The sequence below is a fragment of the Streptomyces sp. NPDC104096 genome (assembly GCF_055584385.1).
The window spans coordinates 55,244-110,625 of record NZ_JBVJMD010000024.1; the positions used below are offsets into that span (position 1 = coordinate 55,244).

General features: G+C 69.5%; 53 protein-coding genes and 11 pseudogenes (1 of these 64 cut by a window edge). 35 read left to right on the forward strand and 29 right to left on the reverse strand.

Annotation, left to right across the window (positions count from 1 at the left end; translation table 11 throughout):
- Positions 1-864 carry the 3' portion of a DUF4331 family protein gene (locus ACZ60B_RS23820; protein WP_469390081.1) on the forward strand. The gene continues 285 nt to the left of window position 1, outside the view, so 864 of the gene's 1,149 nt are visible here — the last part of the coding sequence; its start codon lies off the left edge, out of view; the stop codon is at positions 862-864.
- A gap of 326 nt (positions 865-1,190) precedes the next feature.
- Here the strand turns inward: ACZ60B_RS23820 and ACZ60B_RS23825 are convergent, their stop codons facing one another.
- Both ACZ60B_RS23825 and ACZ60B_RS23830 read right to left on the reverse strand, forming a co-directional pair.
- Positions 1,191-2,063, reverse strand: a complete 873-nt coding sequence (locus ACZ60B_RS23825) for a LysR family transcriptional regulator (RefSeq protein WP_469390083.1) — start codon at positions 2,061-2,063, stop codon at positions 1,191-1,193.
- 155 nt (positions 2,064-2,218) lie between these two features.
- The gene (locus tag ACZ60B_RS23830; protein ID WP_469390086.1) at positions 2,219-2,797 is read right to left on the reverse strand and encodes a Dps family protein; all 579 of its coding nucleotides are present in this window, start codon (positions 2,795-2,797) and stop codon (positions 2,219-2,221) included.
- Between the two features lie 128 nt (positions 2,798-2,925).
- On the opposite strand from ACZ60B_RS23830, the gene ACZ60B_RS23835 reads away from it, so the two are divergent.
- The 5 genes and pseudogenes from ACZ60B_RS23835 to ACZ60B_RS23855 all read left to right on the forward strand — a co-directional run bounded on the left by ACZ60B_RS23835 (position 2,926) and on the right by ACZ60B_RS23855 (position 4,413).
- Positions 2,926-3,153 carry a hypothetical protein gene (locus tag ACZ60B_RS23835; protein ID WP_469390088.1) on the forward strand — a complete coding sequence of 76 codons (228 nt, stop codon included), beginning with the start codon at positions 2,926-2,928 and terminating at the stop codon, positions 3,151-3,153.
- Positions 3,150-3,422: pseudogene (locus ACZ60B_RS23840) on the forward strand (FAD-dependent oxidoreductase); the annotation flags it as partial. The gene ACZ60B_RS23835 and the pseudogene ACZ60B_RS23840, both read left to right, overlap by 4 nt.
- 130 nt (positions 3,423-3,552) lie before the next feature.
- Entirely contained in the window at positions 3,553-3,855 is a 303-nt protein-coding gene (locus ACZ60B_RS23845; protein WP_469390207.1) for a hypothetical protein, read from the forward strand.
- Between the two features lie 94 nt (positions 3,856-3,949).
- Positions 3,950-4,015, forward strand: a pseudogene (locus tag ACZ60B_RS23850) (hypothetical protein); the annotation flags it as partial.
- A gap of 140 nt (positions 4,016-4,155) precedes the next feature.
- Positions 4,156-4,413, forward strand: a complete 258-nt coding sequence (locus ACZ60B_RS23855) for a low temperature requirement protein A (RefSeq protein ID WP_469390209.1) — start codon at positions 4,156-4,158, stop codon at positions 4,411-4,413.
- A gap of 450 nt (positions 4,414-4,863) precedes the next feature.
- Here ACZ60B_RS23855 and ACZ60B_RS23860 read toward each other — a convergent pair whose 3' ends face one another.
- Complete coding sequence (locus ACZ60B_RS23860; RefSeq protein ID WP_469390090.1) at positions 4,864-5,835, reverse strand: alpha/beta hydrolase; 972 nt, start codon at positions 5,833-5,835, stop codon at positions 4,864-4,866.
- Positions 5,836-6,178: 343 nt separating this feature from the next.
- On the opposite strand from ACZ60B_RS23860, the gene ACZ60B_RS23865 reads away from it, so the two are divergent.
- Positions 6,179-6,490, forward strand: a complete 312-nt coding sequence (locus ACZ60B_RS23865) for a DUF1275 family protein (protein ID WP_469390092.1) — start codon at positions 6,179-6,181, stop codon at positions 6,488-6,490.
- Positions 6,491-6,934: 444 nt separating this feature from the next.
- Here ACZ60B_RS23865 and ACZ60B_RS23870 read toward each other — a convergent pair whose 3' ends face one another.
- From ACZ60B_RS23870 to ACZ60B_RS23905, 8 genes and pseudogenes are all read right to left on the reverse strand, one after another.
- Positions 6,935-7,909, reverse strand: coding sequence for an AraC-like ligand-binding domain-containing protein (locus tag ACZ60B_RS23870; protein ID WP_469390094.1), 975 nt, complete (start codon positions 7,907-7,909; stop codon positions 6,935-6,937).
- A 164-nt stretch (positions 7,910-8,073) separates the two neighbouring features.
- Positions 8,074-8,232, reverse strand: a pseudogene (locus tag ACZ60B_RS23875) (carbohydrate ABC transporter permease); the annotation flags it as partial.
- Positions 8,233-8,318: 86 nt separating this feature from the next.
- Complete coding sequence (locus tag ACZ60B_RS23880; RefSeq protein WP_469390096.1) at positions 8,319-9,572, reverse strand: sugar ABC transporter substrate-binding protein; 1,254 nt, start codon at positions 9,570-9,572, stop codon at positions 8,319-8,321.
- Between the two features lie 81 nt (positions 9,573-9,653).
- Positions 9,654-10,418 carry an alpha/beta hydrolase gene (locus ACZ60B_RS23885; RefSeq protein WP_469390211.1) on the reverse strand — a complete coding sequence of 255 codons (765 nt, stop codon included), beginning with the start codon at positions 10,416-10,418 and terminating at the stop codon, positions 9,654-9,656.
- 83 nt (positions 10,419-10,501) lie between these two features.
- Entirely contained in the window at positions 10,502-13,258 is a 2,757-nt protein-coding gene (locus tag ACZ60B_RS23890; protein ID WP_469390098.1) for an ATP-binding protein, read from the reverse strand.
- The gene (locus tag ACZ60B_RS23895) at positions 13,234-13,575 is read right to left on the reverse strand and encodes a LuxR C-terminal-related transcriptional regulator (protein WP_469390100.1); all 342 of its coding nucleotides are present in this window, start codon (positions 13,573-13,575) and stop codon (positions 13,234-13,236) included. The genes ACZ60B_RS23890 and ACZ60B_RS23895 overlap by 25 nt, the downstream gene beginning before the upstream one ends.
- A gap of 172 nt (positions 13,576-13,747) precedes the next feature.
- A complete protein-coding gene (locus tag ACZ60B_RS23900) occupies positions 13,748-14,929 on the reverse strand; it encodes an MFS transporter (RefSeq protein WP_469390213.1) in 1,182 nt (393 codons plus the stop codon).
- Positions 14,930-15,149: 220 nt separating this feature from the next.
- Positions 15,150-16,220, reverse strand: a pseudogene (locus tag ACZ60B_RS23905) (pirin family protein).
- Between the two features lie 369 nt (positions 16,221-16,589).
- On the opposite strand from ACZ60B_RS23905, the gene ACZ60B_RS23910 reads away from it, so the two are divergent.
- The 3 genes and pseudogenes from ACZ60B_RS23910 to ACZ60B_RS23920 all read left to right on the forward strand — a co-directional run bounded on the left by ACZ60B_RS23910 (position 16,590) and on the right by ACZ60B_RS23920 (position 19,482).
- Entirely contained in the window at positions 16,590-17,426 is an 837-nt protein-coding gene (locus ACZ60B_RS23910; RefSeq protein WP_469390102.1) for an alpha/beta fold hydrolase, read from the forward strand.
- A 541-nt stretch (positions 17,427-17,967) separates the two neighbouring features.
- Positions 17,968-18,117, forward strand: a pseudogene (locus tag ACZ60B_RS23915) (IS110 family transposase); the annotation flags it as partial.
- Positions 18,118-18,654: 537 nt separating this feature from the next.
- Entirely contained in the window at positions 18,655-19,482 is an 828-nt protein-coding gene (locus ACZ60B_RS23920) for a restriction endonuclease (RefSeq protein ID WP_469390104.1), read from the forward strand.
- A gap of 25 nt (positions 19,483-19,507) precedes the next feature.
- On the opposite strand, the gene ACZ60B_RS23925 is transcribed toward ACZ60B_RS23920, so the two are convergent.
- Entirely contained in the window at positions 19,508-19,651 is a 144-nt protein-coding gene (locus ACZ60B_RS23925; protein ID WP_469390106.1) for a hypothetical protein, read from the reverse strand.
- A 125-nt stretch (positions 19,652-19,776) separates the two neighbouring features.
- Between ACZ60B_RS23925 and ACZ60B_RS23930 the strand changes: the two are divergent.
- The 4 genes and pseudogenes from ACZ60B_RS23930 to ACZ60B_RS23945 form a co-directional block, all read left to right on the forward strand.
- Positions 19,777-20,220: pseudogene (locus tag ACZ60B_RS23930) on the forward strand (transposase); the annotation flags it as partial.
- Between the two features lie 517 nt (positions 20,221-20,737).
- On the forward strand, positions 20,738-21,502 hold the full coding sequence (snpA, locus tag ACZ60B_RS23935) for a snapalysin (RefSeq protein WP_469390108.1): 765 nt from the start codon (positions 20,738-20,740) through the stop codon (positions 21,500-21,502).
- 478 nt (positions 21,503-21,980) lie between these two features.
- Positions 21,981-22,210: pseudogene (locus ACZ60B_RS23940) on the forward strand (nucleoside hydrolase); the annotation flags it as partial.
- Positions 22,211-22,268: 58 nt separating this feature from the next.
- Positions 22,269-25,049, forward strand: a complete 2,781-nt coding sequence (locus ACZ60B_RS23945) for a SpoIIE family protein phosphatase (protein ID WP_469390110.1) — start codon at positions 22,269-22,271, stop codon at positions 25,047-25,049.
- 507 nt (positions 25,050-25,556) lie between these two features.
- Here the strand turns inward: ACZ60B_RS23945 and ACZ60B_RS23950 are convergent.
- Positions 25,557-26,270, reverse strand: a complete 714-nt coding sequence (locus ACZ60B_RS23950; RefSeq protein ID WP_469390112.1) for an SDR family NAD(P)-dependent oxidoreductase — start codon at positions 26,268-26,270, stop codon at positions 25,557-25,559.
- Positions 26,271-26,794: 524 nt separating this feature from the next.
- Between ACZ60B_RS23950 and wrbA the strand changes: the two genes are divergently transcribed.
- The 3 genes from wrbA (at position 26,795) to ACZ60B_RS23965 (ending at position 28,362) form a co-directional block, all read left to right on the forward strand.
- A complete protein-coding gene (wrbA, locus tag ACZ60B_RS23955) occupies positions 26,795-27,409 on the forward strand; it encodes an NAD(P)H:quinone oxidoreductase (RefSeq protein WP_469390114.1) in 615 nt (204 codons plus the stop codon).
- Positions 27,410-27,610: 201 nt separating this feature from the next.
- Complete coding sequence (locus ACZ60B_RS23960; RefSeq protein WP_469390116.1) at positions 27,611-27,904, forward strand: muconolactone Delta-isomerase family protein; 294 nt, start codon at positions 27,611-27,613, stop codon at positions 27,902-27,904.
- An 86-nt stretch (positions 27,905-27,990) separates the two neighbouring features.
- On the forward strand, positions 27,991-28,362 hold the full coding sequence (locus ACZ60B_RS23965) for a YybH family protein (RefSeq protein WP_469390118.1): 372 nt from the start codon (positions 27,991-27,993) through the stop codon (positions 28,360-28,362).
- 396 nt (positions 28,363-28,758) lie between these two features.
- On the opposite strand, the gene ACZ60B_RS23970 is transcribed toward ACZ60B_RS23965, so the two are convergent.
- From ACZ60B_RS23970 to ACZ60B_RS23980, 3 genes are all read right to left on the reverse strand, one after another.
- The gene (locus ACZ60B_RS23970) at positions 28,759-29,376 is read right to left on the reverse strand and encodes a TetR/AcrR family transcriptional regulator (protein WP_469390120.1); all 618 of its coding nucleotides are present in this window, start codon (positions 29,374-29,376) and stop codon (positions 28,759-28,761) included.
- 23 nt (positions 29,377-29,399) lie between these two features.
- A complete protein-coding gene (locus ACZ60B_RS23975) occupies positions 29,400-29,612 on the reverse strand; it encodes a hypothetical protein (RefSeq protein ID WP_469390122.1) in 213 nt (70 codons plus the stop codon).
- Positions 29,613-29,846: 234 nt separating this feature from the next.
- Positions 29,847-30,734 (reverse strand): helix-turn-helix domain-containing protein, encoded by an 888-nt coding sequence (locus ACZ60B_RS23980; RefSeq protein ID WP_469390124.1) that lies wholly within the window; start codon positions 30,732-30,734, stop codon positions 29,847-29,849.
- A gap of 176 nt (positions 30,735-30,910) precedes the next feature.
- On the opposite strand from ACZ60B_RS23980, the gene ACZ60B_RS23985 reads away from it, so the two are divergent.
- A complete protein-coding gene (locus ACZ60B_RS23985; RefSeq protein ID WP_469390126.1) occupies positions 30,911-31,687 on the forward strand; it encodes an SDR family oxidoreductase in 777 nt (258 codons plus the stop codon).
- Between the two features lie 327 nt (positions 31,688-32,014).
- Here ACZ60B_RS23985 and ACZ60B_RS23990 read toward each other — a convergent pair whose 3' ends face one another.
- From ACZ60B_RS23990 to ACZ60B_RS24000, 3 genes and pseudogenes are all read right to left on the reverse strand, one after another.
- A complete protein-coding gene (locus ACZ60B_RS23990) occupies positions 32,015-32,176 on the reverse strand; it encodes a hypothetical protein (RefSeq protein ID WP_469390217.1) in 162 nt (53 codons plus the stop codon).
- 105 nt (positions 32,177-32,281) lie between these two features.
- A pseudogene (locus ACZ60B_RS23995) lies at positions 32,282-32,676 on the reverse strand (transposase); the annotation flags it as partial.
- 220 nt (positions 32,677-32,896) lie between these two features.
- The gene (locus tag ACZ60B_RS24000) at positions 32,897-33,451 is read right to left on the reverse strand and encodes a TetR/AcrR family transcriptional regulator (protein WP_469390128.1); all 555 of its coding nucleotides are present in this window, start codon (positions 33,449-33,451) and stop codon (positions 32,897-32,899) included.
- Between the two features lie 168 nt (positions 33,452-33,619).
- Here ACZ60B_RS24000 and ACZ60B_RS24005 point away from each other — a divergent pair, with 168 nt between their 5' ends.
- The gene (locus tag ACZ60B_RS24005) at positions 33,620-34,561 is read left to right on the forward strand and encodes an SDR family NAD(P)-dependent oxidoreductase (RefSeq protein ID WP_469390130.1); all 942 of its coding nucleotides are present in this window, start codon (positions 33,620-33,622) and stop codon (positions 34,559-34,561) included.
- Positions 34,562-35,414: 853 nt separating this feature from the next.
- Here ACZ60B_RS24005 and ACZ60B_RS24010 read toward each other — a convergent pair.
- Together ACZ60B_RS24010 and ACZ60B_RS24015 are read right to left on the reverse strand one after the other, a co-directional pair.
- Positions 35,415-36,544, reverse strand: a pseudogene (locus ACZ60B_RS24010) (RNA-guided endonuclease InsQ/TnpB family protein).
- A 138-nt stretch (positions 36,545-36,682) separates the two neighbouring features.
- Positions 36,683-36,841: a hypothetical protein gene (locus ACZ60B_RS24015; RefSeq protein WP_469390220.1), complete on the reverse strand. Its 159-nt coding sequence runs from the start codon at positions 36,839-36,841 to the stop codon at positions 36,683-36,685.
- Between the two features lie 15 nt (positions 36,842-36,856).
- Between ACZ60B_RS24015 and ACZ60B_RS24020 the strand changes: the two genes are divergently transcribed.
- The 5 genes from ACZ60B_RS24020 to ACZ60B_RS24040 all read left to right on the forward strand — a co-directional run bounded on the left by ACZ60B_RS24020 (position 36,857) and on the right by ACZ60B_RS24040 (position 38,852).
- Positions 36,857-37,114: a helix-turn-helix domain-containing protein gene (locus tag ACZ60B_RS24020; RefSeq protein ID WP_469390215.1), complete on the forward strand. Its 258-nt coding sequence runs from the start codon at positions 36,857-36,859 to the stop codon at positions 37,112-37,114.
- Complete coding sequence (locus tag ACZ60B_RS24025) at positions 37,009-37,269, forward strand: transposase family protein (protein WP_469390132.1); 261 nt, start codon at positions 37,009-37,011, stop codon at positions 37,267-37,269. The genes ACZ60B_RS24020 and ACZ60B_RS24025 overlap by 106 nt, the downstream gene beginning before the upstream one ends.
- A 33-nt stretch (positions 37,270-37,302) precedes the next feature.
- On the forward strand, positions 37,303-37,551 hold the full coding sequence (locus tag ACZ60B_RS24030) for a transposase (RefSeq protein ID WP_469390134.1): 249 nt from the start codon (positions 37,303-37,305) through the stop codon (positions 37,549-37,551).
- A gap of 274 nt (positions 37,552-37,825) precedes the next feature.
- Positions 37,826-38,149, forward strand: coding sequence for an alpha-amylase (locus ACZ60B_RS24035; protein WP_469390136.1), 324 nt, complete (start codon positions 37,826-37,828; stop codon positions 38,147-38,149).
- 115 nt (positions 38,150-38,264) lie between these two features.
- Entirely contained in the window at positions 38,265-38,852 is a 588-nt protein-coding gene (locus ACZ60B_RS24040; RefSeq protein WP_469390138.1) for a hypothetical protein, read from the forward strand.
- Positions 38,853-38,919: 67 nt separating this feature from the next.
- Here the strand turns inward: ACZ60B_RS24040 and ACZ60B_RS24045 are convergent.
- From ACZ60B_RS24045 to ACZ60B_RS24055, 3 genes and pseudogenes are all read right to left on the reverse strand, one after another.
- Positions 38,920-39,495: pseudogene (locus tag ACZ60B_RS24045) on the reverse strand (ATP-binding protein); the annotation flags it as partial.
- 174 nt (positions 39,496-39,669) lie between these two features.
- Positions 39,670-40,128 (reverse strand): DUF4279 domain-containing protein, encoded by a 459-nt coding sequence (locus ACZ60B_RS24050; RefSeq protein ID WP_469390140.1) that lies wholly within the window; start codon positions 40,126-40,128, stop codon positions 39,670-39,672.
- A gap of 335 nt (positions 40,129-40,463) precedes the next feature.
- Entirely contained in the window at positions 40,464-41,459 is a 996-nt protein-coding gene (locus ACZ60B_RS24055) for a DMT family transporter (RefSeq protein ID WP_469390142.1), read from the reverse strand.
- Between the two features lie 110 nt (positions 41,460-41,569).
- On the opposite strand from ACZ60B_RS24055, the gene ACZ60B_RS24060 reads away from it, so the two are divergent.
- The 6 genes and pseudogenes from ACZ60B_RS24060 (at position 41,570) to ACZ60B_RS24085 (ending at position 45,590) form a co-directional block, all read left to right on the forward strand.
- Positions 41,570-42,034: an Lrp/AsnC family transcriptional regulator gene (locus ACZ60B_RS24060; RefSeq protein WP_469390144.1), complete on the forward strand. Its 465-nt coding sequence runs from the start codon at positions 41,570-41,572 to the stop codon at positions 42,032-42,034.
- Positions 42,035-42,107: 73 nt separating this feature from the next.
- Positions 42,108-42,551: pseudogene (locus tag ACZ60B_RS24065) on the forward strand (nitrate reductase); the annotation flags it as partial.
- A gap of 233 nt (positions 42,552-42,784) precedes the next feature.
- Positions 42,785-44,065 (forward strand): ATP-binding protein, encoded by a 1,281-nt coding sequence (locus ACZ60B_RS24070; RefSeq protein WP_469390146.1) that lies wholly within the window; start codon positions 42,785-42,787, stop codon positions 44,063-44,065.
- Positions 44,066-44,376: 311 nt separating this feature from the next.
- On the forward strand, positions 44,377-44,664 hold the full coding sequence (locus tag ACZ60B_RS24075; RefSeq protein WP_469390147.1) for a hypothetical protein: 288 nt from the start codon (positions 44,377-44,379) through the stop codon (positions 44,662-44,664).
- Between the two features lie 16 nt (positions 44,665-44,680).
- Positions 44,681-45,079 (forward strand): YunG family protein, encoded by a 399-nt coding sequence (locus ACZ60B_RS24080; protein ID WP_469390149.1) that lies wholly within the window; start codon positions 44,681-44,683, stop codon positions 45,077-45,079.
- Between the two features lie 301 nt (positions 45,080-45,380).
- Entirely contained in the window at positions 45,381-45,590 is a 210-nt protein-coding gene (locus ACZ60B_RS24085; protein WP_469390151.1) for a hypothetical protein, read from the forward strand.
- A 37-nt stretch (positions 45,591-45,627) separates the two neighbouring features.
- Here ACZ60B_RS24085 and ACZ60B_RS24090 read toward each other — a convergent pair whose 3' ends face one another.
- Entirely contained in the window at positions 45,628-46,005 is a 378-nt protein-coding gene (locus tag ACZ60B_RS24090; RefSeq protein WP_469390152.1) for a nuclear transport factor 2 family protein, read from the reverse strand.
- Between the two features lie 63 nt (positions 46,006-46,068).
- Entirely contained in the window at positions 46,069-46,425 is a 357-nt protein-coding gene (locus ACZ60B_RS24095) for a hypothetical protein (RefSeq protein ID WP_469390153.1), read from the reverse strand.
- A gap of 467 nt (positions 46,426-46,892) precedes the next feature.
- On the opposite strand from ACZ60B_RS24095, the gene ACZ60B_RS24100 reads away from it, so the two are divergent.
- The 5 genes from ACZ60B_RS24100 to rbsD all read left to right on the forward strand — a co-directional run bounded on the left by ACZ60B_RS24100 (position 46,893) and on the right by rbsD (position 52,784).
- On the forward strand, positions 46,893-47,909 hold the full coding sequence (locus ACZ60B_RS24100; protein WP_469390155.1) for a LacI family DNA-binding transcriptional regulator: 1,017 nt from the start codon (positions 46,893-46,895) through the stop codon (positions 47,907-47,909).
- Positions 47,906-49,471 (forward strand): sugar ABC transporter ATP-binding protein, encoded by a 1,566-nt coding sequence (locus ACZ60B_RS24105; RefSeq protein WP_469390157.1) that lies wholly within the window; start codon positions 47,906-47,908, stop codon positions 49,469-49,471. Before ACZ60B_RS24100 ends, ACZ60B_RS24105 begins: the two co-directional genes overlap by 4 nt.
- Entirely contained in the window at positions 49,461-51,407 is a 1,947-nt protein-coding gene (locus ACZ60B_RS24110) for an ABC transporter permease/substrate-binding protein (protein ID WP_469390159.1), read from the forward strand. Before ACZ60B_RS24105 ends, ACZ60B_RS24110 begins: the two co-directional genes overlap by 11 nt.
- Positions 51,408-51,495: 88 nt before the next feature.
- Positions 51,496-52,398, forward strand: coding sequence for a ribokinase (locus ACZ60B_RS24115; protein ID WP_469390161.1), 903 nt, complete (start codon positions 51,496-51,498; stop codon positions 52,396-52,398).
- Positions 52,395-52,784 (forward strand): D-ribose pyranase, encoded by a 390-nt coding sequence (gene rbsD, locus ACZ60B_RS24120; protein ID WP_469390163.1) that lies wholly within the window; start codon positions 52,395-52,397, stop codon positions 52,782-52,784. Before ACZ60B_RS24115 ends, rbsD begins: the two co-directional genes overlap by 4 nt.
- 78 nt (positions 52,785-52,862) lie before the next feature.
- Here the strand turns inward: rbsD and ACZ60B_RS24125 are convergent, their stop codons facing one another.
- The 3 genes from ACZ60B_RS24125 to ACZ60B_RS24135 are packed head-to-tail and all read right to left on the reverse strand — an operon-like array spanning position 52,863 to position 55,169.
- Positions 52,863-53,510 carry a response regulator gene (locus ACZ60B_RS24125; RefSeq protein WP_469390165.1) on the reverse strand — a complete coding sequence of 216 codons (648 nt, stop codon included), beginning with the start codon at positions 53,508-53,510 and terminating at the stop codon, positions 52,863-52,865.
- Positions 53,511-53,517: 7 nt separating this feature from the next.
- Positions 53,518-54,735, reverse strand: coding sequence for a sensor histidine kinase (locus tag ACZ60B_RS24130; RefSeq protein ID WP_469390167.1), 1,218 nt, complete (start codon positions 54,733-54,735; stop codon positions 53,518-53,520).
- A gap of 5 nt (positions 54,736-54,740) precedes the next feature.
- The gene (locus ACZ60B_RS24135; protein WP_469390169.1) at positions 54,741-55,169 is read right to left on the reverse strand and encodes a hypothetical protein; all 429 of its coding nucleotides are present in this window, start codon (positions 55,167-55,169) and stop codon (positions 54,741-54,743) included.
- Positions 55,170-55,382 lie beyond the last annotated feature (213 nt).

A 55,382-nucleotide genomic window follows, 5' to 3' on the forward strand; every position in this document is an offset into this window, starting at 1 on the left:
TTCAAGATCGACAGTACCGGTGACGCCGTCGAGGACCTGGCTTACCGCTTCAGTTTTGCGGCGCCTGACACGGACGGGGCGCAAACGCTGAAGCTGCGCAGGCTCGTCGGCGCGGACGCGGCCGACGACGCGGCGGACGGCGCGGTGCTGCTCACAGGCACGACGGGGCACGCTCTTGGTACCGACGGGAACCTGCGGGTGTGGACCGGCCGCGTCGGCGACCCGTTCTGGATGAACCCTGGCGTGGTGCAGGCGGTCGGCCGAGCCTTCCGGCACGGCACGGACGTCGACGTACCCGCCCCGGACGGTTCACCGGTGAGGAGCCTCTTCTCGGGACTGAAGGTGCGATCGATCGTCCTGGAGGTACCGGACGCCGATCTGCTGCCCTTCACGCGTGGTGAGGAGATCGGCGTGTGGGGGGTCACCACGCTGGCCACCGACGCCGGCGGCTGGCTCCGCATCAACAGGTGCGGGCTTCCGATGCTCTCTCCGATCTTCGTGCAGTTCGACGACGAACTCGCCGAGCGCTTGAACCGGACGGCCCCGGCGAACGACGTCGCCGCGTTCACCCAGGAGATCACCGATCGGGTTGCCGCGGTGGTCGGTGCGCGGGGCACCACTTCCGATCCGCGTGCCTACGGCCGAGCGGTCGCCGGACGCATTCTTCCGAACATCCTTCCCTACACCATCGGTACCCCTGCGGTGTTCGGTTTCGCGGGGTTCAACGGCCGGGCGCTCAACGACAACGCCGGCGAGGTCATGTTCTCCCTCGCCACCAACAGCGCACTGGGCATCGATCTGGGCAAGGACGCCGTCGATGCCCCGCCGACGCCGTTCTTCCCCTACCTCGCACCCGCCACCTGACCAACCGACGGTGCCCGAACGGGCATCGACGGCAGGACTTCGTCGGGTTCAGGTGCGCCGGCCGTCGGGATCGACGCGGGGGTAGCTCAGGCCGCGCCAAATGGACGCAGCGGGCCTGCACGTCGTCCCCGCGCCAGGGGAGGCAGCTCCGACCTCACCCTCGCCGACACCCAAGCTGTCCAGTCGCCCCGGCGCCCGCGGGGGTGACTCGACCCCGGTGGGTCTATCAGCTTCTCTGCCTTCGCGGCCATGCAGCCGAGCACCGTGTTCGGCGAGGAGGGCACGAACGGCGGGTTGTGGTGCTCGCCGGTCGCGATGAGTTGCCGTCAGGTGATGTGCTGCAGCAGCGCGGCGACCGCCGGCGGTGCCTCGCCGGGAGGTCGTACCACCATGATCTTCCAATTCGGGGCGTGCCGGTCGAACCGGTACTGGGGCAGATCGGGGAAGCGGTCCGCGATGGACTTGGGCATGATGCAGACGCCCAGGTCGTTGCGGACCAGTTCGGCTGCCGCGCCGATGTCGTTCACCTCGAACGTCGTGCCGTGGTCGACGCCTGCGGCCCGGAAGGCCCGGTCGACCGCGTAGCGGATGGCCCAGCCGGGTGTGAAGTCCACCAGCGGCAACCGGGCGATGTCGGCGAGCCGGACCTCGCCGTTCGGTGTCGCTCCGGCGAGCACCCGCCGGGGCGCCGCCAGCAGCACCATGTCCTCGCGGGAGAGCAGCCGGGTCGTGAGCCCGCGCTGCTGTTGGCGGTCGAGCGCCACCACGGCCAGATCCACCGTGCCCTCACGCAGCGCCTGCCGGATGTCGGCGACGGCCGCCTGTCGCAGGTGCACGACCACGCCGGGATGCTCCGCACGCAGCGCGGCCAAGGCGTGGTGGAGTCCCGCCCACACCCCCTGCATCGTGCCGACCGTCACCCGCCCGCGCAGCTGCCCTCGTACGGCATCGACGGCCTCCCGGGCCAGTTCGGCGGCGCGGAGCGTCGCGCGCGCGGCGGGGACGAACGCCTCGCCGGCCGGAGTGAGGGCGACGCGGTGCGTGGTGCGGTCGAACAAGGGCGTGCCCAGTTCGCGTTCGAGGGCGCGGACCGTGCCGGACACGGCGGACTGGACCACGTGCAGCCGTCGTGCCGCCGCAGTGAAGCCGCCCGTGTCCGCCACCGCGACGACGACCTCCATCTGCCGCAGATCCATCATCCGCTCCCTGCAAGCAGTGCTCCGTCCGGCGCGAAGGCGACGGGTCTCGATCCTGGCTGCATCGTATGCGGGCGATGGGGCGTCCTGCGTGTGCGCCGGTTCGTGCCCCGGCAGGTGCCCGGGTCACGCAGGACGGACCGGGGCCGCGGCCTTCCTCAGGCGCGGACCAGCGGCGTGTCGACCAGGTGCTCGGCCAGGAACCACGCCTGCCGTTCGCCGGTCCGGATCACCTGGGAGACCAGCAGGTCGATGGTGCCGTCATCCCCGAACTCGGCGGTCCGGGCGGTCGCGTCATGGGCGTCGACGAGGATCGTCTCGTGGGCCTCCAGCAGCCGGGAAAGCATGGCCGGCACCTCCTCCACGCCGTCCGGGGGACGCGGGATCGAGGTGATTTCGGCGACGTGCCGCGGGTCTCCCACCGCGACGCCGCCCAGGGACTGGACGCGTTCGGCGAGGGTGTCGATGATGTCGAGCTGTTCGCTCGCGTGCTTGTCCAGGACCAGATGCAGCTGGTAGAAGGTCGCACCGCGCATCAGCCAGTGATGCTTCTTGTAGAGGCCGTAGAGGATCTGCGTGTCCGCGAGGACCTGGTTCAGGCGCTGGCAGGAGTACATCCGCGCATCGTGGGTGAGGGCGATGGGGAACTGCTTGACGGTCCCGAACTTCTGGATCACTTCGCCCTTCTGGTGCAACCGGGGCTGGCTGCTGTGCGAGGTTGGCAATTCGGTGGTCATGGTCCGCCTCCTGCGGTGCCGTGCTGTGTGTACCCCGATGACGCTAGGTGCCCGGTCGGGGGGTGCCTTGTCCGGTAGCGCATGCGGTGGCGCCCACCAGCGCACTTCGCCGGTCCGTACGGGGGTGCGTGCCCAGCAAGATGATGATCCGGGCCGGGAACCTGCTCGCCGAGGCGGGGCGGGCGCCCGCCCTGGCCGGTGAAGCGGTCGTGACTCCGGACTGGGCCAGGGTCGCCGGACGGATCCGTGACGAGGCCACCGACGACTGGAACGACAAGGTGGCCGCAGACCGCTTCACGGCGAAAGGCGGGCGGCTCGTCCGGGGACGGGGCGCCTCGCCGGGCCGCGCCGTGTGACGGTCGGCGACCGCACCTTCGAGGCCCGGCGCGGTGTCGTGCTGGCCACCGGCACCCGGCCCCGGATCCCCCCGGTGCCGGGTCTGGAGGGAATGCCGTACTGGACCAACCGGGACGCCATGGCCGCCGAGGAACTACCGGCGTCCATGGTGGTGCTCGGCGGGGGCGCCACCGGCGTCGAACTCGCCCAGGTCTTCGCCCGCTTCAAGTGCGCGGTCACCGTGGTCGAGGGGCAGGCCCGACTGCTGTCGCAGGAGGAACCGGAAGCAGGGGAACTGGCCGCTCAGGTGCTGCGCGCGGACGGCGTCACCGTCCTCACGGGCAGAGCCCGGACCCGCCGCCGACTACCGGGCGCTGCCTCGCGTCACGTTCACCGATCCGGAGATCGGGGCCGTCGGCCTGACGGAGCGACAGGCGCGAGAGCAAGGGCTGCGCGTGCGCACCGGCGTGGTGACCGTCGCCTCCTCCACGCGCGGCTGGATCCACGGGCCGGGCGACGAGGGGTTCATCAAGCTCGTCGAGGACGCCGACCGGGGCGTGCTGATCGGGGGGACCTCGGCGGGGCCGATGGGCGGCGAGGTGCTGTACGGGCTGAACGTGGCCGTCCATGCCGAGGTGCCCGTCGACCGGCTTCGGAACATGATCTACACCTATCCCACCTTCCACCGGACCGTCGAGGCGACCCTGGGAGCCCTCCGCTGAGCCGCGCCTCGACCATGCGGGCGAACCCGGTCGCCGGGCATTGGCGCACCATGGGGGTTGAAGCCCTGACGAGCCGCACCGGTCCGCCACTTCCCTGGAGCTCTTCTTCGACCTGTGCTTCGTCGTGGCGGTGACGCAGTCGTCCGCGAGCCTGCACGGGACGCTGACGCGGGGGACTTCGCCGGTGGCGTGCTGCGCTTCGCGCTGGTCTTCTTCACCATCTGGTGGGCGTGGACGAACTTCAGATGGTTCGCGTCCGCCTAGGACCCGGACGACGTCACGTACCGACTGGCGGTGCTCGTGCAGATCACGGGGTCACTCGTCCTCGCCGCCGGTGTGCGCCGTGCGTTCGAGGACGGGGATCTGCGCGTCATCACGCTCGGGTACGTCGTGCTGCGTGCGGAGTTGGCCACACTGTGGCTGCGTGCCGCGCTGTCCGACTCCGTCAGACACAGGACCGCGCCACGCTTCGCCCCGGTGTGGCGATGTGCCAACTCGGGTGGGTGGAACTGCTGTTCGTGCCGGAATCGGTGCGGTTGCCCGGCATCGTGGTGCTGATGGTGGCCGAGGTGTCTGTTCCCGTGTGGGCGCAATCCGCGGGGATGATGCCCTGATCTCCGCGTCATATCGCCCAGTGCTACGAGCAGTTCACCCTCATCGTCGTCGGAGAGAGCCCGTCGCGGCCACCACCGTCGCCGTCCGTGGCGCCTTCGACCAGCATCACGGCACCGGTTCGCTGTACGCGCTGGCGGCGGACGGAGTACTTGTCGCCTACGCCATGTGGTGGCTGTACTGCGCCCGTCCTGCTCGCCACGACGCACCAGGCCCCACGGCAGGATCCCGGGTCGGGCCAAGACGAAAGGGCCGCGCGGACGGACCCCGTACAGGAAGTCCCTCCGCGCGGCCGCAATGCCGCCTGTCGTCTTGTCAGCCCGTCGTTCGCACCGCCGTACCGATCGGATCGGTCACCTCCTCGGGACGGGACGCAGGTGAGCGCGGTGCGCGGTGTCAGCCGGCGTGGAGCGCCGTGCGCAGGACGCCGGTGGCCAGCGTGATGGCGGCCTCGGCGGCATGGGTCCCGCGCAGCGCGTTGAGCATCACGAAGTCGTGGATGACGCCCTGGAAGCGCACGGCGGTGACCGGAACGCCGGCCTCGCGCAGCTTGTTGGCGTAGGCCTCGCCCTCGTCGCGGAGCACGTCGGCCTCGCCGGTGATGACCAGGGCCGGGGGCAGACCGGTGAGCTGCTCGGTGGTGGCGCGCAGCGGGGACGCGGTGATCTGGGCACGCTCGGCCTCGTCGGTCGTGTACTGGTCCCAGAACCACTGCATGCCGTCGCGGCGCAGGAAGTACCCGGTGGCGAACTGGTGGTAGGAGCCGGTGTCGAAGCTCGCGTCGGTCACCGGGTAGAACAGCACTTGCTGGACCAGCGGGATCCCGCCGCGTTCCTTGGCCATCAGGGTGAGCGCGGCGGCCATGTTGCCGCCCACGGAGTCGCCGGCCACGGCCAGCCGGGAGCCGTCCAGGTCCTTGGACGAGCCCTGCTCGACGACCCACTTGGCGACCGCGTAGTTCTGCTCGATGGCGACCGGGTAGCGGACCTCGGGGGACAGGTCGTACTCGGGGAAGACCACGGCGGCGCCCGCGCCGACGGCGAGCTCGCGCACCAGACGGTCGTGGGTGTGGGCGTTGCCGAACACCCAGCCCGCGCCGTGGATGTAGAGGATCACCGGCAGGACGCCCTCGGCGCCGGCAGGCTTGACGATGCGGGCCCGGACACTGCCCGTCGGACCACCGGAGACGGTGACCCACTCCTCGTCGACCGCGGGCTTCTCGACCTCGCCGGACTGCACCTCGTCGACCGCCTTGCGGCCTTCGGCCGGGGGCAGGTCGAAGAGGTAGGGCGGGTTGGCCGTGGCCTCGGCGAACGCGGCTGCGGCGGGCTCCAGGACCGGCTGGACCGGTGCGACGGCGTCGGACATGTGAATCTCCCGAGTCGATGTGGTGCGCCGGTCTTTCCGGCGAGGTGAGGCGGCTCCCGGCAGACGTAGAGGTCCGCGGAGTCGCCAATTGCGACGCTAGGGCCGTGCGGGCGGCGGGAATTGTCCACGAGCGCACCGGAGCTGTCCCGACAGCGCAGGGAAAGGCAGTGCGCTGTCGGAACGTATCCAGTGCACTGCTGGGATACACCGACGCTTTGGCTCGAAATGGCGTGACGGCACAGCAGTCGAGCGTCGCCGGGTCCGGGCCCTTTTCGGCGCACGGAGTTGTCGCTCGGAGAGCGGATCGGTCAAGGCTGGGGCGCGGTGGTTGTGCATCGCCGACATGACCGGCAACGTGGTGTTCTTGGGGCTCGCTCTGGTGGGTGCCGCGAACCTGTCCGCGCTCGCCTCCGTCGTCGCACTGGCGGCGTTCCTCGTCGACGCGCTCACCGGGGGCAGGCTCGGCACCCGGTTCGCGACGCACCGCGGGAACCTGCTGAAGTCGGCCACAGCCGTGCAGACGGTGCTGGTCGCGGTCACCGTGGCCGCCGCCGTGGTCACCGACGGCCTGGTGACCACCGGTGTCCGGTACACGCTGATCGTATTCCTCGGCCTCTCGTCCGACGACCCGGCCTGGACGAGGCCACGGTCCTGAGAGCAGGCGCCGCCTGCCCCGCGGGATGCACACCGGATATGCCTGAGCCCCCTGGTCACAGGGGGCTCAGGCATATCCGTGTCCCCGCTCAGGGACGCGGAATGTTGCGCAGATCGGCCCGGGCGATCCGCGCCGTCGGTCGGCTGAACGGGCCCGTTTCGCAGCCAGAGCGAACGGGCGGCCGAAAGACCTGCGGTTCGGGCGAGCCAGTGGGCGGTGCCCGGACGACCAAGGCCCGAGGGCGCTGAGGGAACATTTGATGCCGCGCTTGTCGCCCACGTTCCCGTTGGTTCATTCCTGACGAACCCGATGGAAGGGAACGGCAGATGAGGAAACGCAAGGCGAGGGTGCGGTCCTACCGGGGGTTACGTGGCCGACGGCTCCGGTGGGTCGGCGTGGGCTCTCCATGAGCCGCTGCGCGTGCATCGTTCCGCCGAGAAATCGTCACTCAGTGGCGTGCCGTTCACCGGACAGGCCGTGAATCTGCCAGTCGCGAGGTGCTATGCCGTAAGCGGCACGGAAAACACGGCTGAAATGGCTGGGGCTCACGAACCCCCAGCGTCGGGCGACGGCCGCCACCCCGAGTCCCAGAGCCGGGGACCGCAGAAGATCCCGACGGCACCGCTCCAGTCGCTCCGCCCGGATCCACTCCCCGACGGTGGTTCCCTCCAGCTGGAACAACTTGTGCAGGTAGCGCACCGAAATGAAGTGAGCGGCGGCGATCGCGGTGGGCGACAGGTGCGGGTCGGAGAGGTTCTGCAAGATGTGGTCCTTCACTCGCACCATCATGGCCGTGGCGGTCTCAGGAGCCTGAGGCCTGAAGCGGCCGCGCCGCTCGTTGATGACCAGTGCCAGCAGGTCGAGCCCGGTGGCGACGAACTGGCGGCCGACGACTTCGTCGAAGTCCGCTGCCTCGCGCGCCATGCGCGCAAAATAGGTCGCCACCAGTGCGGCACCTCCGTCACGACCCGAGAACGCACTCGCAGTCAACGCGTGCAGGTCTTCGTCCCGCACGCGAAGCTCCTTTCGAGGGAACTGAAAGGAAGTGAAGCGGAAATCGCCCTCAACTTTCTTTCTGAACACGCGAGACGAATCGGAGATGGAGAAATTTCCCGGCTCTATCAGGCACTCTCTCCCGTCCTGCTCCTTGACGGCGCTTCCTCTGCGCTGAAGCGTGAGGATGAGGTATTCCTTCCCGTCCCTGGCTATCAGGCGCTTGCTGCGCGTCACCTCTTGAGAGCCGGCCTGGACGTCCGACACCTGTGTGGCACCCAATTGGTGGGTGACGATCCTCCCTGGTGACGGATCTTCCTCCAGGATATTGACATCGAGCGGTACGAACGTCCGGGACACCGCTTCATGCCAGCGCTCGCTGCGGTCGGCTGCGGACAGTTCCGCGGTGGAAAGGACGACGGACATGCGGCCCCTTGGAGACGTCATCGACAGGCGGTTCGGATCCGGTCACCGGGCAGCCCGATCACCGAAGTCCCGCCGTTCCTACCGGAACACCGTGCCAGCCGGCCCGGGCCGGCACATCGCGTGAATCCGCTAGACCGGTCGGGGGTGACGGCCTGAGGCGCCTCTCACTTGATGGCTCCGCCGGTGGCACCGGCGGCGGCGTAGCGCTGAGCGACGACGAGCAGTACGGCGGCTGGGACGGACGTCATGACTGTGGTGGCCATGATGGCGTTCCACTGGTTCGTGTGCGCACCGATGTACTGGTAGATGACCAGGGTGATCGGCAGCCGAAGAGCAGCAGCAGGTGTGCCGCGTCGGGCATGATGCACATCCACGGGGCCAGGCGTCCCCCAAAACGCGCATGAGCCGGTCAGTTACTGGTCGCGATCCGCTGGGCATGCCTGAGGGCTTGCTCCGGTGTCTGCTCGCCCGTCAGCGCGGCCTGGATCGCGGTGTGTATCCCGGTCGCCGCCTTGGGCCACTTGACGCCGAGCTTGACGGTACGGGGCCGCGCCGATTCCACGCTCTCGACGAAGGCAGCCATCGACGGGACCTGCTCGGCGTACTGGGAGGCCACGGTGGAGCGGGAGGGCACGGTGAAGTGCTGCTTGGCCAGGGCGAGCATGCTGGAGGAGTCGTTCAGGCAGGCGAGGACCTGGGCGGCCTTCTCCTGCCGTGCCTTGGAAGAGTTCTGCGGCACAGTCCACACCTCACCGCCGAGCGGCGTGACCGGGGTCTGCCCGGTCCGGGGAACGGGGACGGGGGCCACTCCCCAGTGCAGGTTCTCGTCCTTGTTCAGGGCCGGGATCCGCCACGGACCGTTGAGCATCATGGCTGTCTTTCCGGTGGCGAACTGGTCGTGGACGTCGGCCTGCGTCCAGTTCAGCACCGACTTCGACATGGATCCGCTCTTCACCAGGTCGACCCACAGCTGGAGTGCCTGCGCGGCCTGCGGGGTGTCCAGTTGCTTCTCGTCCCCGCCGTTGGACCACAGGAAGGGCAGGAACTGCCAGCTGCCCTCGAAAGTGGCGTTCGCGTCGACCGCCATGCCATAGCGCCCGGGACGGGTCAGCCTGGCCGAAGCGGTCTTCAGCTCGTCCCAGCTCCTCGGCACGGCGACACCGGCCCTGGCGAGCATGTCCTTGTTGTAGAAGAGGGCGACCGTGCTGACGTCGGGCGCGAGACCGTACACCTTTCCCTGGTAGGTGCCCGCCGACAGGATGCCCTTGGCGAAGCCGCTGGAGTCGATGCCGTACTGGTCCAGCGGGGTCAGCACACCGGTCTGCGCGATCTGCTGCAGGTCGGGGTTGTCCAGCATCAACAGGTCGGGAAGGGTCCGCGACGACGCCTGCCGCAGGACCCTGGGGACGAGCGACGCCGCCGGAACGCTCGTCTGCTCGACCTTTACACCGGCGGTCCTGCCGCAGGCGGTGAGTATCTCGCCCCATTGGCTGTGTTCGGATTCGTCGGTGTAGTAGTCGAGCACCGTGATGGACGTGACCTCGCTGGCGGCGGACCCGGTGCCGGTTCCGCCACCACACCCGGTGGCGGCCAGTGCCAGGGCGATGGTTCCGGTCAGGACGGCGTCGATCCGCCGCGCCGGCCGTCTGGCCAGTGAGAACATGCTGATGCCTTTGCCGAGGGACGTCTCCGACGCATGCTATCGGGCTCTGCACGAAGACGTGTGACCACCCCTTTCCCCTGCTCAGACGGGCTGTTGAAGCTCGTTGCCGTCGCCGCGACCGATGCCCTGCCCGGCGGCTTCCAAAATCATCGCCACCACGGCGTCGGGCTGCGACAGCATGACGGCGTGTGAGCCGTGCAGCAGGTGTTCGGTGGCCGCCATGCGTTGTGCCATGAAGCGCTGAGCGGTGGGGTTGAGCATCCGGTCTGCGGTCGCGATGGCGTACCAGGACGGCTTTACGGCCCATGCCGGCGCGCCCGATCTGCTGGTCAGCGCGCTGTGGGCGATCGGGCGTTGGGCCACGGACATCACATTCCTCAGATGGGGCGACAGGTCGGCGGCGTACACCTCCGAGAACCGTTCCGCACTGATGTAGAGCTCGCTGTCCGGGCCGCAGGGAAGCTGCGCCGGAAGGTCGGCGGCGAAGATCGCGTCGGCCGCCGGCATGGAGGGAAACCGGCTTGTGACGTCCAGGACGCACTCGCCGGCGTCGAGGCCGAACGCCGCGACGTAGCACAGCGCCACGACATTGTCGGCGTCGGTGGCGGCGTGCGTGATGACCGCGCCGCCGTAGCCGTGGCCGACCAGCACGACGGGGACACCGATGTCGCCTACCACGCTCCTGATGCAGGCAGCGTCCTGCGCCAGGCCGCGCAGCGGATTCGCCGGGGCGCGCACGGTCGAACCGGCAGCGTGAAGGAGGCTGATGACCCCCGCCCAGGACGAGGCATCGGTGAACGCCCCGTGTACGAGCACGACGGTCGGCGGTGGGGGGACAGGTGGCATGACGGTGCCCTCCGATTGGGTTCGCTGTCCCAGCCAAGTGGGTTCAGGCGCGGAGGGGCATCGCGTGAACGTACCAATCATCCTCAGGACCGGTCAGCGTCGGGCATGGCCATGACCACGTTGGCGAGCTGGACCCGGGAGTTCACCGCCAGTTTGCGGAAGGCGGAGGTCAGGTGTGTGTTGACCGTATGCGGTGAGACGACGAGCAGGTCGGCGGCCGACCGGTTGGTGTGGCCCTCGGCGATCAGGCGCGCGACCTTCTTCTCCGAGGCCGTGAGGGCGCCCCATCCCTGGACGGGGCGCTGCCTGGTCACCGCCCTTCCGCTGCCGGCCCCCGCGCCGTCCAGGCCAGACCGCAGGCGGGCCGCCGCGGCGTGGGCGCCTGACTCGGCGAACATGGCGTGGGCCTGGGTCAGGGCGGCCGTTGCCTGAGGTGTTCGGCCCGCCGCGAGGAGTGCCTGTCCGAGATCGGCGTACGCTGCGGCGCGGACCAGCGGGCGCGGGCTTGCCTTGAGCAGTGCCACGGAGTGTTCGAGGAGGGCGAGATCGTTCTTGGCGAGCCCAAGGGCCTGGGCCGCGATGCCCGTGGCGGTCGGCGTGGCGGGGTTGCGTGCGCCGTGCGCCTCGGCCTGTGCGGCCAGGTCCTCGGCGAGCTCCTGATCCGCACCGCGCAGGGCCATGCGTATCGCGGAGTCGACCCAGTCGCGCAACAGCCGCCAACGCATGAAGGCACCTTCTCGCTGCACCTGCCGGATCCTGTCGACGGCAAGCCCGAAGTCTCCGTCGGCCTCGGCGTGGACGGCTTCCAGGAAGCGCACCGCGGCCGTATTGCCCGGGTTCGGTTTGACCACCAGTCTTTCCCGCGCCGCGGCCAGGTGTTCCCGCGCTGCTTCCCGGTCGCCGCGCAGCAGGGCGATCCGGGAGCGGATCACGCGAGCGTTCACCTGCTGGACGGGTACCTGTACGTCGTCTTCCAGGCGCTCCACGGTCGTGAAGTCGGCGTCGGCGTCGTCGAGCCGGCCGAGCCCCAGATCGTGCTGGCCCTGTGCCCACAGCATCATCGCCTGGCGCATCGTCCCGGCGTTGTCGGCCGCGTGCAGGAGCAGTCGTCCGCCGGACGCGAAGTCGTCCATGTGCAGGTGCGCGACGATCTCTTCGGGAAGGAATGCGGAATCGATGGTGCTGAGCGCGGCGAAGCGCTCCAGAGCGACGGCGTTCTCACCCGCGTTCTGCGCGATCTCGCCGAGCCCGGACAGCGCCAGGACGTGCGCCTCCCGGTCACCGATCGCGGTGGCGGCCCGCAGCGCGGTCTCGCCGGCCTCACGGGCCGCGGCGAGATCCTGTCCCCGGGACAGAGCCAGCGCCCGCAGGGCGGCCAGCCTCGCCCCGGCCTCCGGAGCGGTGCCTCCGACGGCGAGGGCGGATTCGGCCCGGCGGCGCAGCTCATCGGCGAGATCCAGGTTCCACAGCGTCGCACCGAGGGCGGCCTGCAGCCGGCTGAACACCTCCAGCGACGGTCGGCAGGCCAGCAGCCGGTCACCGATCGACAGCGCCTCTCGACTCCGGCCGGCCCGGGTCAGGCAGAGGATCGCCTGTTCACCCACCTCGAACTTCAAAGGCCGTGCGGGCGGCACCAGTTCAAGCGCACGCGTCATCAGGTCGGCCGCGAGCCCCGGCGTGACCGGCAGCACATTCTCGGCGGCTCGCCGCAGCAGCGCCACGGCCTCCTCGTCTCCGGGCAGAGCACCCCTGAGGATGTGCGGCACCGCGTCGATCGGCTGGTGGCCCGCGGCCACAAGGTGGCCGGCAGCCTCCCGATGCAGAGCCTTCCGTGCCGATGGCGGGACGTCGACGTAGACGGCCTGGCGCAGCAGATCATGTCGGAAGACCAACTGGTCGCCGTCGTCGTCCAGAAGTCCGGAGCGCACCGCCTCCTCGAGCGCCGAGATCAACATGGCGGGCGGCCGGCCGTACAGCGCGGCGGCGTCGTGGAAGCCGAACCTGCGCCCCAGCACGGCTCCCATCTGAAGGAAGCGCAGGGTGCTGGGCTGCAGGGATTTGAGTCTGCCGCGCACACCCAGCACGAGCGTCGAGGGCACGAGATCCCCCGAGGCCTCGGGGCCGTCCAGTCCCGCGAGCATCTCGACCGCGAGGAACGGGTTCCCTCCGGCCCCGTCGAGCAGGTGCTGTATCCGCTCGTCGACAGCCGCTCCCAAGGTGTCGGCGGCCAGCTGGCGGATGGCCGCGCCGGACAGCGGCCCCAAGGGCACAGCGACCGTCGGAAGTCCGCCGGCCGCGGCCGCGACGATCTCTTCCGCCGGCCCGGCGGCATCCGGTCGCGCGGCCAGCATCCACAGGACCGGCGAGGTCCTCAGGCGTGTCGGGAGCTGCTTCAGGGCAAACCGGCTCAGCGGGTCTGCCCACTGCGCGTCGTCCAGGCCGATCAGCACCGGCGAATTGCAGGCTCTGCCTTCGATCGCCTCCGCGAGGCGCTCCACCAGCCAGATCCGCTGGTCCTGATTGCGCGCGAGATCGGCGAAGGCGTCGTCGGACAGCAGCGGTTGGTCGCCGTGCAGGACGCAGGCCGCCAACGACGAGAGGGGCACGATGTGGTGCAGCTCGTCGGCCTTGCCGAGGCCGACGGAGAATCCCGCAGCCTCGGCCCTGGTGACGGTCTCGGCGAGCAGCGTGGTCTTGCCGATGCCCGGTTCCCCCTGGATCAGGGCCAGCCCGCCGCTTCCGGTGCGGGCCACCGAGGCGATCAGTGCCTGAAGTTCTTCGAGTTCGGCCTCTCGGCCGCGCAGACCGCTACGCGTCAGCGATTCGCCCGACCCCACCACTCACGCCCCTTCCGGCCCGCACTCGCCGGCCGGAGCCGGGATCGGCCCCGTGCCGATGAGCGGCCGCACCGTTCGGCAGTGGATCCCTTCCCCCGAGAGCGTGGAATGCGAAGCGGCCGCCCTGCGTGTTCGCGGGCGGCTTTCAGGCGGGCGAGTCCGACCCGGGAGGCGATGTTGAGCTTGGTGAGCGCGAACCACAGGTGCGAGCTTACGGTGTGCCGTGGGATCGCGAGGCAGCGCGTGACCTGCCGGTTCGTGAGGTCTTCGGGCACCAGCCGGATCAGCGCGGCCTCCGGGACGGTCGGCTCCGGCCCCACCTTGACGGACCCCTCGGGGTCACCGCCCGGGAGCAGAGGGCGAGTGCCCGAGGGGTCCGTCAAGGTGGGGGCACGGGTGTCGAGCGGTCCCGAGTGTGCGTCACCGACGCTGCCAGGACCGGGAACCGCGGGTTGCGGGCTGCCCGCGGCTCCGCCCTGATGCCGGCCGGCATCACAGGCTCGCGGTACCCGGCTTCGCCGCCGCCCGCTGTCGGCGCTCTGTGGTCCAGTAGAGGAGAGCCATGGTGGGGAGGGCGGCGCCGAGGGCGGTCAGGGCGATCCAGCCTCCGGCGTGATAGACGACGGAGCCGAGTTGCGAGCCGACCGCGCCGCCGACGAAGAACAGGGCGATGAAGGCGCTGTTGAGGCGGGCGCGGGCAGCGGGGTCGAGCTGGTAGACGGTGTGCTGGCTCAGGATGAGGGTGGTCTGCACGGCCGTGTCGATGAGGATCGCGGCCAGTGCGATCAGTACGACGCTGTGTCCGCCGAACCCGGCGAGAACGAAGGCCAGGGCGGCGACCACGAAGGCGATGCCGGTCATGGGGCGTACGAGCCCCCGGTCGGCCCAGTGCCCGGCGAACGGGGCGACGGCCGCTCCGGCCGCGCCGACGAGGGCGAACACGCCGACCCCGACCGGGGAGTAGTGGAAGCGGGGACCGGTCAGCACGAAGGAGACCGTGGTCCAGAACGCGCTGAAGGCGCCGAACATCGCCGCTTGGTAGAGGCCACGGCGTAGCAGTACCGGGTGCGTGCGCACCAGCCGGACGGTGGAGCGCAGCACGTGGTGGTACGGGATGGTGGTGGTCGGCGCGTGCCGGGGCAGGGCCGCGCGCAGGGCCATGGCGAGCACGGCCATCAGGGCGGCGGAGCCGAGGAAGACGACACGCCAGCCGGCGAGGTCCGAGACCAGACTGCTCACCGTGCGGGAAAGCAGGATGCCGGTGAGCAGGCCGCTCATCACCCGGCCGACGATGCGGCCGCGGGCGTGGTCGGGAGCGAGGCCGGCGGCGAAGGGCACCAGGATCTGGGCGACGACCGAGGTGGCGCCGCTGACCAGCGAGGCGATCAGCAGCATGGGGAAGCTGGTGGCGAGTCCCGCCGCCACGAGGGCGAGCGTCGTGACCGTCAGCAGGACGGTGATCAGGTTGCGCTTCTCCAGCCGGTCGCCGAGCGGGACCAGGAAGAGCATGCCGATCACGTAGCCGACCTGGGTCAGCGTGATCAGTGTGCCGACGGTGGCCGTGCTGGTGTGGAAGACACCGCTCAGCGAGGACAGCAGTGGCTGGGCGTAGTAGAGGTTGGCGACGGTCATGCCGGAGGCGACGGCCAGGAGCGCGACCAGCCAACCCGGCACGTCGTGAGGGGCCGCTGGGGCTGCCGGCCGGCGCGAGCTCTGGAGATCGGATGAGGCGGACATGTGCACCTTCTTGACGGGGCACGCTGGAAGACCGGCGTGGGTGGAAGTGCTGTCGGTGGCTGGCAGCTTCCTCGATGCCGTCACACAGTCAGAAGCGTCGTTCCGCCCCCGGTGATTCCTCGTCCGAGGCGATGGTTCGGGATGTCAGTCATCTCAATCAGAGATAGGCCCCGCAGAGTCGTACCGCCGGTGGCTCGGGGCCCGCCCGCGGCGGGCGAAGCGCAGGGCGTGAACCGGATGACTTGCACGTGGTGGCGTTCGGAAGGGAGGGCGCGGGAAGGCGATCGCCGTCGTGACCGTCGACGCTGCCGAAGCGGTCGGATGCGTTCTCCCAGGCTTGCCGGGCGTCGACGATGTCTTCGTGGGTGCGGCCGATGAAGTTCCACCACATGACGATCGGTTCTTCGAACGGCGTCCCGCCGAGCAGAACTGCCCGAGCTGGAGCGTCCGTCTCGTTCGTCAGTGTCAGCGAGTCGTTCCCCGTGCCGAGGCAGCCCAACTCCGCCGGGCGCAGGAGGGTTCTGGCCATGCGGACCTCCCCTTGGTCGACGAGCAGGCCGTGCTCGAAGCCGGCGTCCACGGGGAGTGTGGTCGTGGAGCGCGGGTCGAGGACGAGTTCGGCTCCGAGCAAGGGCGTAAAGGTGTGCACGGGGGAGGTGCCACCGGCGAGGGATCCCAGGAACACCCTGACTTCCGCACCGCCCGTCCGGACCGGGTTCGGTACGTGGTGCCGGAAGTCGCGGCCGGTGTGCCGGTGCCCTTCGGGCAGAGCCACCCACAACTGGACGCCGTGCAGGATCGTCGTGCTGACGGTGGAGACTTCCGAGTGGCTGATGCCGTACCCACCCGTCATGAGATTCAGCTCGCCGGGCCGTACGAACGCGTGGCTGCCCAGGCTGTCGCGGTGCTCGAACTCCCCGCTGAACAGCCAGCTCACGGTCTGCAGACCGGTGTGGGGATGGGGAGCGACGTCCATGCCGTCCGTGCGGGCGACGTCGTCCGGGCCGATGGGGTCCCCCCCCGCGAGCGAAGCCGAGCGTGGGGGAGGTCGACAAAGCACCAGGCACCGATCAGCGTGCGAGCCCGCTGCGGCAGCGTGCGCCGCACCGTCATGGCTCGTGGGCCGCCCAACGGGACGTCCCGTGCGGACAGCACGTCGACCTGCGGCACTGAATCACCGTGGTGCACGGCAGCGCGGCGCGGTGGGATCCACTTCGACGTTGCTCATCGCACTGCTCCCGATCGCAAGGTGATTTCGCATTCAATAAATAGCGGCGCTGACCGGCGCTGACCGGCGCTCGCGGCGTCCGAGCCGGCGATGGACCGCAGACGTGGACAGCACCTTACGGAGGGCCGACGGAGCCGTCTTGTCTGTCGGTGCATCACCAGTGGTCCGCCCGCGCCCGCGAGGGTGCCGGTGGCGGGCGTCTTCGAAGAGCCTCGCGTGCAACGTGTCGAGGCACGTTTGCGTCCGGGCGCTTCCAGGCAACGAGCAGTGCGCTCGAGGACAACAGGGGGCGGAACGTTCGCCCTAGCGTGCTGACATCCCGTGCGGCGAACGTCGCGCGCCAGTCACTCCGAACGAAGGAACGAGACCTTGCCGTACATCACTGTCGGTCAGGAGAACTCCACCACCATCGATCTCTACTACGAGGACCACGGCACCGGGCAGCCGGTCGTCCTCATCCACGGATTCCCGCTCGACGGCCACTCCTGGGAGCGGCAGAGCGCCGTGCTGCTGGCCGCGGGCCACCGCGTGATCACCTATGACCGCCGAGGCTTCGGGCAGTCGAGCCAGCCGACGACCGGCTACGACTACGACACCTTCGCGGCGGACCTGAACACGCTCATGGAGACCCTCGACCTGCGGGACGCGGTCCTGGTCGGCTTCTCGATGGGCACCGGCGAGGTCGCCCGCTACGTGTCCGCCTACGGCACCGCCCGTGTCTCCAAGGTCGCTTTCCTGGCCTCGCTGGAGCCCTGCCTGCTCAAGACGGACGACAACCCCGACGGGGTCGCCCCCAAGGAGTTCTTCGACGGCGTCGTCGCGGCCGTCAAGGCGGACCGCTACGCGTACTACACGGACTTCTACAAGGACTTCTACAACCTCGACGAGAACCTCGGTACCAGGATCAGCGAGGAGGCCGTACGCAACAGCTGGAACGTCGCGGCGGGTGGTGGCTTCTTCGCCGCGGCCGCCGCGCCGTCGACCTGGTACACCGACTTCCGGGCCGACATCCCGGCCATCGACGTACCGGCCCTGATCCTGCACGGCACGGGCGACCGGATCCTCCCCGTCGAGGGAACCGCGCGACCCTTCCACAAGGCGCTGCCGTCCGCCGACTACGTGGAGATCGAGGGCGCCCCGCACGGGCTGCTGTGGACTCATGCGGAAGAGGTCAACTCCGCGCTCCTCGCCTTCCTGGGGAAGTGACCCGGCCGCAGGCCCGCGCGACGGGCCTGCGGATCGAGGCTGCCGTCGTGATCGCCGGGGACGGGGATCCCGACGGCGCCGACGTGATCGGAGACCGCTGGGGTGGGCGGCGCCGACGGTCCAGGAGGAACCAGGTACGCGCGGGGGAGGGGGCGTGCCGCTGTGGGGGCCGGCACTCACCCCGGGGCAGTGCCCTCCTGGACCACACCGCTCCGGCTGCCCTGTTCCGCGCCGATTGCTTCTTCACCGGCCTCTACATCGAGGCCTCGCGCGGCACCAGTCGAGTGATCACTCCCTCACTGCCGGTGCTGGCTGCTGAGTGGCAGGTTGTCGGCGGCAGGTAAAAACGCGGCGTCTTTGCGGTTCGCGGAGAACATGCCGTTCACCGCAGCGTACGCACTGGATGCGATGGAGCCCGGGTTTGGTGCTGGTGGCCTGTTCGACGTCCGAGACGCGTACGGTCACGGCCATCTTCCACCTGCCGGCGGTCGGCAGCTGGAGGCCCGCGTCGAGGGGGAGGCCGAGGTGCACGAGCTGACGAAGTGTCCTCGCCCGCGCGCACCAGGACGCATTCCGGGACCGGCAACAGATGATCAACCGGCTCCGGTCACACCTGCGTGAGTACTGTTCAGCCGCCCTTGCCGCCTTCCACCGCCCCGGAAAACCCGGGCTCGACTCTCGAGGAGGCCGGGAAGGGACGGAGGCCGGGGTGTGCCGTGGGGATCGGGCGGCCCGGTGCCCTGCTCGCGCGTCGGCGGGGCCGCGTGCAGGGCGGGCCGACAAGCAGCTCGGCTACCCTCTGGCGGGTGATCTTGGGCGGGGGAGCGTGACCGGGCGGGTGGGCGGCGGGGGCTGATCGCGTATGCATCTGACCCGACGTCTGCTCACCACGACGGCCGCCGTCGCCGTCCTCGCGATGCCCTGTCCACGGCTCCGCCGACCACTGCCCGGACGGACATATCCGATCAACCGACAAATGAATCAAGGAGACACGCTCTAGCCGGCCGGTGGACTCCCGGGGGCCGCCTGGGACGCCGGTGGCTCCGCTGGGCGCCGACGGGCGCGAAATGCCGGTGCGCAGGTTTCCCTGGGCGCCTGTCGGTGGCGGCGGGTCGGTGTCTGTCCTCCCGGCCCGGACAGGCGTGGACGACGGAACCCGGTAGAACGGCCGCTGCCTGGGAAGACGCGGATTGATCTTCGTTGCCGTCCCAGGGGAGGAAACATCACCATGGCCGTTCCCGCACGCGCCCGGCGTACCGCGCGCCGCTCCCACCGGTTCGAACTCCGGGCGACGGCCGTCTACTTCGCCATCCTCGCCGTCATCCTCGCTCTGGTGGGCGTGGCCGCCCGCACCGCGGCCGCGGCGGCGGTGCACCGTCCCGCCTGGGCTGTGGCGCTCGCCCTCATGGGCTTCGGCGCTGTCATGGTCGGCTGCCGCGGGAAGCGCCGCATATCGGCGGCCAGGATCGCGCGCCGCTCGGCCGAAGCCCTGGACGAAGCCACGCGGACGGCGGTCGAAGCGCTCGACGCGGCGTCACCGGCTCCCGCCGTCGGCCTGGTCCCCGCCGGGGCCGACGCCTGCAGCGGCAGCCTCGGCACGGAACCCACCGCCCTGCTTCCCGAGACCATCCTCGAGGCGCCCGCGGTCACGGTGGAGATCGCCTACGAGATTCTGGACCCGGACGAGTTCGAACAGGCGGTGGCCGAACTGTGTCGACGCGACGGCTGTCTCGACGTGGACGTCGTGGGCGGGGCCGGCGACCTGGGCGCCGACGTCGTGGCGAGGACGCCCGAGGGGCGCCTGGTCGTCATCCAGTGCAAGCGGTACTGCGACGGCAACAGGGTCGGCTCACAGGACCTCCAGCGCTTCGGCGGCACCTGCTTCACCGTTCACGGCGCCGATGTCGCTGTCGTGGTCACCACCAGCGACTTCACCGCTCCCGCGCTCGACTACGCAGAGCAGTGCGGCATCGTGTGCGTCGACGGTCCGCAACTGCAGCGCTGGCAGGAGGGTGCGGGACCGCGGCCATGGGAGGCGCAGCCGTCGGCGGGCTGAGGCGGGTCGTGGGCGGCACGCCCGGTTATAAGGAGGTCGCCATCCAGTCCCAGGGCTTGTCGGCGATCTGCTGGAGCAGACCCTGGTCCGGTTCGCCGTCGACGGCGAACCGGACCACGATCCCGTTCGGCCCGTTTCTTGTCGCCGGAGCGTTCGCCGCAGTGCTCATGGGCTCCTTTGCTCCGTGACCTTCGTGTGCCGTCGATCAGTTCGGCAGGCCGATGCGGAGGGCGAAGCCTCGCAGGTGGGCCAAAGGGCGGGCCAGGTCGGCGTGGTGGGCGGCCTGCCACTGTCCTGACGGGGGCCATTGACGACCAGCTGATCGAGGAGCTGGTGGGTCGGGCGCAGGCTGAGGGCTTGCAGCTGACCGGTGAGGGCGGGCTGCTGCAGCAGCTGACCAAGAGACTGCCGGAGTCTGCCCTGGAGGGCGAGATCACCGACCATCTCGGCTATGGCAAGGATGACCCGGCCGGCAAGAACGGCGGCAACTCCCGCAACGGCAAACGCTCCGAGACGGAGCTGACCGACGTCGGTCCGGTGGAGATCACCGTGCCACGCGACCGGGACGGCTCCTTCGAACCGAAGATCGTCAAGAAGCGGCAGAAACGCCTGGCCGGGGTCGACGTGGTGGTCATCTCGTTCGCCGCGAAGGGCCTGACCGCGGGCGAGGTGCAGGCCCACCTGGCCGAGGTCGACGGCGCCGAGCTTTCGTGCCGGACGATCTCGACCATCACCGACCACAGATCTGGACGAACAACCCGCAGGAGCGGCTGAACAACCAGCGTCGAGAGTGACTGGACGGGGGACGTCTTGTGGCCGACGGGGTGCGAAAGCAGCAAAAAGACCATATTCCATGATGTCGGTCACAGGGTCCCGCGAAAGAACTGGCGCGCTTAGTAGATGCGGCGCAGTGAACATCGGTGCATTTGTCCGAATTCGTCCGAATGTGGATAGTGCTGTGCATCCCGGAATTCCGCCCCGCCGGTCCGCGCGCCCATTGCCCGGTGACATAAGGCTTCTGACGCTGCGACAACTCTTCCTCCTGCCTCCATGTGCGGACCGGAGGCCCGCGCACCGCCCTGGCGAGGCCTCGGAGTCTACGAAGCGTCGTAGTGGTGGGGCCCATTGCGCGTCCTGTCGAGCAGTTCTAAGAATGTCGACCCACAGGACGTCGCTGCAGTTCGGAACCGGTGTTCACGCCGAGTCGACCGCGCGCTGTGGTGCTCGGCGTCACCGAGTCAGTAGGAGCCCCCATATGAATTCGTTCCGAATGTCCCCGCGACTCCTCGCCCTCGCTCTCGGCCTGGGTCTCGCTTCCAGCGCGCTGGGGGCCGCGGTGCCGGCGAGCGCCCAGCCGGCCGCCACTTCGCCCGCTTCCGCCGGTACCTCCACGGCGGGGTACGACGGTTCGGCAGAGGAGGCCGCGAACAACAAGGCGTTCTTCGAGGCCGTGCTCAAGTCGGCCGCCGAGAAGGACGCCACCCGGCCCAGCGGGCAGGCGGTGACCCTTCACTACGACGCCTCGCAGGCGCCGAGCTTCCGTTCACAGATATCGAGCGCGGCCGCGATCTGGAACAGCTCCGAGTCCAACGTCAAGCTCGAAGAGGCTTCGAGCGGGGCCGACTTCTCCTACTACGAGGGCAACGACCCGCGCGGGTCCCACGCCTCTACCGACGGGCACGGAAGAGGCCAGATCTTCCTCGACTACACCCAGACCCAGCAGAACGACTCGATCCGCGTCGTCACCCACGAGACCGGGCACGTGCTGGGCCTGCCGGACGACTACAGCGGGCCGTGCAGTGAGCTGATGTCGGGTGGCGGCCCCGGCCCGTCCTGCACCAACCGCTACCCCGATGCCACTGAGCGCGCGCGTGTCGACGAGCTGTGGGCCGGCGGAAGCGCGCAGGCCTCGGGCACGGTGATTCAGCCCGCTGGCGGCCCGAGCGCTGCACCGTCGGTAGGGACCGTGACGCCGGGCCACGGTCCGTGGCGTCCGCACCGCCACGCGCCCTGGAACTGATCGCGTTCCAGTGGGAAACGGCTCGCTGTCGAGAGTGGTTTCCATCACATGCCCAAAACGGTCGTCTGAGCATTCTCGCGGGACGGCGACAGACGCTGATGCTCCTACGACCGTCCCGGCAGGGCGGAGCCAAGGAAGCCGACCGCCCACTGGGTGGAGACCTTGAACGTGACCCACAGAGCCGGGCCGGTGGCCGACGCTGCCGCCCGGCGACGATCGGCAGAAGTTGGTTCTTGAGCAGTTCGCACGCACGCTTGACGTGGTGACCTGTGGTTCTCTCCGCCACGATGAACGGGCGCATCGTCACCGGGTCTCCTTCGCGATGAAAGCCGTGGCCCGCTTGAGGACCTCCATGTCCTCTCGCGGCCTGCGGTTCTCTCCATCCCCCCGGAGTGCGGCAACTTCCCCGCGTTTGCTGCTGGTCAAGCCGTCCCGTCCGCCCGCGTGGGCTCCGGACCGCTTCGCCCGGCCGGCACCCGGCGCAGTATGCGCGGTCGCCGACCCTCAGGGGCTGACCACACGCCGTCTGCCTGTGGAGGTCTCGCTGAGCTCCGGACCCGCCAGAGGTCGGACCGTCGTCGACCGCCGCACCCGCATCGGCGAATCCGAGACACACGAGGGGCTCGCGAGCAGCCGCTGGTGGGCGTGGCATTCGACGTCGACATCGCGAGGTGCGTGGACCTGCGCCTGGGGGTCATGGAGCGCTAGGTGTGTTGATCACGAGAGTTGTTGACAGTCACGGGCTTGATCATGGCGAAGACCTCCGGTGCGGTGCTGTCCGGGACAGCACCGCACCGGAGGTCTTCGTGTCCCGACGCAATGCCCGGCTGACCGTTCAGGGCAGGGGCTGGCGTGGCAGGCGTACGGCGATCTGCGATCGAGTCGTACGCAATCCCTGCCGCGGCGCTGTCACAAAGCCGGCACTTGCTCGGTCATTCGCGCAAAAGGGGCATATCGCCACCCGGCGTCACGCCGTCAAAATTCCTGGCCGTCCAAGGAGGGTGTCTCTGTGACCGCAGCGGCTCTTGGCATGGTAACTCTAGGTAAGGCTCTGACTGCTGCCGATGTGTCCGACACGGCGATCGCTTTGTTGGACGATCGGGGAACGGTGGTCGGCTGGACGCAGGCTGCCGAGCAGCTTGTCGGATACTCCGCCGGAGAGGCTGTGGGCCGGACCGCTGACCTCGTACTGCCGGACTTCACTCAGGTGCTGACGACATCCGGCTTCGTCGAGCAGGGTCACGTCCGGAACGCATGGTCGGGCACGACGGAGGTGCGCCACCGCGACGGTCGTATGTTCGACATCTGTCTGCGGATCTCGATGCTGCGGGGAGAGGAGGGGGCACTGCGCTGGCTCGTGTCCCTGACGGACGCCGGCGTACTGCATGGGGACAGGCTGAACGAATCGGTGCGAGGACCGCTCATCGCCCGCACGCCGATCGGCGTCGTCATCCGGGACCTGCAGCTACGGTGCACTTGGGCGAACGACGCGATGGGGAGCCACGACGGCATTCCGCGTGATCAACGGCTCGGACGCAAGATCCGCGACGTCCAGCCCGACCACAGCGCCGACGTGCTCGAGGCGCTGATGAGGCAGGTGCTGCAGAGCGGCACCACCAAGGTCCACGAGTACCGGATGTGGCGGCCCACGAGCCTGGGTGAGGAGCGTCCGTTCTCGGTTTCCTTCCACTGCCTCCTGGGCGCCGACGGGCAGGCGCTGGGGGTGTGCATGATCAGCTCCAGCGTCATCGAGAACCAGCAGGCGGGCGAGCGCCTCGCCCTTCTCGGCGAGGCCGGCGCGCGTCTGGGCAGCACACTGGATGTGATGCAGGTCAGCCAGGAACTGGCCGACCTCGCCGTGCCGCTGCTCGCCGACTATGTCGCCGTGGACCTGGAACAGTCGGTCTCGTTCGGTGAAGGCCCCCCGGTCGGTATCGGCACCGCGGGCAGGCGGCTCCCCGGCCTCCGACGTGCCGGCCTGGCCTCGATCAACCACGGGATCCCCGAATCCCCGTGGGTGCGCGGTGAACTGGTCCTCGCTCCGCCGGTCTCGCCCCTCACCGCTGTCCTGAGTGCCGGGAAGTCCCGCCTTGAGGCGGCTTTGGACACCGCTCCGGGCACGTGGGTCGACGGGGTGCCGAGGCTGGGACACCGGATCCGCGACAACGGAATGCACTCGCTCATGGTCGTACCCATCCGTGCACGGCGCACCCTGCTGGGCGTGGCGCTGTTCGTGCGCACGAAGAATCCCGTGCCCTTCCATGACGCCGATCTGGTGCTGGCCGAGGAGCTCGTCCACCGCGCAGCGCACTCCCTGGACAACGCTCGTCAGTACACCCGCCAGCACACCGCCGCACTCACCCTGCAACGTCACTTGCTGCCGCGCCGTCTGAGGGGTGGCATGGCGGTCGAGGTGGCGTCGCGTTACCTGCCCGCAGACGCGGACCACTGCGTCGGCGGCGACTGGTTCGACATCATCCCGCTCTCCGGTGCGCGCGTGGCCCTCGTCGTCGGTGACGTGGTCGGTCACGGCCTCCACGCCGCCGCGACCATGGGCCGGCTGCGCACCGCCGTCCACACCCTCGCGGACATGGAACTACCCCCCGACGAACTGCTGGCCCACCTCGACGACACGGTTCAAAGGCTCGGTGAGGAAGACTGCGACCTCCCGGACCAGATTCCCGCGGTGACGGGAGCCACCTGCCTGTACGCCGTCTACGACCCGGCTACCCGACGATGCACCATGGCGTCGGCGGGACACCCGCCGCCTGCGATCATTGACGCGCAGGGCCGTGTCGTCTACCCCGACCTCGCCGCCGGTCCTCCCCTGGGGGTGGGACTCGGGGACCCCTTCGAGTCCGTGCAGCTGGAGCTGCCCGAGGGGAGCCTCCTCGCCCTCTACACCGACGGTCTGGTCGAATCGCGCGACCGCGACATCGAAGAAGGAATGCACCGCCTGGGCAGGGTGCTCGCGGAACCCGGCCGATCGCTGGAAGAACTCTGCGACATCGCGACGCGGAACCTTCCGGACCAGGCGTTGTGCGACGACGTCACCCTCCTCCTCATCCGCACCCGCGCGCTGAGCCCGAGCCGGACGGCGTTCTGGACACTTCCCTGTGACGAGACGGCAGTCCGCAACGCCAGGGACCTCGCGGCACAGCAGCTGACCGAATGGGGCCTGGAAGGTCTCGAGGATGCTACGAAGCTGATCGTCAGCGAACTCGTCACCAACGCCGTCAGCCACGGAACCGGGCCGATCGGGCTGCGGCTCATCCGGCACCAGGCCCTGACCTGCGAGGTGTCGGACACCGATTCCTGCGGCCCGCGGACGCGTCTCGCACGTACCACGGACGAGCACGGCCGCGGCCTCTTCCTCGTCGCCAAGCTGGCCCGCAGGTGGGGTTGCCGCTCGGCACCGGGCGGCAAGGTCGTCTGGGCGGAACAGGGCCTCCCTGTACACCCGGCCCGGAACCGGCGCCCGTCTGACCGGAAACCATCCACACCGCTGTCCATGGGCGTGGGGTCCACGGGGGCGGTCGCCGCGTGATGACCGGCCATGGTGCCTGGACCACCAAGTCGGGTCGGACCGGTTGCACCGGCGGTAGCACCCGTGGACGACACCACGATGATCGGTGGTCGGAGACCTCGGCATCCCCCTTTGCGCCACCTCCAACGCTTCGCCTCAGGGCGTAGGAAGGCGCCAAGGGCTGGATGGTGGTGGAGCGTCGGGGGATCGGGTGGCGGAACGGGTGCGGGTTCGTGACCCTGCCGTCGAAACCCCTGGTCGCAGCCGGTACCGAGGCGGCTGCCTTCACCGACTGCGCGTCGATGATGCCGGGCGTCGGCTCCGGGTCCCGGCTCGCGACCGTGCGGACCCGGTCGCGCAGCCGGTCGTGGAACTCGGCGGCCGGGTCCTCGTGTCCGGCGCCGTCATGAGCACGTTGAGATCGGGGTGTACGAGCCCGGGCGTCCGTGTGGGGAGGCCCGTCGACGGTCCGGACTCGCAGAGGCCCGGGGTGCCGTCTTCCGCGGCGCCCCGGGCGTGCGTCCACTGTCAGTGGCCGGCGCTCTGACCGCCGTCGACGTGGAGGATCTCGCCGGTGACGAAGGGCGCGTTCTCCAGGTACAGGACCGCGTCCACGGCGTCCTGGATCTCACCCATGCGGCCCACCGGGTGCATCGCTCCCAGCGTCTCGTGGTACTCCACCGGGTGCATGGGCGTCCTGATGACACCGAGGGCCACCGCGTTGCTGCGGATCCCGCGGTCCGCGTACTCGATGGCCAAGGCCTTGGTCGCGGACTGCAGGCCGCCCTTGGTCAGCGAGGCCAGCACCGAGGGCAGTTCGGAGCTCGCGTGATCGACCAGGCTGGTGGTGATCTGGACGACGTGCCCGCCGCCCTGGCGCAGCATCTGCTCGATGGCCAGCTGGGTGATGCGGAAGAAGCCGGACACGTTCACGCCGGTGACGCTGTCGTAGTCGGCCTGCGTGTACTCGTGGAAGGGCTTGGAAACGAAGATGCCGGCGTTGTTGACCAGGGCATCGACCCTACCGAAGCGCTTGATCGCGGCATGCACGACGCGCTCGGCGGTGTCGGGGTCGCTGATGTCTCCCTGAACGGTCAGGGCGTGCGGGTCGTCGGAGGGTGCGATGCTGCGCGAGGTGGCCACGACGGCGTAGCCGAGCTTGCGGTAGCCGTCGACCAGGCCGGCGCCGATGCCCTGGGACGCGCCGGTGATGATGGCGACCTTCCGGTCAGGTGTGCTCATGGTGATTCTCCGGGAGTGGTGGCTCGTTCGGCTGCTGCCGCGTGCCATGCACTATAGACGACCGGTCGACAATTTATGCGGGACTGTGGACCCGTAGTCCGAGGGGTCGGCCCACCGGCCTCGCGCCGCCAGTCGGCTGTGCGGGCGAAGCGGTTCCGCCGGGCGGCATGCGCCCTGTAGGTCGGCAGGGCCCGGGCGGAGGATGTGGGCCTCGCCGGAGGGGCGGGTGTCGCGCGCGAGGTGATCCCCGCTCGCGGCGAACAGGCCGGCCGCGGGGTCGTGCGGGGGGTGGTGGCCGGGCAGTCGGCGGCGATCCCGGAAATCGCGACCGGGCCGATCGCGGACCGCTTTCCAGGGGCGTCCCTGGCGGAGGCCGTCCGATTCTGCCCCTCCCGGCGGTGCCGAGTGCCGTGTGCCGTGTCTCACGGCCGACCGGATTGACGCTCACCAGGACGGCGCCTAGTTTCGACATAGACGACCGGTCGGCTACTTGCCGCCGTACCCCATCCGAACGGAGCAGATCCATGGACAGCACCCCCGTCAAGCTCGCCGTCATCTACTACTCGTCCACCGGCACGATCACCGAGATCGCAAAGGAACTTCATGACGCGGGCCTCAAGGCGGGTGCCGAGGTCCGGCTGCTGAAGGTCGCCGAGCTCGCCCCCCAGATCGCCATCGACTCCAACCCCGCCTGGGCCGCCCACCACGCGGCCACCGCGGACGTACCCCAGGCCACCGCCGAGGACGTCGAGTGGGCCGACGCTGTGATCTTCGGTACGCCCACCCGCTTCGGGAACGTCTCCGCCCAGCTCAAGCAGTTCATCGACTCGCTGGGTGGCCTGTGGGCCCAGGGCAAGCTCGCCGACAAGATCTACAGCGGGTTCGTCTCCAGTGCCACGGCTCACGCCGGGCAGGAGGCGACCCTTCTTTCCCTCTACACATCGATCCATCACTTCGGCGGCATCACCGTGACCCCCGGCTTCACGGACCCGCACAAGTTCGTGGACGGCAATCCCTACGGCACCTCCCACGTCGACGGCCAGGGCGCCAATCCCGTGGACGAGGTCACCCGTACCGCCGCCCGGATCCAGACCGAGCGTGTGATCAGGCTCGCCGGCGCGTTCAAGGCAGCCGCCTGAGGGCCCGTGCCCGCGGTGCCGGCGGGTCACCGCGGGTGGGCCGTCCCCCGGCGTCGGCGGGGTGAGGGCACCCCGCCGTCCGGTCCCATCCCGCCTTCCGTCAGCGTGCGGGCCGTACCAGGCCCGCGGGCATCGAAGGATCTACCGACGGGTGACAGTCCTGCTGCCACCCGTCGGGACCGATCCGTGGAGGAAGAGGTCATGAAGGAATACCTGGTGGAGCTGACCACCACTGTGCCTGACGGAACCGAGCCGGCGGAGGTCGACAGGCGACGCGCCGCCGAATCCGTACGGGCCAAGGAACTGGCGACCCGGAAGCGCCTGCTCCGGCTGTGGCGCCCGGTGGGCGAGCCTCGCAGCATCGGGGTGTGGCGTGCAGAGGACGAGACGGATCTGCGGGAGAAGGTTCTGGGCAGTCTGCCCCTGTGGCCCTGGATGACCGCGGTGATCACCCCCCTGGAATCACACCCCAACGACCCGAGCCCGACGTACTGAATCGGGCGACGCGCGGCACCGGCAGAGCGGCCGATTCGCCGCCGAGCACGGTGCCCGGCAGGTGCCGGCGAATCGAGGAGCTACTGATGGAGAACACGCAAGCGCAGCGATCGGCTTTGCGCGGTGTCATGGACCGCTGGAAGGGCGCAGTCGACGCGCACCGGCCCGAAGAAGTGGCCGCATGCTTCACCGAGGACGCGATCTTCCAGGGGCTGCGGCCCTACAGCGTCGGACGTGCGGGGGTTGCCCAGTACTACGCCTCCCAGCCGCTCGGCCTGGTGGCGGAGTACGAGGTGCTGGAGACCCGCGCATTCGCCGAGGACGTCCTGCTCGGATACCTCAGCGTCGACTTCTCCTTCACCGACCGGCCGACGATTCCGGTCACCCTCGGCGTCGTCCTCAGACGTCTCGCGGGTGAGTGGTACATCGGCCACTATCAAGTCGCCTTGCGCGACTGACACGCAGGGGAATGTCCGAACACGATGAGCCGGTGCGCCTCTGTCGACGCACCGGCTCATCGTGCAGCCGGCACCGCCGTTCGGCGGGCGCTGCCGGGCACGATGGCATCGACGAGCTCGTCGCTCTGCGCACCGGGCGTCCGCCCCCGGTACCGCGGACCTCTCGCATCGCACCGGACGCAGCCGCAGCGAAGGCGGTTGCCGTGTCGCGGCCTCCGCCATTTCGACTTTGGGGCCCGCACCTCCGCGCTCGCCGGGAAGGACGCAACGGCGAACCGCGGCCCACGCACGGGTACCTCACCCGTGCTCCCACGATGGTTGCCTGGTACGCCGACTCGCCCACTCCCGGGCCGATGAGAGCGCCACCCTCACCGTGGAAGGCCGGAAACACCCCCGTCAGGTGTGGGCCGGGACCTGGAGATCGGGAACGCCCAGCAGGGCGAGACAGCTCGGCCAGAGCCTGTTCAGTCGGGAGGGGTTGTTGTACAGCTTCGCGAAGAGCACCTGGCCCTCGAGCTGTGCCACGATCGACTGGGCGGCGCCGTGGGTGTCGGTCACGGTCACGTCCTCACGCTCCCGAGCCGCGATGATCACCGCCTCGACCATCTCGACCTGAACCTCGAATATCTCCTGCAGGCGCCCGCGAACGGCATCGGCCTGGTTGCTCATCTCCAGGGAGAGATTCCCGAACATGCACCCGACGACTGCGCCGCAGCTGTCCTGGGCGGCCCGCTGAACCGCTTCCGTCTCCTCGAACAGTTGCCGCAGCCGCTCGAGGGGCTCGGCGTCGCTGTGCAGAACGCGCTCCCAGTCGCGCCGCTCGGCTGCCCAGTGCTCGTCGATCACGGCAAGAGCCAGGGTCTCCTTGGAGTCGAAGAAGTAGTAGAAGCTCCCCTTGGGAACGCCCGCTGCCTTGCAGATCTCGGCGACACCCAGGGCCGAGTAGCCCCGCTGCTCGAAAAGTGCGTGAGCAGCAGAAAGGATCTTGCTCTTGGCGTCGCTGGTCCGTCCCATACCAGAAGTATACGACCGACCAACTATGTCGCGGTGTTTACCTTCGTCACACCTCGGTGATCACGGTGCCGAGTCTGGCGGCGCGTCGCCGGCAGCGTCCTGCTCCGGTGCGGGCAGGCGCCGGGCGGTATGTCCGCCTCGACGAAGCCCAGGTGACCGTCGGTGATGTCGGTGTGGACCTTGACCGAGCAGACGTTGTCGGACACCCACTCGGTGACGCCTTCGACGACGGACACGTGGATGGCTCCGCGTTTCGTCCAGCGAGGGTCGTCGGTGTCTGTCTACGGCAGGGGAAGACCCATCCAAGACTCCTGATGGTGGAAGTGCGCACGACAGCTCGTGCACCGTCTCAATGGGTCGAGGCTCCGCCGACGGACGAACGGCGGCAGGAGGCCGACTCCTCGACGAGGTGGCCGCTCGAGACCCGCTCGGCGCGTCAGCGGCCCCTGCTGCGGGAGGGCTCCGGGGCGTCAGACCGAGGGGGGAGTGGGACGAGACGGGCTGTACTCAGGGGCGGGGCCGGGTGCGCTCCACGACTCGAGCAGGCGGAGTGCCTGTTCAGTCGGTGAGCCCGGCTCGGCGTTGTAGACGTACATGGTCTGTTCCGCGTCCCCGGGTACCGGGAAGGACTCGAAGGCAAAGTGCAGATCACCGACGACGGGGTGGTGGTGAACCCTGGCGCCGTGGGTGCAACGTAGCACCCGGTGGTCGTTCCACCAGGTCGTGAACTCAGATGACCGCAGCATGAGTTCGCCGACCAGATCGGCGAGTTGCCGGTCGTGGGGTCGGCGCCCGGCCTCGAGGCGGAGGATCCCTACTGTTTCGGCGGCGATGCGTTCCCAGTCGCCGACGGTCTGCCGGGCGGCGGGGTCCAGCAGGTAGTAGCGGGCTAGGTTGCGGGCCGGTACCGGCAGGGCGTCGAAGTCGGTGAGGACGGCTCGCGCCAGTCGGTTGGAGGCCAGGACGTCGGTCCGCCGACCCAGGACGTACGCCGGCACGTGCTGAAGTGTTTCCAGCGTTAGATGCAGGCCCGGACGGACTCGCTGCGGGGTGTGGGGAGTGCGGCGGGTGGCGGCGTTCGGCCGGGTCAGCAGATCCCGGAGGTGCTCCGTCTCGGCCGCGTCCAGGTGCAGGGCCCGGCCCAGAGCCTCCAGGACCTCCGGTGAGGGGTTCCCGGCTCGACCTTGTTCGAGTCGTGTGTAGTACTCGGTGCTCACCCCTGCGAGTCGTGCGACCTCCTCGCGGCGCAGGCCCGGAACCCGGCGCGCGCGGCCGTCCTCGGGTACCCCCGCTTTGTCAGGGGTGAGCCGGCTGCGCCGGTTACGCAGGAAGTCTGCGAGCTCGCTTCGGGAGTGCATGCATCCAGTCTGGCGCCCAGTGGGAGCCCGATACTCGACCTGGGTGTCCCTGTCGGTACCAGCCTCGACAGGGTGCGGCACGCGGCCCTGGCAGTGGGTCTGGCGGTGGTGTGCTGGATGAGCGGTCCGGATGAGCGGACCGCACTCCCGAATGTTTCACGGAAGGTGCTTTCTCCATGACCTCGCAGACTTCTGTCGCCCCCCTGGCCGGTCGAGTCGCTGTCGTCACCGGCGCCTCCAGCGGTATCGGCGAGGCGGCCGCCGAGCACCTGGCATCGCTGGGCGCGAAGGTCGCCGTGCTGGCCCGGCGCGAGGACAGGCTTGCCGAACTGGTCTCCCGCATAGAGAAGAACGGCGGCACCGCACTGGCGATCACCACAGACGTGACCGACGTCCAGGCCGTACGTGCCGCCGCCGACCGGGTCAAGAACGACCTGGGTGGCGCGGACCTGCTCTTCAACAACGCGGGGGTCATGCTTCCGGCCCCGATCGAGGAGCTGGCCATCGACCAGTGGCAGAGCCAGATAGACCTGAACATCTCCGGGCTGATGAACGTCATCGGCGCGTTCACCCCGCAGCTGGTCGAGGCGGCCGCCGAGCGCGGAGTGGCCGACCTGATCAACACCTCGTCGAGTGCCGCGCAGAATCTCTACCCGACCTTCGCCGTCTACGCCGGTACCAAGGCGTTCGTCTCGCACCTGTCCAAGCACCTCCGGGTCGAGCTGGGCCCGAAGAACGTGCGGGTTTCGGCGATCGAGCCGGGCATCGTCGGCACAGAACTGCAGAGCCACGTCACTGACCCCGGCGCCGGCGCGTGGCTGGAGGGCTCCAGGGAGACCATCGACTGGCTCCAGTCGGAGGACATCGCGCAGACGGTCGGCTTCATCGCCTCGATGCCGCTGCGGGTCAACCTTCCGCAGGTCTTCATCATGCCGACGGCCCAGCCCAGCTGATCACACCCTGTGCGCCGCCGGCCTCGGCTTGGCCGGCGGCCATCTGGCCGAGACCCCTCGAGACTCAGCCACGTCGCGATCTGTAGCAACTGGCCCCTGCAACCGGACAGCGGAACGTCGTGAGTACGTTCGGCTCAGTCGATGCCGCCAGTAGATCAACTCTTGCCCCGCCCTGCGCTGTTCCTGCAGTCGTGAGCTCATCGGGGCCACGTGGCGAACTGATTCGCGGCCCCAGCCCGAGGGCGGTTCGCAACTCGGGGTGACCGGCAGGTCACGGTACGGATCGGCGACAGCGGCCCACCTCCGGGGGTGCCCCTATGACTTTGGTCAAGGGGCGGTCGAGGTCGGTGGTCGGTAGAAGGTGCCGTCGCGGAGCATCGCGAAGAGCACGTCGGTTCGGCGTCGGGCGAGGCAGAGCATGGCCTGGGTGTTGCGGACCTGCTCTTCAACGACAACGTCATCCTGTCCGCGCCCGTCGAAGACCTGCATGCCGGTCAGGGGCGGCGCCGGATCGACCTGAGCATTGCCGGACTGACGAACGTCATCGACGCCTTCACCCCGCACCTGGTACGGGCCGCCGGTGAGCGCGGCGTGGCCGACCTGATCGGGGTCGGTCGGATTCGGTCCTGTCGGGTGCCCCCTTTGAGGACCCGGACGCTGACGGGGTCGATCGCGCACCATGACCGGTCCAGCTCGCCCCGGGCGCCGAGTTCGTCCAGGACCAGGCGGTGGAGCTTCGCCCACACCCTGGCCTCGGTCCATTCGGTGAACCGCCGAAAGGCGGTGACCCCCGACAGCCCGAAGCCCGGCAGGAGTTGGTTCCAGGCGCAGCCCGAGGGGGCCACGAGGATGATCGCGGACAGCACCTCGCGGTCCTCTCGCCGACGGTGCCCGCCACCTTGCGGGCGAACCGGTGCGGGCGGCACCACCCGCTGGAACAACGTCCATAACTCTTCGGGCGCCATCCGCTCGACAAAGGCGGCGTTCATCACCCCAGGCCGCCGCAGGACCACGCCAACTGAAATGGCGTCTGAGGTGGCTTGCGTCTGCGGCAGGGGTGACTGAGCGCGATAGCTGGCCGAGACCGGCAGTTCTGCTGCTCGGGGGCGCCGGTCTCAAGGATTCTTTGCCGGCACCCGCATGCCCGTCGGCCGCAGTCGTCACGGAGGTGTGCCGGGCCCGGCACCGTCCTTCCGGGCCGTGCGGTAGTCAGGGGGCGAGGCCGTCGAGCAGCAGGATGACGAGCCGTGAAGCAAGATCGCGCTGCTGCTCGTGACCGCTGATGAGAGTGATCCCGCCGAGTGCCATGAGGACATCGTTCGGCTCGGCGTCCGCGCGCACCTGGCCGGCAGCGATCCCGGCCGCAAGGAGGGTTGTCACCGCCTCGCCCAGGGCGTCGCGGGTGTGCCGGCGCAGGCCGTCGCGGGTGGCGAGGATCGTCGGCAGTGCATCGGCCATCCCTCGCTTGGCGAGCATGTAATCCACGAACGCTTCCGCCCACGTGCGCAGCGCGGCCAGGGGCTCGCGATCGGCGAGCAGTTCCTCGGCCGAAGCGCACAGCCGGTCGGTCTCGGTGCGATAGGTGGCTTCGATGAGGTCCTCGCGGGTGGGGAAGCGTCGGTACAGGGTGCCGATCCCCACGCCGGCTTCGGCGGCGATGGCCTTCAGGGAGGCGTCGGCGCCCTGCTGCGCGAAGGTACGGGCAGCGACCTCCAGCAGGCGGTCGTGGTTGGCCTGGGCATCCGCCCGCAGTGAGCGCTGCATCACCCCTCCTTGCAAGCGGAGTCGGCTCCGCTTATCGTCGACGCGTAACCGGACTCGACTCCGCTTACGTCTCCATCGTAGGCGGCCCCTCTGTATCCGCCCACCCACCTCACGGCACGCGGCCGCCGCACACTCCCGGCGCGCGTCCTGCAGAAACAGGGAAGAACCATGGCGCAGCGCATCACCACACCCTTCGGCGCGCAGTCGACCGCGTCCGAGATTGTCACCGGCATCGACCTCTCCGGCCGTCGAGCCGTCGTCACCGGCGCCACCGGAGGCCTCGGCCGCGAGACCGCTCGCGCCCTGGCCTCAGCAGGCGCCGAGGTCACCGTCGCCGGACGCACCCTGCAGACCGCCACGGCCGTCGCGCAGGAGATCACCACAGAGACCGGCAACCACCTGACGCGCGCCGCTCAGCTGGACCTCGCCGCCCCGGCGTCCGTCGCCACCTTCGTCGCCGACTGGACCGGACCGCTGCACATCCTGGTGAACAACGCCGGAATCATGGCCACCCCCGAACTGCGCACTCCCGCCGGCCGGGAACTGCAGTTCGCGACCAACCACCTCGGCCACTTCGCCCTCACCGTCGGCCTCCATGACGCACTCACGGCAGCAGGCGACGCCCGCGTGGTCGTCCTCAGCTCGGTCGGGCACATCAACGGACCCGTCCGCTTCGACGACCCCGACTTCACCAAGGAGCCCTACGACCCATGGCTGGCGTATGCCCAGTCCAAGACCGCGAATGTTCTCTTCGCCGTGGAAGCCGCGAAACGCTGGGCCGCCGACGGCATTGCGGTCAACGCATGCAACCCAGGGCGCATCTGGGGGACCGGCCTCGGCCGCCACATGGACACGCCGCCCGCCTCCTTCGATCCCTCAGGCACCTCCGGCGTCTCCGTCAAGAACATCGCCCAGGGCGCCGCCACCCCTGTCCTGCTGGCAGCGTCTCCCCTGGTCGACGGCCTCACCGGCCGCTACTTCGAGGACTGCCGCGAAGCCGGGCCGCACACTCCCGGAGTACGCCGCGGCGTCGCCGCCCACGCCATCGACCCCGACAGCGCCCGCCGGCTCTGGGACCTTTCAGCGGATGTTCTGCAGGCCTCCGTCTGAATCTCAGCTCGAGTCCGCCCCTGGAGTGGTCGGTCTTGGCGAGGTGAGGATGAACAGGCCGGGTTCGGGTTCGGGGTCGGGTTCGTGAGGATGCCGCGGTTGACCAGGCATTTCAGCTGGGCACGCATGCCTTCGGTGTGCCGCGGATCGGATCGACGACCCCATCGGTCAGCTCCGACGGCATGGCGCGGTCGCCCGCGGCTCACGTCGTCGCAGGATTCGTCCCCACCGGGGCAGCCACCTGACGCTGCCTGTACGACCGGTTCCTGCTCACACGGGCCGGACGCTCTTCTGCGGACCCGTCCGTGCCGGATCCCGGACCGCTGAAACGGATCTTTGCGCGCACAGAGCCGGACGGACTCGAGGTACAGCCGGCCAGGGAGCCGGCGCAGGTGAGGGACGGGCAGGACGAACTAGCCTTCGCCGAACGTGACATGGCGGGTGCACGGCCGGGCCGCCGGGACTTCCTGGCGCCGGCCGGGACTCTTCGAGCGTCCGGATGCTCGAGGCGCGACGGCCGTGATGCCGGTAGCCGACGGAAGTCCCTGCACGCGGCCGGATGCGCGGTGGTACGCCGCGCGCCGTGCAGCCCCCGCCTCGCCCGGGGCCCGCATGTGGCCCCGACCGGGGCCACATGCGGGCGACCTCGTGCACGGTTGGTCGTGGCTCGGTGCCCAGGTGGCTCGTTGAACTGGGCATGGTGGGGGCTGGGGTACGTGAGTTGATCGTGGCGGAGTATCGGGTTACCGGGTTGTCGCCGCAGGTGATCTGTCAACTTGACCCGGCCCTGAAGGGCCGGGTTTGGAGGTAGTGCCCAGCCGGCTGCTGGGTTGGCTCCTCCGTCCGGGCACCCCTATGGGGTGTCCGGGACGCGTGACTCACGCCCCGCGTTCCACACGCTCTCGCCACGGGTGGCGATGTTGTGGGAAGCGTTCCGGTCGGCGTGGGCAACGACCCCGCACCCCCGGCAGATGAAAAGCCCCTGGCCGACACGGTTGCGCCGGTCGACGTGGCCGCACTGGGCACACGTCTGCGACGTGTACGCGGGATCGACGAAGACCACGGGCACCCCGGCCCGCCTGGCCTTGCAGACGATGAAGTCTGCGAGCTGGGCGAACGCCCAGGAATGGAGTGCGACCCGTTGGGGCTTGCGGAGCCGTACCCTCTGCCGGATTCCCTTGAGTGTTTCCAGGGAGATCCCGGCCGAGGTGCGTTCAGCCTCGGTCACGATCGTCTTGGCGATGATGTGGTTGGTGTTCGCGGCGTGCCGCTGTTCGCGGCGGGAGCGCTCCTTCAGCCGGCGCCTGGCGGACTTGGTGCGCTTCTTCTGGAGCTTCGCCCGCAGGGCGAGCTGACGCTTGCGGTAGCGGTTGAGACCACGCCCGGCGGCCGGTAGCCGGCGGAGGCGGTGGCGATGTTGACGATGCCCAGGTCCACGCCGATGAAGCCGCCCGGCTCGTAACGCTCGGCCCCGGGCACCTCACAGGTGGCGATCAGGTAAAAGCTCCCGTCGCGCTCGATCAGGTCGGATTCGCACTGCCGGTGCGCCCGGAGCATCCTGAGCGCGTCCGGGGAGCACACGAACCGCACGTTCTTGACCCGGCCGCCCACGGTCCAGACGGACACGGTCTGCTGGTCGTACTGCCAGCTCAGACACCGGTCGTCATACGACTGCGCGGCCTGCAGCGGGAACCTGACCGGCTTCGACCCGGCCCTGATCCGACGCTTCGACTTCGGCTTGCCGAGATTCCCGGCCCGGATGTTGGCCTTGAGCGTGGTGTACGCATCGCGCACCTTCTTGATGACATGCTGCGCGGCCTGCGCTCCCAGCCCCCGTGCTTTGAGCTCGGCGTAGGTGTGCTTGCGCAGCTCGTACTCACGCGGCACGCCGCGCCCGAACGCCACCTCCGACACCCAGTTCGCAGCCTCGTTGACCGTGTGCAGGGTGCGCTCAAGCGCGGATACCTGCGCGGCATCCGGCATCAGCTTCACCTACGTCACAATCTTCACAGGCCTGATCGTATTGCTCTGTGTCACCACGCTGGGAGCCGAACCCCGATATTCACCGGGGCCGTAGCGTCGTCCACACACCCTCCACGCACACTCCGTCTTCACGCCCAGCTAGATCATGCTGAACTCATCGCTGAAGTAGGGCCGTTGCGGAACGAAAAGCATCAGGCGCGTCTGACGGCCCGGCGGCGGCGGGCTGTAGGAGCCGGGGCGAAGCACAGGTTCGTCTTCGTCCACCGCCTGCTGGCCATACTGGTGAGCCTGCGCCATGGCACCACTCATGACGTGCCGGCCTGTTGGTTCGGCGTGGACCGCTCCACCATCACGCGCGCCATCGGGGAGGTGCGTCCCCTGCTCGCGCAGCGGGGATGCACCGTCGCGCCGGACGTCCGGCTGCGCACGCTCGCCGAAGTCATTGAATATCCGGGCGTCGACAGTTGGACCGGGGTCATCGACGGACGGAGATCCGTGTCCGACGCCCGGCCGCAGGTTGCAAGGGCCGGGACGAATTCGTCTCCGACAAGACCAGGCAAAACGCGGTGAAGTCCATGGTCTTCACGGATGCCGAAGGGCGCGTGCTGTTCTGCAGCCCGGTCCGGCCAGGCAGCTGTGCCGACATCACCCAGGCCCGACAACTGGGACTGGCCCAGCTCCTGGCCGACGGTGCGTTCCTGGAGATCCTCGCGGACGCCAGCTAGCAGGGCGTGGGAGCGCAGACCGGTGGGCGCGTGGTGACACCTCCCTATCGCAAGTTCAAGAAGAACGCTCCCGCCTGGTACGAGGAACGGTACGAACTGCAGCGCAAGGCCCACTCCTCACGGTGCATCCGCGTCGAGCACGGCATCGCACACCTGAAGAACTGGAGGGCTCTCGCCCGCCACCATGGCCGCCGCGAACACATGAGTGACATCGTCCAGGCCGTCGCCGGTCTGCTCTCACACCAGCAGACGGCCACTCTTTCCCGTGGCCTTCCAGCGTGAACGTCGTCAGCTTCACCACCCCGGATGTGCCACGACCAACCGTGCACGAGGTCGTTACTCGATGCCGGCGAAGCGGGCGGGTCGCGGGCAGGAGCCCGGCTTCGGTTACGACTGTGGTGTGCGAGTGGTATGCAAAGTCTTTCAGTCCTTGAAAGTGTGGTTGGCCTGCCTGTTGGCATGCGCGATGAGATCGTGGCTGAAAAGACTTGCAGAAAGTTGCGTGAGTATCCGTGCGAGGCTGAGGATTTGGGACATGACACATCACACGACACGCATGTCGCGTCCCCTTGCCCTCGCCGCCATGAGCGCGGCGGGTCTCTTGACAACCCTGGCCACCGCCCCGTCCGCAGCGGCGGCCACCGGATCGCCGACTCCGGAGTGCGTGGAGTACTTCCAGAGCTGGCGCTACACCGACGTCCACAACCGCTGCGGCGATACCGTCTCCGTCACGGTCGAGTACACGAACGGCCAGTGGGCTCCGTGCCGCGTCATCGAGCCCGACGGCTGGGCGACCTTCTCCGGCTACGGAACGAACGGTAACTACGTCACGGGGCTGCGGACGTGCGACCCCGCCCTCGTCACCGCCGAGGGCGCCTGAGCGGGCCCGCTCAGGGCAGGAGCCCGAGCTGTCGACGGTCGGCCGATTCCCCAGGCCAAACGCCAAGTAATTCCCCATCAGCCCGACTCGTCGGTCAGCTGGCGGCAGGCGCGCCGTGGTGGAGCTCAACCGCCTTGATATCCGGTCGACGGGCCTGTCCTTGCAGCCCTACTCTCGCGCGGTGACGAACGATGTGGAGACTGGCGAGGACTTCCGTGCAGTGCTGCGGCGCCTCAGCAGCCGCTTCGAGGGCTTCGGCGCAGAGGCCCCAGAGATCGACGACATCCTGCTCCGCTGGGCCAGCGCCCTCCCTGACCAGGCTCCGGAGCCCGGCTGGCCAGGCCTGGCCGACCAATTGCTCGGTGCGCTGGACGCCCCGTCGGCAGGACTGGCCGAGCTCGCGCCCCTTGGAGACGAGCCGCCGGTCACCTCTCCCGGCGAGCTGCGTGCCCTACTGCTGGCGCTGGCAGCCGACTTCGCCCGGAACCGCGCCTGGACGGAAGACAGGCTGGCCCGGGGGCTGTGGGCCGGTGACGGCGGTGGCTGGGCGAGCGGCTCGATGGCCCAATTCCTGGAGTCTTGGGAGGCGTGGCTTGGGGCCGTGCTCGGCAGGCCGCCAGCGTTCCCGGGCGTTCCGCCGATAGAACCGGTGACCTGGGCCTCTGTGGCTTGGCAGCTCGGCGCGGCCCGCGTATACGAGTGAGGCCGCCGAGCCGGTCTGATCGGTACCGCTGGCCGGCCTGATCAGGCCGGCTCGGTGGGACGGGCCACCTGTCGCTGGGATTCCGAGGTCGCTTGTCCGGCCGGTAGCCGGGGCCGTTCATGATGACCTGGTGGCTGGTGTTGATCAGCCGGTCCAGCAGTGACTCGGCGGGGACGGGGTTGGGGAAGAGCGGATTCCAGTCGCTGGGTGCTCGGTTGCTGGTGGTGATCAGGGACCGGCCTTGCCGCTCACCGACCAGTTCGTAGAGGTCGTCGGCCTGGGCGGCGGTGAGCTGGCGCATCGCGCAGTCGTCGAGGATGAGGACGTCGGGGCGGATCAGCTCGCGCATCCGCTTCTCCCAGGTGCGGTCCGCGTGGCCGCTGGCCAGCTCGGCCAGGACTCGGCTGGTCTTCGCGAACCGGACGTTGGCGCCCTGACGGATGGCCAGGTGGCCGAGGGCCTGGGCGATGTGCGTCTTTCCGACCCCGACCGGGCCGAAGGGGACGACCGACTCGCCGGCGTGGAGCCAGCGCAGGGCGGCCAGGTCGCGGATCTGGGCGGCGGGCAGCTTGGAGGAGGCGGTGAAGTTGAACTCCTCCAGGGTGACCTGCTGCTCGAACTTCGCCTTCTGCAAGCGCCGTTGCCCGCATGTCCGTCATCGTGGGGTGTCGCCTTCTGACGGGGGTACGACTCGGCAGGGAACACACCAGCGGCGTGAGCGACCGTACGTGGTCACGGCGTTGATCTTCGTTTCCTCATGCTGTTGTCAAGCCGGCGGAGTGCGTTTCATGTGCCGGGTGCGTATGAGGTCATGTGCTCACTCGGCGTCATCGACTCCGGCCATGTCGTACTCGTCGATGTCGAGCTCGGCGCCGGTGGCGCTGAGGAAGTCCAGGACCTTGCGGTCCAGATGCCAACCGAAGAGGTCGGGGGCATTCGATGTGCCTGGTTGGGCTTGGTCGGTGTCGTTGAAATAACGCACTATTTGGAGCACTGCTCCGCCACCGTTGCGGGCCAGATGCCTGGTCAGGTCGCAGATGCGGTCCATGCGGGGCTGGAGCCTGTCGAGAATGCGGGTGATCTGTTCATCGACACGCAGATCCGGCTCCCGGCAGACAACGATCCACGAGTGGTCGACCGGAACCACCGTCGGTTCGGTGAACCGGCTGCCGCGAACAGCCACCTCGTCAGGAGTAATGCCCAGCTGGGAGGTCATGTCGGCTGCCGAGGTGTGCTGGCTGAAGAGCGCGAAATAGGCGTACTGGCGAAGTGGCACCCGTGGAGGTTATCCGCGCGGGTGACGGGCCGTCCGTGATTATGCGTGCCCAACGGTCGGGCGACCTCGATGGCCGGAGGTGTGACTTCGTAGCACCGTCGCTCACGGATCAGGGCAGATGACGTTGACGCGTCGGCGGCCGGTAGGGGACCACCCCAGCAGGCGCGGGGGCCACCGTCCCGCTGTGCGTACTGCCTAGCCCTGTTCGGGACCACCCTCGCGGGCGCGAGACCGCTTGCCGCCGGTCTCCCCGCGATGGCCATCCCCTTTTCAGGTCCTGTTGTTGGCGCACGGTCCTGTCTCCCCACTCGCGTGCGGATCAACGTCCTTGGCCCTCAGGCCGCTTCGCTCGTTGTTGCCGCACTGGTCGTGGGCGTCTTGTTCGTCGTGCTGCGGGTCCGGTCACGTGCTCTCCCCGCGGGCAGTGGACGCTTGGGTCCGTTGTCACGACGGCGTGGCGCGATGTTGAACACCGTCACGCCGGTGACGATGAGGGCGAGGGCGGCGCTCACACCGGGGGTGATGCGTTCGCCGAAGAGGGGGACGGCGAGGAGGGCTGTCAGAGCGGGGCTGATCGCGCCGGCTGTTGCGGCGAGGGTGCTGCCGAGGGCCCGCACCGCGTGGGCGTAGCACAGGGCCGAGAGCAGTCCTGTCCCGATGCCCTGGAGGCCGGTGAAGAGCACAACGTCGGAGATGTCGGCGGTGCCGGTCATGAGATGTGAGGGCATGGCGGCAAAGGCGGCGAGCAGGGCGGCTGTGGTCGCGGCGGGTGTGCACACGGCGAGCACGACGCCGGTGAGGCCGAGCTGCGTCTGGCGCAGACCGATCGTGTAGACGGCCCAGGCGCACCCGGCGGTGAGGAGAACGCCGATGCCCGCGGTGGTCGTGGTGGACGTCGTCTGCATCGCAGTCGCTGCGATACCCGTGGTGATCGCGGCCAGGGCGATCAGGCGCCTGGAGGAGATCCGTTCCCGCCACCGGAGATACAGGATCACCGTGACGAAGAGGGGGACCATGCCGGGGATGAGGAGACCGATGAGCGCGGCTGAGGTCAGGTGTCCGCCGAGTTCGGAGAGGAGGAAATGCGGCAGTCCGCCGATGCCGAGCATGAGCAGGACACCGATCCGTTCGCCACGCAGCGCGCGGACGGTACGCGGCAGCCACGGCGCCAGGATGACGGCGGGTGTCGCGAAGCGGAGAAACGCCACGTCGATCGGGGTGAGGCTGGACGAGCTGATCCCCCTGACCGTCAGGGCGAACGAGGACCACAGAACAACCGCGGCCGCGAGAGCGGCCCCTCCCATGAGCCTTGCACGCATCTGATTGGCCACGGCCAACTCCTTCCATCCCGGCTCGACAGCGAGCAATTTTAGGAAGGTGGGAGTAGCAGGCGATTGCGCATCATGCCGCCCGGTGGGCCGTCTGTGGCAGAATCTGCCACGTGGTGACCTTGGATGACATCGACCGGCACATCCTGCTCGAACTCCAGCGAGACGGCAGGCTCACCAATCAGGAGCTGGCGGATCGCGTGGGTCTCTCGCCGTCACCGTGCCTGCGGCGTGTGCGGCTCTTGCAGGAGAGCGGCGTGATCAGTGGCTATGCGGCGATGCTCTCCCAGGACGCGCTCGGGCTGTCGATCACCGCCTTCGTGCGGATGACGCTCCTGGCCCATACCTCGCAGGTCGTCGACGCCGTCGAAGACAGGCTCCGCTCGATTCCCGAGGTGGTCGAGGCGTACCTGTTGGCCGGTGATGACGACTACCTCGTCAAGATCGTCATCGATTCCTTCGCCGCGTACGAGGACCTCGTACGGCGAGAGCTGCGGACCCTGCCGTCACTGTCCTCGATCAAGACGACATTCGCCTTCGCGGTCACCAAACCGCCCTCGCCACTCCCCATCCCCTGAGCCGCGCACCCTCACCGGCGTGACCACGGTGACCACCGGCTCGGGGGTCGGCGCATCAGGTGCACGCCGACACGCGGTGGCGCCGTACACGCCGGAGCACGCCGCGGCGATCTGCCAGGTTCCCGCCGACGTCATCCGGCAGCCTGCTCGTGTGACCGGTACTGGTCAGCGCCTTGCCTAGACCGTCCTGCAGGGGGTGTACCAGTCGCACCGAGCCACCGCCGCGGCCGTCCAGGTCAATAACGTCAATCTGCTGCGCGGCATGATCGGCCGCCCCGGCCGCCCCGGCTGCACCGTCTTCCAGACGAACGGCCAGCCCGCCGCCGAGAACACGCGCGAAACCGGAGCGAACGGCTCCTTGACGGGTTTCCGCAACTGGCAGAACGACGTTCACGTGGCTGAGATCGCCGAAGCGTGGAACGTGGACGTGCTTCAGATCCCGCACCGGTCACCGCCCACCCATGCGATGGAGACGACGGCCGGAACCCTTCGGCCTGCCGTGTCCGCGGGCACGGACTGCTGGCGGCAGGCTGTGCATTGCGGCTGCGGGCCCTGTCGCGGCGGGAGTGGGCAGGCGGCTGCCGCCCGTCGAGGAGGGCCTCTCTTCCGAGTCGCGGGGCGCTTTGTCCGGGGTCGGGTATCGCTTCGCGGCGTGCCGTCGGATGGGTGGTTGGTGCTGTTGGTGGAGTCCGGGACAAGGCGTTCTGGCCGGTGGCAGGCACATCATGGTTGCAGGACGAGGAGGCGGTCATGCCGGTGTGGCGCTTGCGGGATTTCCATGATGACGACCTGGACCAGGCGATCCGGTTGTGGGACCAGGGCCGGCAGGCTGATCTGTCTTTGGCCGTGTTCCCGGTCTCCGAGGTCGTGGCGGCCGCCCGTGCGGGCCAGGCGGCCGTGGTCGCGGTGGTGGAGGGAGAGCTGGTCGGGATGGTCGTGGCCCGCGCTGAGGGCGAGCGCGGCTGGATCTTGATCACGGCTCTGTCCGGTGCGTGGCGCAACCGCGGACTGGGCAGTGCGTTGATCGCCCAGGTCGAGCAGCGGCTGCGCGAGCGCGGAGTGCGCCGGGTCAGCGCGATCCTCACTCCCGGTTCGACCGGGACCGCTGCACTGGAGAACTCCGGCTACCGCCGCCTGGACTCTCTGGTCTACTACGAGAAGCTGGAGCACGCCGGGGCGCAGGATGCGGGACTGCTGGCCCAGCTCGGCGGCCGGGTCCTGCCACGCGGCCTGTGGGAGCAGCTGGCGGGCATGTTCGAGGCCAAGGACACCATCGACAAGCGCATCGTCTTGCCGCTCGCCGAGCCGGAGGTCGCCGAGCGCTACGGGGTCCGTCCCCCGAAAGCCGTCATCCTGTTCGGGCCGCCCGGCACCGGAAAGACCACCTTCGCCAAGGCGATCGCCTCCCGCCTGGGCTGGCCGTTCGTGGAACTCTTCCCCTCACGTCTGGCCGCCGACTCCGACGCAGGACTGGCCGCCTCGCTGCGCGACGCGTTCGCGGACCTGGCCGAGCTGGACAGCGTCCTGTTGTTCATCGACGAGGTCGAGGAGATCGCGGCTGCCCGCTCCGGCCACGCCGTCGACCCCGGACACGGCGTCACCAACGAGCTCCTCAAACTCATCCCCGCGTTCCGCGACCACGACGACCGGCTGCTCGTCTGCGCCACCAATTCCCTGCGCACCCTGGACCCGGCATTCCTGCGCCCCGGCAGGTTCGACTACATCATCCCGGTCGGCCCGCCCGATGCCGCCGCCCGCGAGGCGATCTGGCGCCGCTACCTCGGCCCCACCGCCCCGCTGATCGAGATCGACCAGTTGGTCACCGCCAGCGAGATGTTCACTCCCGCCGACATCGAATACGCCGCGCGCAAGGGCGCCCAACACGCCTTCGAACACGAGATCAGCCACCGGACCGGGAGCCCGGCCGCCACCGACGACTTCCTCGCAGCGATCGCCGACACCCGTCCCACCCTCACAGAGCAGGCCCTGGACGACTTCCACGAGGACATCGAGCACCACACCCGGACCTGACGCCCACCCGACCCCCCTCGCCGTCCCCTCTCCGCGCCTGCGGCGTCGCCATCGGCCGGCGCTGGGCCGACCGATGCCGCGCGGACAGCAGCTGTGGCCTCGGCATCCGCCCGGACGCCAGCGCTACTACGCCGCCCCGCACCATCCCGACGACCGCGCCGGTCCGCGGTCACTGCCGGCGGGAGGCGTCCAGAGCGCTCATGGCGTCCTCCTGCGCGGCGATCCAGCAGGACCGGGCGGTACAGGGGGCAGCGGGCCGGCCGTGACCGGCTGCGCAGCTGGGCCGAACACGGCATCTGTCTGCAGGACGTGTGGCCGTGCTGCGCCACGGCCGACGCCTGGCCGACATGGCAGGCGGCAACGACCTCTTCGAGCCCACCGTCCGCCGTCGGCGCGACGAGCTGATCGCCCTGCTCGCCGTGCAGGCCCCGCGCCTGGACCGTGCCATGAGGAAGGTCGCCAGAAGGGGTGGGGAAGTGGTCCTGATCGAGGTCGACCACCTGTCCGGTGTGACTATTTGTCGCCCGATCGGCGGCTCGTGCGAGTTCGGTCCTGTCCGGGGCTTGTGGTTCCTGTGCCATCTGCGATGTCAGTGGTGACTGTGATGCTGGCGGCGTGATCCCTTGGAACCTGCTCGATCTCGACAGAGCCCTGCGTGCCAGTTGGGCCGCCGACACGTGCTCGCCCGATGACCAGGCCGACTGGCAACCCGGCAACCCGGCCTGGGGGCACTGTGACATCACGGCCTTGGTCGTCAACGACGTCTTCGGCGGGGATCTCATAGTCGGTGAGGTGCGCCTCGACGGGACCCAGCACGGATTCCACTGGTGGAACCGGCTGCCCAGCGGTGTTGAACTCGACCTGACGCGCGAGCAGTTCCAGCTCGGACAGACCGTCACGGCTGCCCGTCTCGTCGAGCGCCCGCCGGGTCCTCTGCCGCGGCGCTGGGAGGCGTACCTCCTTCTGCGTGAGCGCGTCATCAAGCAACTCGGTCATCTTCCGGAGCCCGTCTGATGGAGGGCCGGCGCTCGTAGTCCACGTACGGCAGATCCCCAGGCTTCCCGTGCGGGGGTCATGCACCACTGGCCGAGCGGTAGGCCGCCGCTGCCGCACCTGCGGGCGAAGCGCCGGCACCCGGAGCAGGGGCCGACCAGAGCGCTGGGGCAGGCGAAGGCGGAGGGGATGGGTCGCTAAACGGTGAGGGAGTGGCAGCGGTGATCACCGGTGTGGGTCCCGGTCCTGGCGATGGGCATATCACCGTGGACGCAGCATGAGAACCGGACGGTACGGACGCTCGGCCAGTTCGTCGCGGCGAGTGGAGAGAGCGGAGCCGGGCGACTGGCCGGGACGCGAGGTCCTCTCCAACCGCTTTCCGGACCAGGACTGGGTGGAACTCACCCACACCACCCGTAACGCGGTCGTCCTCGACGACTGGACCCTCGGGCGAGTCCAGCCGGACCTGCACCTTCGGCCACCCGGACCCTCCAGCCTGACCGTCACTGATCACCGGGGCCCGCCGACCTGACGGTCGGCGGGCCCCACTCATGTGTAGGCCAGCTTTCTCACAACCGCTGAACCAGAGCGGCCCGCCACTGCGGCGACGGGTCCGAGCCCAACTCGCTCCAGTACTCCCGGCCGGCCGCGACCTTTCCCTCGCGTACCGTCCAGAACGATGCCACCCGATGCACGCCCATCGTCTCGTGCGGAACCTCGACCTCGGAGACCACCTGGTCGCCGTCGGCGACAACCCGCAGTACCCGGATCGACCACCCCTCCGGATACTCCGCGTTGATGCGCACGTAGTTCGCCCGCCCTGCGATCCGCTCGCCGCTGACGGGCCACTCCATCACCAAGTCCTCGGCCAGCAAGTCACGCAACCGGGCCCAGTCCCGGGCCTGCATGCGCTCCCACAATGCATGAATGATCTCCGAAGGGTCCATGGCCGCATCCTGACAGCCCCTACCGACAAGCGCCCATACAACGCTCAAGCCAGGGCCTGCTCGTCACTTCCCGCATCTGCGGCCGGTCGGCAGCCTGCGGTCGCCCCAGAGGCCGCCGAAGTCGACGCCGTCCTTGAACACCAGCCAGGCGGCGCAGACGACTTCGGCGCGTGCCTCTGCGACGAGGACGATGGTGCTCTCTGGGGCGTTCTCGATCCGGGCGGCCAGGTCGCTGGCGAGCCAACTCCAGTCCTCGCCCCGGACGGTGCTCTCCATGGCGGCGATGCGCTGGAGGTCTGATCCGGCGGTGACACGGCGCAGGGTCACGCCATCGGGCAGGACAGGGTCGGCGGCAAGGTCCGTGGCCTGCCCGATGAGCACGGTCTCGCTGTCCTCGGCGACGAAGCCAGCCCCTTCCACCCGGACCACAAGGCCGACGGGCGCCGCAGCCTCGCCCGGACCGACTACCGCGACCTGCTCGTCGCGGCCCACCGGAAGCTGGGGAAGCCCATGGTGCTGGTGTGCGACCGTCGCTCACGCGCCTCCATCGCACGCCCTGCGGGCCGGCCGGGAATCGCAGCGCGGGGCCCGGCGTTCAATTGCGCAGATCGTGATGAAGAGGGGCATCGGGCGGGTGCGGACCTGCTCGACCGTCCGCTCTGCGTCACGTCGGTGACGAGGGGCTGCCCGTTCGTCGGCCGGTTGCCGGCGGCACGCCGGGCGTGCACGCAAGGTGACCGGTGGCCGGGCGGTCCCGTCCGGAGTCCTGCTGCATACGTGGCGCAGCTCACGACAAGCACCCCTTGCTCCGCATAATGAAATCGTTTTCAATCCTTTGAACGATCGATGTAATCGATTACAAAGCCTCTACAAGGAAGTGGGCGGCGATGGTGAGCATCAAGGATGTGGCCGCCGTGGCAGGCGTCTCCGCCGCCACGGTCTCCCGTGTCCTCAACGACCATCCGTCGGTCAGCACGGCCACCCGTACGCGTGTGCTGTCCGCCGTGGAAGATCTGGGCTACCGCCCGAACGCCGTCGCCCGATCCCTGCGCACGGACCAGACCCGGACCCTGGGCCTGGTCATCAGCGACGTGCTGAACCCGTACTTCACCGAACTGGCCCGCTCCGTGGAGGGCGCGGCCCGCGCGCTCGGCTACAGCGTCATCATCGGCAACGCCGACGAGCAGCCCGAGCTCCAGGACCATCACATGCGGACCCTGCTCGACCGCCGTGTCGACGGACTGCTGATCTCACCCACCGACGGCTGCTCCTCGATCATGCGGGACGCCGCGGAGGCGGGCACGCCCCTGGTGTTCGTGGACCGGTGGATCGAGGGCATGGACGTACCGGTGGTGCGCTCCGACGGCCGCGCCGCCGTGCACGACCTCGTCGCGCACCTGCACGCGCTCGGCCACCGCAGGCTCGCGATCATCGCCGGACCCGCCGCGACCACCACAGGACGCGAGCGCATCGGGGCGTTCCGGGAGGCACTGGCCGCCTACGGCCTGAGCCTGCCCGACGCCTACATCGGACAGGGTGACTTCCAGGCCGCCAGCGGTCGCCGGGTCACCGAGGGCTTCCTCGACCTGCCCGAGCCGCCGGAGGTCGTCTTCGCCACCGACAACCTGATGGCGCTCGGCGCGCTGGACGCGGTACGGGCCCATGGACTGAGCGTTCCGGACGACATCGCGCTCGTCGCGTTCGACGACATCCCGTGGTTCGTGCACACCGACCCGCCGATCACCGCGATCGCCCAGCCCACGGGCGAGCTGGGCCGCGCCGCCGTGCGCGCGCTGGTCGACCGCATCGAGGGACGCACCCCCCGGTCCGTCACCCTCCCCGCCCGTCTCGTCGTACGCCGCTCGTGCGGCAATCCCCCCGCAACGCAAAGGAGTCAGTCGTGAGCGATTCGGACGAGTTGCTGCGCATCGAGGGCATACGCAAGTCCTTCCCCGGCGTGGTCGCCCTCGACGGCGTCGACTTCGACCTGCGCAGGGGCGAGGTGCATGTCCTGCTCGGCGAGAACGGCGCCGGCAAGAGCACCCTCATCAAGACGCTGTCGGGCGCGCACACCCCCGACGCCGGACGCATCCTCGTGGGCGGCGAAGAGGTCCGTATCCACGGTGCGCAGGACGCCGAACGACTCGGGATCGCCACGATCTACCAGGAGTTCAACCTCGTCCCCGACCTGACGGTCGCCGAGAACATCTTCCTGGGCCGTCAGCCGCGCCGCTTCGGGATGATCGACCGCAGGGCCATGGAGGCCGAGGCCGCCGCCCTGCTCGAACGGGTGGGCGTGCAGGTGTCGCCCCGCGCGCGGGTGCGCGAACTGGGCATCGCCCGCCTTCAGATGGTGGAGATCGCGAAGGCGCTCAGCCTTGACGCGCGCGTGCTCATCATGGACGAGCCGACCGCCGTGCTCACCTCCGAGGAGGTCGACAAGCTCTTCGCGATCGTGCGCAGCCTGCGCGAGGACGGCGTGGGCGTCGTGTTCATCACCCACCACCTCGACGAGATCGCCGCACTGGGCGACCGCGTCACGGTGATCCGGGACGGCCGGAGCGTCGGCCAGGTCCCCGCGAGCACCCCCGAGGAGGAGCTCGTACGGCTGATGGTGGGCCGCTCCATCGAGCAGCAGTACCCGCGTGAACGCGGTGACACCGGAACGGCCTTGCTCACCGTCGAGGGGCTGACCCGCGACGGCGTCTTCCACGACATCGGCTTCCAGGTGCACGCCGGAGAGGTCGTCGGCATTGCCGGCCTGGTCGGCGCGGGCCGTACCGAGGTGGCGCGGGCCGTGTTCGGCGCGGACCCCTACGACCGGGGGACCGTGCACGTCTCCGGCCGCGCGCTGCGCCGGCACGACGTGAACGCGGCCCTCGCGGCCGGGATCGGGCTCGTGCCCGAGGACCGCAAGGGCCAGGGCCTGGTGCTGGACGCGTCGGTGGAGGAGAACCTCGGCCTGGTCACCATGCGTTCCGCCACCCGCGCGGGCCTCGTCGACCGCAGGGGCCAGCACGAGTCGGCCGCGCGGATCGCCGGGCAGCTGGGCGTGCGGATGGCCGGACTCGGCCAGCACGTACGGACGTTGTCGGGCGGCAACCAGCAGAAGGTCGTCATCGGCAAGTGGCTGCTCGCCGACACCAAGGTGCTGATCCTCGACGAGCCGACCCGCGGCATCGACGTCGGCGCCAAGGTCGAGATCTACCAGCTCATCAACGAACTGACGGCCGCGGGCGCCGCCGTCCTGATGATCTCCAGCGACCTGCCCGAGGTGCTCGGCATGAGCGACCGGGTGCTGGTGATGGCCCAGGGACGCATCGCCGGAGAACTCCACGCCGACGAGGCCACCCAGGACGCCGTGATGGCACTCGCCGTCAGCAGCCCTGCCCCCGGCTCCGCCGCTCCTTCCACCACGACCACATCGACTTCCACGATCGAAACGGAGGCCCGCCATGGCCACTGACACGCTCAAGGGCAAGGCGGGCGCCGGCGGCGCCACGAGCGGCCTGCGCCGCGTCCTGCTCGACAACGGCGCGCTCACCGCGCTCATCGTCCTGGTCATCGCCCTGTCGGCGCTGTCGGGCGACTTCCTCACGACCGACAACCTGCTCAACGTCGGCGTCCAGGCGGCCGTGACGGCGATCCTCGCCTTCGGCGCCACCTTCGTGATCGTCTCGGCGGGCATCGACCTGTCGGTCGGCTCGGTGGCCGCGCTGTCGGCGACCGTGATCGCCTGGGCCGCCACCAGCCACGGCGTACCGGTCTTCGTCGCCGTGCTGATGGGCATCGCCACCGGCGTCGTCGCCGGCCTGGTCAACGGCTTCCTCATCGCCTACGGCAAGTTGCCGTCGTTCATCGCGACCCTCGCGATGCTGTCGGTGGCCCGCGGCCTGTCGCTGGTCATCTCCGGCGGCGTGCCCATCCCGTTCCCCTCGTCCGTCTCCCACCTCGGTGACACCGTCGGCGACTGGCTGCCCGTCCCGGTGCTGGTCATGGTGGTGATGGGGCTGATAGCCGCCGTCGTGCTCGGCCGTACCTACATCGGCCGCTCCATGTACGCCATCGGCGGCAACGAGGAGGCCGCGCGCCTGTCGGGTCTGCGGGTGAACCGGCAGAAGCTCGCCATCTACGCCCTGTCCGGCCTGTTCGCCGCGGCCGCGGGCATCGTCCTGGCCTCCCGGCTGTCCTCCGCGCAGCCGCAGGCCGCCAACGGCTACGAACTCGACGCGATCGCCGCGGTCGTCATCGGCGGCGCCTCCCTGGCGGGCGGCACCGGCAAGGCGTCCGGCACCCTGATCGGCGCGCTGATCCTCGCCGTGCTGCGCAACGGCCTCAACCTCCTGTCGGTGTCCGCGTTCTGGCAGCAGGTCGTCATCGGCGTCGTCATCGCGCTCGCCGTCCTCCTCGACACCGTGCGCCGCAAGGCCGGCGCCACCCCCGTCGCGGGCGGCCCGGGCGGCAGCAAGGGCAAGCAGGCGGGAACGTACGCCCTTGCGGCGGTGGCCACCGTCGCACTGGTGGGTGCCACCTCCTTCCTGCACAACGGCTCCTCCGGCAGCACCCAGAAGGTCGGCCTGTCCCTGTCCACCCTGAACAACCCCTTCTTCGTGCAGATCCGCTCCGGCGCCCAGGCCGAGGCGAAGGCGCTGGGCGTGAAGCTGACCGTGACGGACGCGCAGAACGACGCCTCGCAGCAGGCCAACCAGCTGCAGAACTTCACCAGTTCCGGCTTCAGCGCGATCATCGTCAACCCGGTGGACTCCGACGCCGCGAGCAACTCGGTCAAGGCCGCCGACAAGGCGAAGATCCCGGTCATCGCCGTCGACCGCGGGGTCAACAAGGCCTCCGTCGACACACTCGTCGCCTCCGACAACGTCGCGGGCGGTGAACTCTCCGCCAAGACGCTCGCCGAGAAGCTCGGCGGCAAGGGCAAGATCGTCATCCTCCAGGGCCAGGCGGGCACCTCGGCCGCCCGTGAGCGCGCGGCCGGCTTCGCCAAGGGCCTGAAGGCCTACCCCGGCATCACCGTCGTCGCGCAGCAGCCGGCCGACTTCGACCGCACCAAGGGCCTCGACGTGATGTCCAACCTCCTCCAGGCCCACCCCGACGTCCAGGGCGTCATCGCGGCCAACGACGAGATGGCGCTCGGCGCGATCAAGGCCCTCGGCTCCAAGGCCGGCACCTCCGTCCAGGTCATGGGCTTCGACGGCACTCCTGACGGTCTGAACGCCGTGAAGAGCGGCACGCTCTACGCGTCCGTCGCCCAGCAGCCCAGCCAGCTCGGCCGGATCGCGGTGGACAACGCGCTCAAGGCCGTGCAGGGCAAGAAGGTGGCCGACACGGTCAAGGTGCCGGTGAAGGTGGTCACGAAGCAGAACGTGGCCGGCTTCCACGGCTGACATCGAAACTCGAGCCGGGCGCTGAGGGGCACCGCAAGGCGGTGCCCCTCGCGCCTCGGCAGAACTACATGTGGGGAAGGTACTTCTCATGTACGACTACGACCTCCTGGTCGTGGGATCCGCCAACGCCGACCTGGTGATCGGCGTCGAGCGTCGGCCGGACGCCGGCGAGACGGTGCTCGGCTCCGACCTGGCCGTGCATCCCGGCGGCAAGGGCGCCAACCAGGCGGTCGCGGCCGCCCGGCTCGGTGCCCGTACGGCCCTCCTGGCCCGCGTCGGCGACGACGCGCACGGCCGGATGCTGCTGGACTCCCAGCGGGCGGCCGGCGTCGACACCTTGGGCGTCCTGGTCGGCGGTGCTCCCACCGGTGTCGCGCTGATCACCGTGGACCCGTCCGGGGACAACAGCATCGTCGTCTCACCGGGCGCCAACGCCCGCCTCACACCCCAGGACGTGCGGGCCGCGGCCGATCTGCTGCACGCCTCCCGAGTGGTGTCCGCGCAGCTGGAGATCCCGATCGAGACGGTCGTCGAAGTGGTACGCCGACTCGCACCCGGGAGCCGCTTCGTGCTCAACCCGTCGCCGCCACGGCCCCTGCCCGACGAGATCCTCGCCGCGGCCGACCCGCTGATCGTGAACGAGCACGAGGCCAAGGTCATCCTCGACGGCACCGAGGCGGGAAAGACGCCCGAGGAATGGGCACGGGCCCTGCTCGCCCGCGGCCCGCGCTCGGTCGTCGTCACGCTGGGCGGCGAGGGTGCTCTGGTGGCGACCAGGGACACGGTCGTCCACATCGAATCGGTGGAGGTGGCCGCGACGGACACGACCGGGGCCGGCGACGCCTTCACCGCGGCACTGGCCTGGAGCCTCGGGGCCGGAGTGTCGATCGAAGCGGCCGCCGCCTACGCGGCCCGTGTCGGCGCACTCGCCGTGACCCGCCGTGGAGCCCAGGACTCCTACCCCACCGCGGCGGAGGTCGAGGCACTGTGAAGAGGGCAGGAATCCTCAACCGTCATCTGGCCGGGGCCGTCGCCGCACTCGGTCACACCGACCAGGTCCTGATCTGTGACGCGGGAATGCCGATCCCGGAAGGCCCCCGCGTCGTCGACCTCGCCTTCCGGGCCGGAGTGCCGTCGTTCGCCGAGGTGCTGGACGGTCTGCTCGCCGAACTGGTCGTGGAGGGCGCCACGGCGGCCGAAGAGATCCGCGGCGCCAATCCCGCGGCGGCCGCACTGCTGGAGGGACGCTTCCCCGACCTGGAGCTCGTCCCGCACGAACGCCTCAAGCAACTGTCCGCGGGAGCCCGCCTGATCGTACGGACCGGTGAGGCCCGGCCGTACGCGAACGTGCTGCTGCGGTGCGGCGTGTTCTTCTGACCCGAGCGGCGCCGTCGGACGGGTGTCTCAGGACGATCACTCACCCGGAAAGGGGACGTGCCTGATGGGCAGGCTGAGTCACGTTCGTTCCGGGGCGAGGTAGCGCAGGACGGCCAGGACGCGGCGGTGGTCGGTGCTGGATGGGGCCAGGGCGAGTTTGGTGAAGATGTTCGCGACGTGCTTCTCGACGGCGCGGTCGGAGACGGTGAGGCGGTGGGCGATCGCTGCGTTCGTGCGGCCTTCGGACATCAGGGCCAGTACCTCGGTCTCGCGGGGGGTGAGGGCGTCCAGCCCGGGGTGGCTGCCGCCGAGCAGGCGGGACACGACGAGGGGGTCCAGCGCGGTGCCGCCCGCGGCGACCCGGCGTAGCGCGTCCACGAATTCGTCGAGATCTCCGACGCGCTCCTTGAGGAGGTAGCCGACCCCCTGGGCCGAGGAGCCGAGCAGCCGGGCGGCATGCCGGGTCTCGATGTACTGGGAAAACAGCAGGATTCCCAGCCCGGGATGGTCGCGTCGCAGGTCGAGCGCGGCACGTAGGCCCTCGTCGGTGTGGGTGGGCGGCATCCGGATGTCGACGACGGCGGCGTCGGGGTGGTGCTCGTCGACGGCCGCGCGCAGCGCGTCGGCGTCACCCACCGCGGCGGCGACCTCGATCTGCCGCAAGGCGAGCAGTTGGACGAGTCCCTCGCGGATGATCACGGCGTCATCGGCGATCACGATGCGCATGGGCGGCTCACAGACGGCGGGGGAGACTGACCGTCACCACGGTAGGGCCACCGGGCGGGCTGTGGAGGTCCAGGTCACCGTCTACCGCGTGGACACGTTCCAGCAGGCCGGCGAGGCCGCCACCCGGGATGGTCCGGGCGCCGCCGGTCCCGTCATCGGCGACAGCGATGCGCAGCATGCCGTCGCGCTCGGCCACCTCGATCCGGACCTGCTGTGCGCCGCTGTGCCTGGCGGCGTTGGCCAGCAGTTCGGCGGTGCAGAAATAGGCGATGGTCTCCACCGCCTCGGCGGGACCTTCGGGCAGGTCGGCGTGCAGTTCCACCGGCAGCCCCGCGCACTCGGCCAGCGACGCCAGTGCCGGGCCGAGGCCCTGGTCCAGGACCGGCGGGTGAAAACCGTGTACGAGCTCGCGCAGCTCGGCCAGAGCGTCACGCGCCGCGATGTGCGCGGCGGTGGCCAACTCCCGTGCGTGTGGCTCCAGGACGGTCTCCTTGAGAATCGTGAGCTGCATCATCATCCCGACAAGCCGCACCTGGGCGCCGTCGTGCAGGTCGCGTTCGATCCGGCGCAGGGTGGCGGCCGCGTCGTCGACGACGCGGGCGCGGCGGCTTTCCAGCTCACGGATGCGGTCGTCGGGGCGGTCAGGGGCGAGCAGCCAACGCAGCAGCAGTCGTTGCGGCAGGACAGCCGCGCGCACCGCCCATGGGGCGAGCAGCAGCACCACCAGCCCGAGCAGGACGGCCAGGAGCCGCCACCTCAGCGGCTCGAGCAGATCGGAATGGTTGAGGCCGAACGCGTGCTGCAGCGGGTAGGTGATCGCGACCACCGCACAGGCCCAGGTGAACAGCACGACATACGCCTGGAGCAATGCCAGGGGGACCAGCAGTACCAGGTAGACGAAGACGCGCCAGCCCACCGCATCGGACAGGCCCGCCTGCACCCGCCCGTAGAAGCCCGGTGCGGCGCGGGGCGGGGCCGGCTCGGGGACCCGCAAGTCCAGCAGCCGCGCTGCCAGCGCACGGTGCGCGGCGCCGAACCGACGTGCCCCGAGCACACCGAACGCCAGCAGCGGGACCCCGATCGCCGTCACGGCCATCGACACCGCAACGAACAACACGACGCCCGCATAGGCGAGCCCTGCCATCGCCAGCACGAACCCCGAGACCACATACAGCAGTTCATTGCGGGCTCTTCGCTCAAACGGCGCCCTCAACAGGACATGCATGACGTCTATCGTCCCAGGACCCGGGTGAGCAGCGCAGTGAACCCACGCAGCATCCACGGCATGACCAACAGCATCGGCATCCCCCCGGCCAGCGCATGCAGCGCCCACACACCGCCATAGGTCGGGCCGCCCCACGCGTCGTGGTAATCCCGGTCGCCCAGCAACAGCCGGATCGGGTACCCGATGTTCAACACCACGATCAGCCACCCGTACACGGCGAGCCCCAGCAGCGGCGGTACCAGCGGCAGCACCAGCAAACCACGCAACCGCCCGGCGGGCACCTCACGCCGCAGCAGGTGCATGGCGATGCGCCGCTGGAACCGTCCGCCGTCGACCAGCGCCACGATCGCCGCAGGTCCTGCCAGCAGCAGATAGGCGAAACACCGGAATGGCTCGGATGTGAAGGGCAACCGTAGAAAAGTCATGCCCTTCATCCTCCGCACACCGCCCCCGCCCCACGATCGTGCAGGTACGGAACTTCGGGGTTCGGTTGACCCCACCCACCCGGCCGGCCCCCGGCCTTCGGTGCGGGGCAGCCACGGCGGGCCCAGGCTCCCGGGACGCCGGAGGCCGGCCCCAGGAGCAGGCCGTACCACGGTGGCCGGGCGCAGATCCGGTGCCGCGACGGCAGCGAGCAGCACAATGGG

Excerpts from the sequence above, each read along its gene's own strand:
- ACZ60B_RS23990 (WP_469390217.1), bottom strand. The coding sequence starts at position 32,176 with ATGCAGGTCTTCGACGGGCGCGGACAGGATGACGTTGTCGTTGAAGAG.
- wrbA (WP_469390114.1), top strand. The coding sequence starts at position 26,795 with ATGGACAGCACCCCCGTCAAGCTCGCCGTCATCTACTACTCGTCCACC.
- ACZ60B_RS24125 (WP_469390165.1), bottom strand. The coding sequence starts at position 53,510 with ATGCGCATCGTGATCGCCGATGACGCCGTGATCATCCGCGAGGGACTC.
- ACZ60B_RS23960 (WP_469390116.1), top strand. The coding sequence starts at position 27,611 with ATGAAGGAATACCTGGTGGAGCTGACCACCACTGTGCCTGACGGAACC.
- ACZ60B_RS24110 (WP_469390159.1), top strand. The coding sequence starts at position 49,461 with ATGGCCACTGACACGCTCAAGGGCAAGGCGGGCGCCGGCGGCGCCACG.
- ACZ60B_RS24100 (WP_469390155.1), top strand. The coding sequence starts at position 46,893 with ATGGTGAGCATCAAGGATGTGGCCGCCGTGGCAGGCGTCTCCGCCGCC.
- ACZ60B_RS23985 (WP_469390126.1), top strand. The coding sequence starts at position 30,911 with ATGACCTCGCAGACTTCTGTCGCCCCCCTGGCCGGTCGAGTCGCTGTC.
- ACZ60B_RS24090 (WP_469390152.1), bottom strand. The coding sequence starts at position 46,005 with ATGGACCCTTCGGAGATCATTCATGCATTGTGGGAGCGCATGCAGGCC.
- ACZ60B_RS23865 (WP_469390092.1), top strand. The coding sequence starts at position 6,179 with ATGACCGGCAACGTGGTGTTCTTGGGGCTCGCTCTGGTGGGTGCCGCG.
- ACZ60B_RS23950 (WP_469390112.1), bottom strand. The coding sequence starts at position 26,270 with ATGAGCACACCTGACCGGAAGGTCGCCATCATCACCGGCGCGTCCCAG.
- ACZ60B_RS24115 (WP_469390161.1), top strand. The coding sequence starts at position 51,496 with ATGTACGACTACGACCTCCTGGTCGTGGGATCCGCCAACGCCGACCTG.
- ACZ60B_RS24135 (WP_469390169.1), bottom strand. The coding sequence starts at position 55,169 with ATGAAGGGCATGACTTTTCTACGGTTGCCCTTCACATCCGAGCCATTC.
- ACZ60B_RS23980 (WP_469390124.1), bottom strand. The coding sequence starts at position 30,734 with ATGCACTCCCGAAGCGAGCTCGCAGACTTCCTGCGTAACCGGCGCAGC.
- ACZ60B_RS23880 (WP_469390096.1), bottom strand. The coding sequence starts at position 9,572 with ATGTTCTCACTGGCCAGACGGCCGGCGCGGCGGATCGACGCCGTCCTG.
- ACZ60B_RS24035 (WP_469390136.1), top strand. The coding sequence starts at position 37,826 with ATGTCGCGTCCCCTTGCCCTCGCCGCCATGAGCGCGGCGGGTCTCTTG.
- ACZ60B_RS23920 (WP_469390104.1), top strand. The coding sequence starts at position 18,655 with ATGGCCGTTCCCGCACGCGCCCGGCGTACCGCGCGCCGCTCCCACCGG.
- ACZ60B_RS24005 (WP_469390130.1), top strand. The coding sequence starts at position 33,620 with ATGGCGCAGCGCATCACCACACCCTTCGGCGCGCAGTCGACCGCGTCC.
- ACZ60B_RS23965 (WP_469390118.1), top strand. The coding sequence starts at position 27,991 with ATGGAGAACACGCAAGCGCAGCGATCGGCTTTGCGCGGTGTCATGGAC.
- snpA (WP_469390108.1), top strand. The coding sequence starts at position 20,738 with ATGAATTCGTTCCGAATGTCCCCGCGACTCCTCGCCCTCGCTCTCGGC.
- ACZ60B_RS23830 (WP_469390086.1), bottom strand. The coding sequence starts at position 2,797 with ATGACCACCGAATTGCCAACCTCGCACAGCAGCCAGCCCCGGTTGCAC.
- ACZ60B_RS23870 (WP_469390094.1), bottom strand. The coding sequence starts at position 7,909 with ATGTCCGTCGTCCTTTCCACCGCGGAACTGTCCGCAGCCGACCGCAGC.
- ACZ60B_RS23970 (WP_469390120.1), bottom strand. The coding sequence starts at position 29,376 with ATGGGACGGACCAGCGACGCCAAGAGCAAGATCCTTTCTGCTGCTCAC.
- ACZ60B_RS23925 (WP_469390106.1), bottom strand. The coding sequence starts at position 19,651 with ATGAGCACTGCGGCGAACGCTCCGGCGACAAGAAACGGGCCGAACGGG.
- ACZ60B_RS24015 (WP_469390220.1), bottom strand. The coding sequence starts at position 36,841 with ATGGCGCAGGCTCACCAGTATGGCCAGCAGGCGGTGGACGAAGACGAA.
- ACZ60B_RS23860 (WP_469390090.1), bottom strand. The coding sequence starts at position 5,835 with ATGTCCGACGCCGTCGCACCGGTCCAGCCGGTCCTGGAGCCCGCCGCA.
- ACZ60B_RS24000 (WP_469390128.1), bottom strand. The coding sequence starts at position 33,451 with ATGCAGCGCTCACTGCGGGCGGATGCCCAGGCCAACCACGACCGCCTG.
- ACZ60B_RS23825 (WP_469390083.1), bottom strand. The coding sequence starts at position 2,063 with ATGATGGATCTGCGGCAGATGGAGGTCGTCGTCGCGGTGGCGGACACG.
- ACZ60B_RS24070 (WP_469390146.1), top strand. The coding sequence starts at position 42,785 with ATGCCGGTGTGGCGCTTGCGGGATTTCCATGATGACGACCTGGACCAG.
- ACZ60B_RS23885 (WP_469390211.1), bottom strand. The coding sequence starts at position 10,418 with ATGCCACCTGTCCCCCCACCGCCGACCGTCGTGCTCGTACACGGGGCG.
- ACZ60B_RS24130 (WP_469390167.1), bottom strand. The coding sequence starts at position 54,735 with ATGCATGTCCTGTTGAGGGCGCCGTTTGAGCGAAGAGCCCGCAATGAA.